The organism is Acinetobacter seifertii (assembly GCF_016064815.1).
Taxonomy (GTDB): Bacteria; Pseudomonadota; Gammaproteobacteria; order Pseudomonadales; family Moraxellaceae; genus Acinetobacter; species Acinetobacter seifertii.
This window is the reverse complement of sequence record NZ_CP065820.1, coordinates 2,422,199-2,479,869: the sequence shown is the minus strand read 5'-3', so window position 1 is coordinate 2,479,869 and position 57,671 is coordinate 2,422,199. Positions and strand designations below refer to the sequence as shown.

Here is a 57,671-nt window from a genome sequence, read left to right as displayed (position 1 = left end):
ACAAAAGAATGGTTTTGTCTTTACCAACTTTTGATTCGAGTTCTTTTAAAAAGCGTGGATTACGGTTAAACGATGTGCCAGTTGCCCAAGCGACATGAACACTTTCAGGGACATAACCCACAAATTTACGTTCTTCATTGGTACGCACATCAACTAAAACAGCTTCTCCTTGTTGTACGAGCTGCCATGCGTCAACAGGAGATAAACTGCCACTAAAATTTAGTTCGTGTTCTTGTGCGTATTGCTGTGCTTGAGAAAGAATTTCTTGGGCTGAAAAAGATGTATTTGAACCATTTGAGATAAAGCTTTGAGGGGCTTCTGTATTTAATTTAGCATTCATTGAATATATCCTTATCTTCGATTCAGATTGTTATTGTTCAATTTACGCGTTTTTAAATATAAGCAAAAATAAGGAATATCTATTTATATATATTATTTTGATAAATAAGAATGGGGGATATTTTTATAAAAAAGTATTAATTAAGCTTATATAGTTTTTTAATTGAAATTCATGGAATAATCATTTTAATAGTTAAGAAAACCGTGTGAATTAAAAATAATCCACACGGTTTTAAAAATTAAGCAAATCCACCATTTACTCGAACGACTTGTGAATTTATCCAACATCCATCTGGGCCAGCTAGCATGGCAACTACACTAGCAATTTCTTCAGGTGTTCCGATTCTTTCCAAGGGAGCGAGTTTTGCAATTGCTGCCACTTGCTCATCAGTTTTTCCATTATAAAAAAGGTCAGTTCCTGTCGGGCCGGGCGCAACTGCGTTTACAGTAATATTTCGGCCGCGTAACTCATTTGCTAACACATGGACCAAACCTTCTACACCTGCTTTTGAAGCAATATAAGGACCATAGGCCGGAAAAGATTTGGCAATTACACTGGTTGAAAGCGTAATAATCCGACCACCATCTGGCACCGTTTCGGCTGCATGCGCCAAAATTAAAAAAGCGCCACGTAAATTGGTATGAATTACTTTATCGAAATCTGGCAGACCTTCAGGTGTAATTTTTGCCATAGGCATAATGCCGGCACTATGAACTACCACATCTAATTGACCGTTAATGGCTTTAGCTTCTTGAAATAAACGACTCACCTCATGTTCATTTGCAACGTCTGCTTGAATAGCTGAGGCTTGACCACCTTGCTGAATAATATGATCTACAGTTGCTTGGGCATGCACCTTATTGCCTGCATAGTTAACAATCACATAAAAGCCATCTTGAGCTAAACGCTCAGCAATAGCACGACCAATACCACGTGATGCGCCAGTAACAAGAGCTGTCTTTTTTGAAATATTCATTTTTAGATTGCCTGTTTGAGTAGGTATGGCTTATTTTAATAATATAGAAATATGGGATAAATCTTGATAATTGGATAAGATAATTCCATATTTATTAATAATAGATAGGGTAAAAAAGAGAGCACTATGGATAAATTTGATACCTTGCAACTTTTTACCCGCATCGTAGAGCTGGGTAGTTTTAGTCAGGCATCCGATCAGCTAAATATCCCACGCGCTACAGCAAGTAATGCCATTAAAGAGTTAGAGAATAATTTGCAGTGTCGTTTGCTAGAGCGGACGACTCGGCATGTAAGACCATCACTAGATGGGCAGGCATTTTATGAGCGTTGTACACAAATATTATCGGAACTCGATGATGCCGAATCGTCTTTACGCAATGTAATTGCTCAGCCCCGTGGTTTATTACGTGTCGATTTATCTGGTGCGCATGCGACCAAAATTGTTTTACCCAATATCGACCAATTTCACGAGTTATATCCCGACATTGAACTCGTAATTAGTACAGGCGATCGTTTAGTTGATCTGATTCGGGAAGGGATAGATTGTGTGGTGAGAGCGGGCCGTTTAGACGATTCCACTTTAATTGCTAGACATTTGGTGGATATGCCACAAGTGATTTGTGCGAGTCCTAACTATTTAAATAAACATGGAACGCCTCAGCAACCAGAAGATTTGTTATCACACTATTGTGTCAATTTCTTTTCGACATCGGGTGGGCGGAATTATCCATTTGAATTGATGGTGAATGGTAAAAAACAAGATTATTTTTTGAAAAGCTGGATCGCTGTAAATGATGCTGAAAACTATGTATTATCTGCTTTACGTGGGGCAGGTTTAATTCAGGTCCCGCGCTATCATGTGGCGAATGAGTTAAAAGACGGACAACTGGTTGAGATTTTATCTGAATGGCAAATCCCGAAGATGTCAGTTTCTGCTTTATATCCGCAGCATCGGCAGCTCTCGCCACGCGTACGCGTTTTTGTCGCTTGGCTGAGTGAGTTATATACGAGTTATTTTACTAACTTTGAATACCCGCAAAAATGAAATATCTTGCGGGTGAGTCAAAAACTGAATGATATTTTTAAGACTGATTCTGCAATTTATCTTGAGTCTTGGTCTCAAAATCACTCGCATCATGGCGTTCATGCAACTGTGTAGCTAAATCACCAAAAGTGCGGTTGACCATACGACCACGTTGTACCGCAGGGCGCGCTAAAATCGCATCTGCCCAGCGTTGAACATTTTTATATTGATCGACACCTAAAAACTCCGCGCCGTTATACACCCAGTTTTTAACAAGACCGCCATACCAAGGAAATGTCGCAATATCGGCGATGCTATATTCAGAGCCTGCTAAATATTCATGCTTTGCTAGACGCTTATCTAACACATCAAGCAATCGTTTTGTTTCCAAGGCAAAGCGGTTAACTGCATATTCAATTTTAACAGGGGCATAAGCATAAAAATGCCCAAAACCGCCACCTAGGTAAGGTGCGCTGCCCATTTGCCAGAATAACCAATTAAGGCATTCAGTACGTGCAGCAATATCAGTTGGAATGAATGCTTTAAACTTTTCAGCCAAGTAAAGCAAAATTGAACCAGACTCAAACACTCTTAATGGCGGGTTTTGGCTATGGTCAACCAATGCTGGAATTTTAGAGTTGGGATTAATTTCTACAAAGCCACTGCCAAATTGCTGTCCTTCACCAATTTTAATCAGCCATGCATCATATTCAGCATCTTGATGTCCTAATGCTAAAAGTTCTTCTAGCAAAATAGTGACTTTTTGCCCATTAGGCGTTGCTAAAGAATAGAGCTGGAGCGGATGTTTCCCTACCGGAAGTGTATGCTCGTAACGCGCACCTGAGGTAGGTTGGTTTAAATCGGTTTTTTCTCCAGTCCATTGCCAAACTTGTGGAGGAATATAGTTTGAATCACTCATTTTTTATCTCGTGTTTGGTGTAAATATAAGGTTTTAGTTATGTCGCAAGGCAAGCCATTTTTGAACGCTCGGGCGTTGCCATTGCTGTAATGCATAGTTTTTTAAACGTTCTGGTACAGCATCACCATTTTGAATAAGGCGTTGCAACATCAGGGCAAGTTCAGCATCAACAATGCTCCATGAACCAAAAAGAAATTCGGCATCAGACGCAAGAAGTTTTTCTGCAACAAAGAAAAGTTTCTCAGCAGCTTTTTTGCCTTCTTCTGAAAGTGGAGTGGACTTGGGCTGAATAAAAATAACATCGGTTGGTCGTTCAGTTCTTAGTGCAACTAAGTCTGATCGGAGCCATGCCTGAATTTGTCTTGCTCTTGCGCGTGCTTGAATATCTTTTGGATAAATAGATGTGTTTGGATAAAGCTCTTCAAGATATTCCAAAATGGCAGATGATTCTGATAAGGCAAAATCATTGTGCTCAAGTACAGGCACTTTGGCAGTTAATGACTTTGCTACATAAGACTTTTCAAACTGGCCTTGTTGGCCTAAGTTGATGGTTGCTATTTCAAATGGAATTTGTTTTTCATGTAGCCCTACAAAAACTGTAAATGCATAGGGGCTTAGAAATTGTGAATCTGTGTACAGCTTAAAATGCTCGTTATTCATTGTTATTGTCCATGTCATAAAACAATCGAATCTAGTCTAAGTGAGCTAATCCAAGATTGGGTAGCTTTTTTGTGGAAAAGCTTTATCGGTTTTTGAATTAAAAGCTATTTCAGTGTTCAACGTTAGGGCTTAATGTGTTGAAAATGCTGACGAACAATACTAAGCCACGCCTGTACCGCTGGTGAGACAGGAAGATTCTTTTTCCAAGCCATCACTAAGTGCCACTGAATATTTGGTTTTTCGAGTGGCACTGCTGCAAATAAACTAGGGTCAAGCATGTCGGTATAATACTGTGGGAGAAGCGCAATCCCCATACGTTGTAGCACCATATCTGCCAACAGGTGCCATTGGCTGGTACGGCAAGCAATGGTTGGGTAAAAACCATGCTGCTTACAGGCATCGAGAATAATACTGTTTAAAGAGAAATTTTCAGGAAACATTAAAAATGATTGGTGTTGTAGCTCTTCTAAATTTATTTTTTTGCGGGTTGCCCAACTCGCATCCCGACGTAAAAGAACCATTAAAGGGTAGTTACATAGCTCAATGCTATTGAAAATTTGCGTATCAAAAGGCTGCAATAAAACGCCAACGTCTAGTTCATTGTTAAGCAAAGCTTGTTCAATACCGCGTGAACCAACCTCCATAAAAGCCAATTCAATATCTGGTAATTGCTGATGATAATCAAATAGGGCAGTCGTTAGGAGCTGGGAACCTAAGGGTGGAACGCCAAGTTTTAAAGTTCCTGTTTTTAATTGTTGGTAGTTTTCAATTTCAAGAAAGATGTTCTGTTCTGCCTGAAGAAGATCAATCGCATGTTGATAAATGCGTTCTCCAATTTCAGTTAACTCGATTTGTCTTTTACGGCCGTGATCGGGTTTAACCAAAAGCTGTACTTGAAGCTGTTCTTCAAGCTGCTGTAATATTTTACTAATAGTGGGTTGAGTCAGATACAACTCTTCAGCAGTACGGGTAAAACTTTTAGTTTTGACCAGAGTAACAAAGCACTGTAGTGATTTTAGAGAAAGCATAATAAAAAAATTATTCCATTTTGGAATAATATTAACATAAATAATTCATATTTGGCAGATTTAACCAAGATAGCATAATGGTGTAGTTAACCATTTAATTTCGCAAAATGAGTACTGAATCTGTTTCTGGAACACCCACACAACCTTCACTATTAGTTTTAGTTAAACAAATTTTGATTCTGGCTGGATTTTGGTGGGTCGGATATCTCTTACATCAAAAACTTGGCGTACCTGTCTCGGCAGGTATTTTAGGTATGTTTTTATTGCTTCTATGCCTGTTCTTTAAAATTATCAAAATGGATCAGGTGGCAATGGGAGCAACTGTTGTTTTAGGTGAACTGTTGCTGTTTTTCGTGCCCGTTGTAGTTGCCGTTGTTCAGTATAAAACCTTGTTTATGACCGAAGGATGGCAAATTGTCTTGAGCATTGCGGTAGGGACCATTTCGGTCATGCTCAGTACGTGCCTGACGATTCACTATTACAATCGTTTGAAAACTTATTTACAGGCCCGCAAACGTCTTCAACATAAGCATATCTAAAGAGCAAATGACATGAATATCTGGTCAATTCTTTGTCTGATCTGGACTTTGGCAGCCTATGTTGTAGCAAAGCGAATCTATCAAAAAAATCCAAAACTTTGGTTATCACCCGCGATTAGCGTGCCGGTACTCACCATCATTTTGATGACGATTTTTGGAATTTCCTATCAAACTTATGCAGAAGATACGCAGTGGATTGTTAATTTATTAGGGCCTGCAACGGTAGCTTTCGCTGTACCAATTTATCGCTATCGGGAAACGATTCGTAAAAACCTTGGAGTCCTTTCGATTGCGATTATTGTGGGGATGAGTGTAGGTGTGATGTCTGCCTATGAAATGGCACAGTGGTTCCACTTTAGCCCTGAAGTCACCAATAGTTTGATGGCACGCTCTATTTCCACGCCGTTTGCCATGATTTTAGCGGAAGATATTCACGGTTCGGCAGCGTTGGTTTCACTATTTACGGTCATTACTGGTTTGGTCGGTATGATTTGTGGGGATGCGATTTTAGCGATTACTAAAATCCGTTCTAATGTGGCAAATGGGGCAGCCTTTGGCAATGCAGCCCACGGTTTTGGTACAGTTAGAGCACAACAGCGTAATAGCGAAGAAGGTGTAATTGCCAGTTTAACCATGGTCATTGCAGGTATTTTAATGGTACTGATTGGACCATTTGCCATTCATCTATGGTTGCTGTTGTAGGTTTTATCTAACTTGATTTGTCATGTTGTTGAATAATCCTTGATAGTTTTTTGATGGCTTGTCTCATCAGTTCGGGTTCAAAATCGCCTAAGCCAACAATTAACCCCGGACGTTGTTGCTCTTTTGAAAATGTCGGTGAAATTGCTTTAATGGCAATGCCTGCATCGACTGCCGAGCTTGCAACCTCAATGTCATTAATATGATGAGCAAGCCATAACACCATATGCATGCCTTGATCGCCTGGTTGTAACCAAGCCAGTTCTTGAGGTATGTATTTTTCAATCAAGCCAATAATGTATTCACGGACTTCTGCATAGACATTTCGAGTCCGTCGAATATGCCGTTCTAAATAACCTTCTTGAATAAAAGCAGCTAAAACATGTTGGTCGGCAGCAGGTGGGTGTCGATCAATTAATACTCTTAGCCCACAAAAAGGTGCCACCAATTCTTTAGGCAACACGGCATAGCCAAGTCTAAGTGATGGAAATAGGACTTTACTGAAAGTCCCAAGATAAATGACTTGGTCGGGTGCCATGCCTTGCAAAGAAGGGAAGGGCTGACCGTTATAACGGAGTTCACTGTCATAGTCATCTTCAATTATCCATGCATTTTGCTGTTTTGCCCAAGTCAATAAAGCCGTACGTCTTGCTAGACTCATCGGCATGCCAAGCGGATATTGGTGAGACGGTGTCACAAAAGCAGCACGTGCATGTTTAGAAAGCTTAATTCCAGTTTCAACCTGAATGCCTTCTTCATCGACAGGAATACGTATCATCCGAATGTTTTGTACAGTATGTTCAAAAATAGCTGTTGTACCCCGATAAGCTGGATCTTCAATCCAAACTTCATCTTTTGCTTCAAATAAAATCTGGCTGCAAATATAAAGTGATTGCTGAATACCGGGAGTAATCACAATTTGATCAGGTTCACAGTGGACAGAGCGTGATCGGCGTACATAGTCTGCTATAGCAATTCTTAGTGATAGCACGCCTTGAGGCTCGCCATAACCCGAAGGAGTACCAGCACCTCGAGATCTAAATTTATTACCAAACTTACGCCAAATATCACTCGGTTGGGTGCGGGCAATCGGGACAGACACTGCAAAAGGGGCGTGAGGAAGTGGTTTAAACTCTTTAAGCACTTGGGCATAAGAACGTGCTGATTTGGTCAACGGTATTGGGCTAGGTGTGGTTTCTTTTTGAGAATGTTGCGGCGTAGTTTTTTTAGTTAAAGCATGAGACACATAGGTGCCAGTTCGTGCTTGAGAGTCAAATACACCTTCAGCTAAAAGCTGATCGTAAGCTTCGATAATCGTTCCGCGAGCGACCCCAAGTGTTAGAGCCAGTTCACGTGAAGAAGGCAACGGATCGCCGGGCTGTAAATCACCACTTTGTACAGCTTCACGCAAAGCTTGGGTCAGTTGAGCACTTATCTTTCCTTGGCTTTTATTAATCTTTGCAATCGACGGAAGTTCTACAACTTTTGCCATTCTTGCCATAATTCTGGTCTACTTAAAAAAATACAAAGTGGTTCTTTTTAATAAACCACAGAAACCAGAAAATTTACAACACAAAATATAAATAACCCTGAGATTTACAGTGAGGTTTTAGCCATGTATATCCCTGATGATTATGCAGAAAACCGTTTGGATGTATTGCATTCTCTTATTAGCGAATATCCGTTTGGTGTGCTTTTTACGCTTGGAAGTAATGGCTTAGATGCAAACCATCTTCCATTCGAATTACAGGCAAGCGAAGGGGAATTGGGTGTACTACGTGCGCATGTGTCTAGAGTTAATCCAGTCTGGCAAGACATTACAAATGGAGATGAGGTGTTGGTCGTGTTTCAAGCAGGCGATGCTTATATTTCACCAAACTGGTACCCATCCAAACATGAACAGCACAGACAAGTACCGACATGGAACTATAGGGTTGTGCATGCATATGGCAAAGTAACCATTCAAGATGATGAACGTTACGTTCGTGGGGTTGTGGCTCGTTTAACTCGTACTCATGAAGCATCTCAACCTGAACCATGGAAAATGTCTGATGCACCAAAGGACTATCTTGAACCGATGTTAAAAGCCATTGTCGGTATTGAGATTGAAATTACCAAGTTACGAGGAAAATCAAAACTTGGGCAAAACAAAGAACGTCGAGATATTTTGGGAGCGGCAGATGGCCTATCGAAATCTGGTCATCAAACCATAGCAGACGCTATGTATAGTGTGGCTGAGTTAAATAAATAATTTTGAAAATATAAAACTTTAATATCAATTAAGGAGACAAAGATGTCTTTTACTACACCTGTTGAGTTGGTAGGTGAGCACGTTATTTTAAAGCCCTTAGACTTAACTCAAGCTGAATCACTGGCAGAGGCTGTTTGCGATGGGGAACTCTATAATCTTTGGTATACCCGTGTGCCAAGACCTGAACAAATGGCTGCTGAAATTGAAAGACGTCTCGGTTTGCAAAGTTCTGGTTCTATGTTGCCTTTTTATATTGAAGACAGAAAAACAGGGCGAGCGTTGGGTATGACAACTTTAATGCATATTGAGGAAGCCCATCGCCGTGTAGAAATTGGTTCGACGTGGTACAGAAAATCTGCACAGCGTTCGCCTGTAAATACTGAGTGTAAAAAGCTATTGTTGGCTCATGCATTTGAGACTTTAAACTGTATTGCGGTTGAGTTAAGGACATCTTCTTTAAATGTTCAAAGCCAAGCCGCGATTGTACGCTTGGGTGCAAAGCTAGATGGTGTGCTAAGAAGCCATCAAATTGTAAAAGATGATATTTTACGGGACACTCACGTTTACAGCATTTTGAAACATGAGTGGCCTGCGGTTCGCCAAAATCTGGAATGGATGTTGAATAAACCGCGTTAGGAATTAATGCATAAGTCTATATTCCTGCGGAGTATTACCCGTCCAGTTTTTAAATGCTCTGCTAAAAGAATTGTGCTCTTGAAAGCCCAATAGAAATGAAATTTCACCTGTACTCATTGATGACTTTTCTAAGTAATGTTGGGCAAGAGATTGACGTGTCGCATCTAAAAGCGTTTTAAAATTAGTTTGCTCTTCTAAAAGTAGCCGTTGTAGCGTACGTTTGCTCATCGTGAGTCGTTGAGCAACATCTTCTATCGTACACAGCCCAGCAGGTAGATTTTCTAAAAGTATAGCTTTAACTTTTTCGCTAACTGTTGCATCTTCATCAAGCTGTATAAGACTACGTTGCAAGTTTGGCTCGAAAAAAGACCACATGGTCGGGTTGGCTGTTAAAAAAGGACGTTCAGCATCTTGGCGTGAAAAGACAATCGAAATGTGTTCACTTTTTTGTGGAAGTACGCCAAAAAATGTTTTGTACTCTGCCAGATGACTAGGTAAATCGGGCAGTGTAACTTTCAAAGGTATAACCTGATGTCTTGTACATATTCTTGCTAATTGAGCAAAAAAGACCAGTTCTGACATGGCAAGGCTTTGAGGCGTTGGCGTAGATACATTATAAAATTTGAGTTCTAGCGTTGTAGTGTCGTTATCAATTGCTATTTGTAACTGCATTGGCCCAACGAGTCTTTTAAATTCAGATAGACGCTGTATCGCAATATTAAAGTTTGGACTACAAATACAGGCAAAAATCGCTGGGTCAAACAGTTCAACTGTAATCATTTGACCAATTTTTAAAGGTAAGTCATTTATTCCAGCAAGTTGTTCAATTGCGTGCCAAAAATTGAAATATTGAACAGGCGTAAGGCTTGCATCTTTACGGTTGAATAAATCAAGCGGTAGAGATGCCAAACGTAATGCATCTTCAAGATTTATGCCTAGGTCGTTTAGTAATAACTTCCAGTTGGTATTTAGGGCAAAATTTGAAGCATATTTCATTTGAGCATCTCAACATTAAACTTATATAGGGCACTTCATTTATTTAATAACTGACATCACCATACGATCAAACACACGGTCACCAAACCATTTACGTACAAATATCATCAGTTTGGCATATTTACCACCCACATAGCGTGTTTTAGGTGAGGATGCATGAACGGCTTTCATGAGCATATCAACGACAACTTGCACGTCTGAAAGTGCGCCTTTTTCAACAGAGGTATGTGTTGCATTAGCAACTGCCGTCGCCATGTGGCTATACGCACTTTGTCCTGAACGTTCCAGCATAGGTTGGATCATTACATCTGCAAATTCAGTTGCGATAGCACCGGGTTCAATGACCACAACATCAATATTAAATGATTTTAACTCTAAACGTAGACAGTCAGACCAACCTTCAACAGCATGTTTACTCGCATGATACCAACTACCAAGTGGTGTATAAATTTTCCCGCCCATTGATGAAATATTGATAATTCGACCCTGCATTTTTTTACGCATACTAGGCAAAACCTTTTGGGTTAAATAGGCCATACCAAACAGATTCACTTCAAATTGATAGCGTGCATCGGCAAGGGTAGTATCCTCCATAGCACCATACATGCCAAAGCCCGCACAGTTAATTAAAATATCAACACCATAGGTTTCTTTTTCATTAGTTTTCACAACTTGGTCGATATCATCCTGATTGGTAATATCCATTTTTAATGTATGAGCACCAAGTGTTTTTAGTTCTTGCATAGCATCAACGCGACGGGCAACGGCATAAACAGTTGCACCTTCTTTGAGTAATGCTTTGGTAAATGCTTTTCCCATACCAGATGATGCGCCTGTGATGAGAACGATTTTTTCTTTAACTGTGTTCATATTCTGTCTCTCAACTAAAGTTTTAAGGAACTTGCTTTTCGATAGAGACATCATAGAAATTTGAACAGTATTCATCCAAATCGAATGGCGACAAGGTTTAATCAAAGTGCGCCAAATTGTAGTAAAGATCATTTATTAGAAATAGAAAGATAAACTCTGCATAAAGCGAAAGCTTTTTTTTGCTTAATCATGATGAACATATGGCAATTAATAACCACGGGATTAAAGCCATATTCATTGCTTTCCAGCCAAATAAATCGAGTAAAGCATCTTCGCTAAAAGAAAAAATTAAGCCGACAACAAAAACAGTCATGTCGTTAATGGCTTGGGCCTTGATTCTAAGAGGCTGGACCTTCTTATAAACCTGCTTCAACTCTTTTTTGAATGGTTTTAATCACTTGATCTAATGCGCTTTGAATTTTAGTGTTCCATTCAAAAGAACAGTTGATTCGCAAATAATGCTGCTGTGCAGGTAAAACACTAAACAGAGGACTTGGCGCAATGCCAATGTCTTGCTGAATCAACTCTTCATAAACTTGCATACTGTCTAGCGTACTGGGAAGTTTGACCCATAAAAAATAACCACTTGGGTAATAATACACTTCGCAAGAGCTAGGTAGATGTTGCTTTAAATAGTGATAAAACTGCTTTTTATAGCGCTCAAGCGAAAGTCTAAGTGTACGCAAGTGCTTTTCATAATGATGATGAGATAAAAACTCAACCAAAGCATTTTGAATGAGGGCATTTACTGAAATGGTACTCATAAGCTGTAAGTGTTGGATATGGTCTGAAAATTTACCTGCATAGACCCAACCGACCCGAAAACCTGCACCTAATGTTTTAGAAAAAGAAGAGCAATGAAGCACCAGATTTTGTTGGTCAAAATACTTCATTGAAAGTGGTTTTTGGCCGCCATAAAAAAGCTCTTCATAGACATCATCTTCAATCAAATAAATTTGATGCTCATGAAGTAGTTTGGCAATTTTATATTTAATGTCATCACTAACAGTAAAACCAATCGGGTTCTGGGCATTCAGCATGAGCCAACATACCTTGATAGGATATGTTTGAATAACTTGTTCAAAGGCTTCTAAGTCAAAACCATGCTGAGGATGTTCAGGAATGGTAATCACTTTAAGCCCTAAACGCTCGGCAGCTTGCCAAGCGCCGTAAAATACGGTTTGTTGCAATAGAATATAGTCGCCTGGTTTAGCGACTGCTTGTAATGAAAGATTAAGCGCGTCCAAACCTCCAGATGTAATGACAATGTCATCTGGGTCAGTTTGTATCCCTTGCATACAATAGCGCTGAGCAATCAGTTTTCTTAAGGCTAAATTACCGGGAGGTAGACTTGCTGTTTGATCATAGCTTTGTCTTTGACGCGCAAGTTGCCCCATGATTTGAATAAGTTTGGGTGCAGCTAAAAGCTGACTATCTGGAAAAGCTGAACCAAAAGGCACAACAGATTCATGTTGAATCGATTTAAGATATTTAAAAACTAATGAGTTAATTTCGATTTTAGAATTGAGCGAAACGACCGAATATTGCTCCAGTGGCTTTAGTGCAATTTGCTCTGCAACAAAATATCCAGATTTTTCTTTTGAATAAATCAGACCTTGTGATTCAAGCTCCTGATAAGCATTCATTACAGTCATTAGACTAAAGCCAGAGCGTTGTACCTGATCTCTTAACGAAGGTAATTTTTCATGTGCATTTAAAGTACCGCTCTCAATGAGTTGGCGAATGCTATGGGCGAGTTGTTCTGATTTATACATGTATGAGCTGCACGAAATAAAAAAAAGATGCACTGAATCAATAATAAATGCCGTTTGCAGAATCTACAAACGGCATTTGTTTAGAAAGATAGATTTACTTTAAGTAAGGGGCTGCATAAATCAATATCACTTTAAACAATCCCGCAATTACAGCTAAGGCTAAGAAACCACCAAGCCATAACAGAATAAACCATTGGGTTTGATTAAGTTTAACGGATGACTTTTTCATAAAACCCTCCATACTTAATGATAGCCTTCGTCACCTACACGAACTTTGTCTCTAAATACCCAATAAGACACAATGGTGTAAGCAATAATGATTGGAATCAAAATAAGTGCACCAACCAAAGCAAACATTTGGCTAGAATGAGGCGCTGCAGCCTGCCAGATGGTGACTGATGGCGGAATAATATAGGGCCATAAACTAATCACAAAACCAGTAAATGCAAGGAAAACGAGGGCCAATGTATATGCAAATGGTTTGAGGTCGTGATTCTGCTTTTTACATGCCGATAAAATTAGGCCAACAAACAATAAGACCAAAATAGGTACAGGACTAAAATAGAAGAGATTTGGTAAAGAGAACCAGCGATCTGCAATTTCAGGATGAGTCAAAGGCGTATATAAACTTACAGCGCCAAAAATAATGAGTAGTGCAATAATTAGCTTAGGCATAAGCTCATACATACGTTGCTGTAAGCCTTTTTCAGTTTTTAAGATGAGCCAGCCACAACCCAAAGTTGCATACATAGCAACTACACCAATACCTGTAAAGATCGTAAATGGTGATAACCAATCAAGAGATCCACCAGCATAAATACCATTTTCGGTTTTGATCCCTTGAATATAAGCACCCAAAATAATCCCTTGAAGGAAGCTCGTTAAAACCGAACCCCAAATAAAAGCCAAGTCCCAAAGGTGTTTGGTGCGATGAGCTTTAAAACGGAATTCAAAAGCAACCCCACGGAAAATCAAGGCAATTACCATGAAGATAATAGGCAGGTATAGTGCTGATAAAACTGTTGAATAGACCAGTGGAAATGCTGCATATAGACCAGCACCTCCGAGTACCATCCACGTTTCGTTACCATCCCAGACAGGGGCGACGGTATTCATCATGACATCACGTTCTTGGCTGTTCTTAATGAAGGGGAACATGATCCCGATTCCTAAGTCAAAACCATCCATGACCACATAAATCATGACACCTAAACCGATAATACCGACCCATATTAAAGAAAGATCAATCATGACGGTTCTCCCCAGATTTTTGGTTGCTGTCAATATTTTCATCAACTGCACTGAGTGGGCGCATTGGTGTTTTAAAGTGTCCAACACCACCAGATTCGATATTTGGTGTATCGATAAATGATGGGCCTTTATTAATCAGTTTTAAGGTGTAGTAAATACCGCTACCAAAAACGATGGTATACACCACTACAAAAATAAAGAGACTGAGGCCAACTTGATCTGCCGACACCGTATGAGATAAGCCATCTTTGGTTCGCATAATGCCATATACGACCCACGGTTGACGGCCTACTTCAGTGGTTACCCAGCCTGCAAGTAATGCAACATAACCTGCTGGGCCCATTAGTAAAGCAAATTTGTGGAACCATGATGTTTCATAAAGCTTTCCGCTTTTACGCAGCCAAAGGGCAATCAGTGATAACGTAACCATAAGGACACCAAGGCCCACCATCACACGGAAGCTCCAGAAAATAATGGTCGAGTTTGGACGATCTTCAGGTGCGAAATCTTTTAAACCAGTGACTTGACCATCTAAACTGTGAGTCAAAATTAAGCTACCCAAATATGGAACCCCCACTTCAAAGTGGTTACGTTCTTCTTTCATATCTGGAATAGCAAATAGCAATAATGGCATAGGTTCATTGTGATTGGTTTCCCAGTGACCTTCCATCGCTGCAAGTTTGGCAGGTTGATGTTCACGGGTGTTTAAACCATGGTTATCGCCAATTACTACTTGTAAACATGAAGTCACAAGCACCATCCATAAACCCATCGAGAACGATTTTTTTACCAATTCATCGCGACGGCCTTTTACTAAATGCCATGCAGATGTTCCTACGACCAATAAAGATGAAACCAAGAAGGCAGCAGCACCCATATGGGCAAAGCGGTAAGGGAACGATGGGTTAAAAACAATAGCTAGCCAGTCTTTTGGCACAATAATGCCATTTTCGATCGCAAAACCTTGCGGGGTTTGCATCCAGCTATTGGAAGATAAAATCCAGAACATGGAAATACATGTTCCGATAGCAACCATAAGTGTGGCAAAGAAATGGGCTTTAGGACCAACACGTCCCCAGCCAAACAACATAATGCCTAAGAAACCTGCTTCTAAGAAGAAGGCACTCAAGACTTCATAGGTAAGTAAAGGACCAGTAATACTTCCGGCGACTCGTGAAAATTCACTCCAGTTGGTACCAAACTGGTAGCTCATTACGACACCGGAAACAACTCCCATACCAAACGCAACGGCAAAGATCTTAATCCAATACTTAAATAGATCTTTATAAATTGGGTTTTGCGTTCTTAACCATTTCCACTCTAAAACTGCCAAAAAGCAGGCAAGTCCGATGGATGTGGCCGGAAAAATAATATGGAAGGATACTGTGAAAGCAAATTGTATTCGCGCTAATTCTAGAGCGGTTAGACCGAGGCTCATAAACTTTCCCCCTGTGAACTAGCTGATGATGATTGAATGAGTTAAATACTTATTTTCAGGCAAAAAAGTACTCTGGCGATTAAACTTACTTCTGTGATAAATGTTCTTAGCAAGTAAAATGCCAACAGGGTAAAGCAATATAATTGCTTGATATTTCAGTAGAATAGGGCGATTGATTGTTTTCAATCTGTTAGCAAAGTTTATGGTTGATGTTGCATTTGTAAAAATGCATGTTGCATTGAAACATTGATGAAATATCTGGTGATATGCAATAGATCGTCTCATGAAAACTACCTACCTTAAGAAGTTTTCTTAATCATGCACTCGCTCTATTTGTATATGTAGATACAGAAATTTTTTATAAAACTATAACAGTTAAGTGCTGTTTCGAGGGGGTGCTATAGTTTTTTTTCGATCATCTGTAGCTATATATTCAGTCCTCTAAAGTTCACAATAAAAATGAACAGGATTTACCGTCGACCTAAACCAACCTTCAAGACTCAATGTGAACGCTGCTTTAGATTTTTTTAAGCACATGATTATGTTCTTCTTTTCTATTTCCATTGTTGTTTTGTGTAGGGTCCGGTTGCTGCGTGTTTCTTAAAGGCCTGAGTGTAAGTGTAGCGCTTCTAAAATAGCTTGGATGTTAAAAAATGTTTATTACTTCTCAACTCAATGTTCTACATAAAATTATTAAAAATCAGTCTATTTCTACCTTGGTAATAGATCAGTTAGAACAGACTTATGTGAACCTTGAAGCAACCTTGCTTAGAGCGAAAGTACTCAGAGACTTCTCTAAAACTCAAACGGTATATTTAATTCAGTCACATATTGAGCCACAGCAAAGCAGTTTGGCTTATCTGTTCTCGCCATTTATTTTTGCGAACCTAAACAAAGCTGCTATTTATACAACACCAGCAACACCACCTCTGCTTACTATTCTTAATAAATACTATCAAGCTGACAAGAAGGTCGTGTTTAAGGTAGATGAGGTTTTAGAGAGCCTAAAAATATATCTAGATTTGGAATTAACAGAGATGGGAGAAGCTGACTTTATTTATTTAAAATTAATCAAAGCATTGTGTAGAAGTGATATCTCTACAATTTTTTTAATCACCCATTTAGAGCTGGATTTAGACGCTTTAGAACAACTTGAACAGTTCTTAAAAATAAAAATTCATTGGGTCAAAGTTGTAAAAGATGAGGGTCTAAAAGGTGTAGATCAGCTAGATATGCGTAAATTATTATTTAAAAATAAAGATGAAGCATATGTACAGTTATGTGCTCATTTTGCGCAAATGAATGCAGCACTGGTCGGGTTATGCAATACCTTTACTGCTAGTCAAATGACGCACTTAATTGATGATATGTTTTATTCAGAGCATATTTTCGAAAAACTTTCTGTCTATTCAGAATATATGCAAACCTTATTGCAAAGTCAGCATAGTCTTACCAAGAAAGAGATCGCTTAGGGCAGTCAGGCTTTTGATTGGTGTTATATCAAGATTGAATACTGTTATAAAAAAATAATCGTTTTCATGTGAAATAAATATTTTATGGTAAAAGCAAAGCAATATTGGTTTTACTTACATGACAAATTTAAATTTTGAGCATCATCTCGGTTCCTTAACACACGCTGCACTAAGTCAGGCCTCAATTATTTCTCGGGTGTGGGGTGAAGGACCAACTGAACGTTATGATGAATTGGCAAAAAATTTCAGACCAACTTTTGCCCGTATTAAAGAAGGGGCTTTAATCCGTGAGCAGCAGCATATTTTGCCTTATGAACAACTTCAGTGGCTCAAAGATATTGGTTTTACACGGCTAAGACTTCCCAAAGCTCATGGTGGCTTTGATGCAACCATTCCTGAACTATTTGGATTGCTCATTGAACTTGCAGAAGCCGATTCAAACTTACCCCAAGCTTTACGTGTGCATTTTGGTTTTACTGAAGATGTCTTGGTAAGTAAAGATAAGTCGTTTCAACAGCGTTGGCTTAACCGAATTTCCAATGGCGAAACAGTGGGTAGTGCATGGTCTGAAGTCGGGAAAGAGTCAATCGATCAGTTTGAAACACATTTGTATCGAGACAGTGACGGAAAAATTCGTGTTAAAGGCAAAAAATATTACACCACAGGCAGTCTGTATGCAGACTGGGTGGATGTTGGTGTAACAGATCTAAAGGGTGAGTCTGGCTCGGTCGTTGTTCGTCGTGAAGATGAAGGTGTTGAAATTGTCGATGACTGGAATGGCTTTGGACAACAGCTTACTGCAAGTGGTACGGCATATTTCCATGATGTATTGGTCGATGAAGCTGAAATTTTACCTGATGATGACCGTTTTAAGTATTCGGCGGCTTATTATCAACTGGTCCAACTGGCAATCATTACAGGTCTAGGGCGTGCTGCAACCTATGATGTTTCTCAAGCTGTTGCTAAACGGACCCGAAACTACACGCATGCAAATGCTCAATTTGTAAAGCAAGATCCGCAAATTTTACAAGTAGTAGGTCAAATCCGTGGCGCGGCTTACAGTGCAGGGGCGATTGTGGAAAAAGTCGCACAAAGCTTACAACGTGCTTACTTAGCTGCATTTCAAAATAATGAGCAGCTTGAAGAAGAGCAAAATGCACTTGCTGAGCTTGAAAGTGCACAGTCTCAAACGGTTATTACCGATTTGATTTTAAATGCTTCTACGATTTTATTTGACGCTTTAGGTGCTTCCGCAACAGACAAAGATTTAGGCCTAGATCGATACTGGCGTAATGTACGAACTTTATCTTCACATAACCCGAGAGTATTTAAAAACCGAATTGTCGGTGATTTTAGTGTAAACGGCACATTACCACCGTATCAATGGCGAATAGGGAATGTTGCTAAACAATAAATTATAGTTTTAGATATTAAGCTGCTATTTTTGGCGGCTTAATATTATTTTTATTTCTTAAAATAAATTATAAAAATCTATTAGAATAAAATCATATTTTGTTTGGGGTATATATTATAAAGAAAATATAAAAATTGCTTTAGTATAAAAATTAAATAAAATGCTGGCTGATATTTTATGACTAAGAGAATTAGTTTTAATGCTTTTGAAATGAATTGTATTGCCCATCAATCTCCTGGATTATGGCGACATCCTCAAGACCGATCTGTTGAATATAAAGATTTAGAATATTGGACAGATTTAGCTCAAATTCTTGAGCGTGGTTTTTTTGACGGTATTTTTATTGCAGATGTACTTGGCATTTACGACGTTTATCATCAAAGTGCTGAACATGCCTTAACAGGTGCGGTACAAGTTCCAGTCAATGATCCGCTACAGATTGTGCCAGCGATGGCGGCAGTCACAAAGCACTTGGGTTTTGGTGTCACAACTTCGATTTCCTTTGAGCATCCTTATCCTTTTGCTAGACGTATTAGCACGCTAGACCATTTAACCAAAGGGCGAGTTGGTTGGAATATCGTGACGTCTTATTTGGAAAGTGGTTCAAAAAACTTGGGTCTAAAAACTCAGGTTAATCATGACAATCGTTATGATATTGCTGATGAATATTTAGAAGTCCTTTATAAACTTTGGGAAGGGTCTTGGGAAGAAGGTTCGGTACTTCGTGACCGTGAAAGCGGTATCTTTGTTGACCACAAAAAAGTGCATCCAATTCAGCACGAAGGTAAATACTTTACTGTACCGGGTATCCATATTTGTGAGCCATCACCGCAGCGAACACCAGTACTTTATCAAGCGGGGGCATCTTCACGTGGGCAGAAGTTTGCGAGTCAAAATGCCGAGTGTGTATTCATAGCAGCGCCGTCTAAAATTGCCACTAAAAAAGTGGTACAGGGCATTCGCCAGAAATTGGCCCAAGAAGGCCGCGATCCGTACTCAGTTAAAATTTATGCACTTTTGTCAATTGTCACTGATGAAACCGATGCAAAAGCACAGGCTAAGTTTAAAGAATATCAAAGCTATGGAAGCTACGATGGCGCTTTAACATTGCTGTCTGGTTGGTCTGGAGTTGATTTTTCACAATACCAGCCAACGGACAAAGTTGAATATATTCAAACTAACGCGATTCAATCTTTATTAGATTCTTATGTAAATGCAGATCCAGAGCGTGTTTGGACCATTGAAGAAATTGCAAATTGGAACAGCTTAGGTGGTAATGGACCTGTGTTAGTGGGTTCGGCAGAAACCGTTTCGGATGCTTTACAGCAATGGGTTGAAGATACCGATGTCGATGGCTTTAACTTGGCCTATATTTTGGCGCATCAAACCTTTGCTGATGTGGTTGAGTTTATTGTGCCAGAGTTGCAAAAACGTGGGGTATATCAAACCTCATATGCACAAGGAACATTAAGAGAAAAATTATTTGGTGCCGGGCCATATTTGCCTGAAAATCACCGCGGTGCAAAATATCGTAATCTAAAAGAATTAAAACTTGCTGAGGCGAGTTAATATTTTGCAAAGCCTTTAAAATAAATGGCTGGTTAAATACCAGCTTTTATTTTTTCTTTTTTTATATCGGTTTTACTGCTGAGTTAATAATGAAAAGATAATTCTATAATTTAGATTAAAAAATCAGATTAATTTGTTTTTGTATTATGTGAATAATCATTATTTTGTTTCTGTTATTAAAATTCAGGAATTATTAAGTGAGCACACAAGAACTCGATCATAACCATCGTTATGAAATTAAATCTCCCGATGATGTTTCACAATTAATTTCCAAATTTGCAGGGAAGGGGAAGTCAAATAAAGTCATTTGGTTGGCACTGATTGGTGTGTTTATTGATGCCTATGATTTAACAACACTGTCCTTTGGTATTGAGCAAGTTATCTCAGAGTTTTCTTTAAGCCCTGTGATGACTGGGGTGGTGGCTTCAGCAATTGTCTGCGGAACCATTGTGGGTAATCTGATTGGTGGTTGGCTGACAGATAAAATTGGCCGTTATCGGGTCTTCATGGCGGACATGGTGCTTTTCGTCATTGCGGCAATTGTTGCTGGTTTTGCACCAAATGTTTGGGTGTTGATTTTAGCCCGATTTATTATGGGGATTAGTGTTGGTATTGATTTGCCTGTCGCAATGTCATACTTATCTGAGTTTTCCAAATTTAACGGTAGTAGCAATAAGGCGGCTCGTTTAGCAGCATGGTGCCCAATGTGGTATGCCGCTTCTTCGGTATGTTTTGGTCTAGTTCTGGCGCTTTATTTTCTTTTACCGCCTGAGCATAGCAACTGGTTATGGCGAGCATCTTTAATTTTTGGAGCAGTGCCTGCGCTACTCATTATTTTCATTCGTGGTAAATATTTAACTGAATCACCAATCTGGCTTGCCAACCAAGGTGATTTAAAAGGGGCAGCTAAAGTTCTACAAGAGTCTTATGCGATTCATGCAGTCGCCACAGTCGAAAAATTAGAAAGAACTGCTGAAAAGAAAAAGCGCGAGGGTTTTGCAGTTTTATTTAATAAAACCTATTTGCCAAGAACGATTGTGGCCATTGTGATTCACATTTCGGTGGCATTTCAGTACACCACCATTGCTTTCTTTTTACCTTCTATTTTAACGCGTTTCTTTCATACCGATGTTTTGACGACCATTACTACAACACTCGGACTCAATTTGCTGTTTGCATTTACGGGCGGGTTGTTAGGCGTATTTGTTGCTAGCAGATTTAAATCTCGTCATGTGTTGCTCACAGGCTTTTTACTCCAGTTTATAGCACTCATTGCACTGGCATTCATTGGTGAACCCGGTAATAGCTTTTTACTCTACACCGCAATTGGCATGCTCGGTTTATGGCTTTTTGCCGAAGGCTTTGGGCCTGGGGCACAAATGATGGTTTATCCAACCATGGCTTATCCAGCTTCGATTCGTGGCGTTGGAGTTGGCTTTAACCGTGCAGTAACTGGTGTTGCTCAAGCAATTGCTTTGTTTGTTTTACCGATCTGGATGGCGGGATATAAAACTGATGTTTACCTGATTATTTCTATCTTTGCATTTATTCCTTTAATTGTGATTGGGCTACTGATTAAGTTTGAGCCTACCGCCCAAGATGTCGATGTGATTGATGAAGATAAAACAGAACTTCCTCTCAATAATTCACCAGTAATCGACTAGCGTAAAATTAGATATCTAAATGAAAACAAAGGCCAACATCTGTTGGCCTTTCTATTAAAAATTAGAAGTAATAAGCAAAAATCACAAACGCTTTTTTATTCCATTTATCATTGCTTCCACCAGCTGCAAGGCCTTCACTGTCTCCTAGATATGGATCATGTTTACCCATCAGTAACTCGGCTTGTACTGTCAATTTTTGATAGTTAAAGGCAATGCCGGGAATAAAACGGGTGGAGTCTTTAAAACCATCTTGCTCTTTTCGATAAGAACTATAGTTTAGGTAGGGGCGAACAGAGGTAATTGGGCCAAATTGCTGAGGGAACAAATAGCTGAGTTCGGCTGAATAAATCTGACCTTTAGTTGCCGAGTTAAATGAATAATCGAAACCACCTAAAGTCAGGTGGTCTTTATATTGATTGTCGGCATTATCAATGTCTTGATAACCAGCCAAAAGCTGTAAATTCCATTGGTTATAATTGGTGTTGCTAAAAACCGAATAGACTTGGCGATTCCCATTTTGCCCTGAGCGTTTGTTTTCAATGGTGGAATACCATGCAGAAGCACCCAGTTGGGTAGAGAAATTTTCTTGGCCTAAGACATTTTTAAAGGTATGAGCACCACGAACAACAATGGAGTTCTTTTCTTTGGTATTGGTGCCTTCTGGTACAGAGTCATCTGCATTGACAGGATTGATACTAAATCGACTCGAGTCTTTGCTTTTACCTCTATAGGTGCCACCATCGGTAGGATAAAAGGCAAATTGTGCCTCATTGATTCCATCATTGAAATCATATTTCACGCCAAGGTTGTGTACATCTTCCCAGCTCGCACTATTGGCAATGCCTAAATAATAAGTATTTCCCCAAAAGCGACCCAAGCCAAAAGGAACGGGGTTTAAGCCAGCAATAATTTTACTATTGTCATTAATTTTATAACCCAACCATGCATCGGTGAGCCAATTTGCATCACCTAAACGCCCGTAATATTCATAAACCCGATAATCTAAGCGGCCAATCCATTTCGGGGAGTTGTAATCTAGCCATAATACGGCGTCATTAAAAGAAAATTTACTTGTAGAAGGTTCAGAGTCAAAATCATAAACATATTTAGCCCGAACAGTACCACTCACTTTAAGTTGGCCTTCTTCAGCATTACCAAAGGTAAGCGCTGCATGGCTTGAAAGACTAAAGGTAATTAAAGACATTGTAATTAATGTTTTTTTCAAAAATTGAGAATGTTTAAACAAAAGAATTTTTCTCCTCTTAAAAATAAAAAATTAAACTTGCGTCATGTATAAACCAGAAAAAGATTTGTCTAAATCTCAATATTTGCAGAGGTTTTAAGATAAAAAGATAATAAAATCTGATCTTTATAAAAAATGGCGAAAATTGATTAGACGTAAGACATCTAATGCGATAGACCAAAAGAAAAAAATGATTAAAGGTGAGTAGGATAAAATACTAGAGAGCTTATGTCAGGCTTTTCCAATCATATGATTTGGGAATAACGTTTTTAATTATTGATATATAAGTATTTTAATTTTGTATCTATTCTATAAGATTACTTAAAATTTGCTTTTTACCAAAAGATAAAAACTTATGAAGAAAAGTTATTTATAAAAAGTAGATAAGCAACTCATATTTTTTTATTTTTCATTATAAAGCCGGCTGCATACCATAGGCTTATATTATTGAAGATCATGAAATTATGAGCACGAAGACCAAACCGCTGATTGTCACGGCAATTGTGATCGTTGCAATTGTTGCATTTATCGTATGGCAAAATAAAAAAGACAATAATACAAGTGCTTCAGTTCGTGACAACAAACCTGTCGTGATTGCCTATCAAACTGGGGTGGACCCAAGTAAAGTTGCACAGGCAAACGGAGATTATGAAAAACAAAGTCAACGTAACATTCAATGGAAAAAATTTGATGCAGGCTCAGACGTTGTCAATGCACTTGCTTCAGGCGATGTCGTACTTGGCAATATTGGTTCAAGCCCACTTGCTGCTGCGGCAAGCCGTGATTTACCGATTGAAGTATTCTTAATTACATCAAAACTTGGTGCGTCTGAAGCGCTAGTAGTAAGTAATAAATCAGGCATTAAAACTCCTCAAGATTTAATTGGCAAAACCATTGCTGTACCGTTTGTTTCAACCACGCATTACAGCCTTTTGTCGGCACTTAAACATTGGAACATTCCAGAAGATAAAGTAAAAATTATTAACTTGCGTCCACCTGAAATTTCAGCTGCTTGGGAACGTGGTGATATTGATGCTGCCTATGTGTGGGAACCTGCTTTAAGTAAAGCCAAAGCATCTGGTACGGTTTTAACTGACTCAAAACAAGTAGGTGAATGGGGCGCTCCAACTTATGACTTATGGGTTGTGCGTAAAGATTTTGCAGAGAAAAATCCTGATTTCTTAAAAGCTTTTGTCCAAACTACGCTTGAGCAGCTTGAAAAATATAATCAAGATCCAGCCGCTTACGTTAAAGATGCCGATAACGTGCAAAAAATTGCGCAGCTTACAGGTTCTGATCCAAAAGATATCCCACTTTTATTAGGTGGAAATATTTACCTTGACCACGCTCAGCAAAAACAAACGTTAGATGGTGAATTTGCACAAAATATTTTTGATACAGCGAAGTTCTTAAAAGGTCAGGGCAAGGTCGATCAACTTAAAGCCGATTATAAAGGCAATGTGAATTCTTCATTTTTGCAGCCTTAAGGAGTTGTCATGAGTGTACTAGAAGCCAAAAATATTCATCTGACTTTTCCTAAACAGCAAAAGCCAGTTTTACAAGACATTAACCTAACGATTGAAGAAGGTTCTTTAACCGTGATTTTGGGTGAGTCAGGTTGTGGCAAAACAACTTTGCTTAATATCTTGGCAGGGTTTCAAAAACCGAGTTCAGGTGATGTGCTTGTAAATCATGAAGTAGTAAATGGACCAGATGTAACTCGCGCTGTCGTGTTTCAGGATCATGCACTCCTTCCTTGGTTGAATGTTGCAGATAATGTTGGCTTCGCTTTGCAGTTAAAAGGTTTAAAGCGCGCGGATATCGAAGCACAAGTGAACGCAATTTTAAAAATTGTAGGTTTAAGTCACGTTGAAAAAGCCAATATTTGGGAACTTTCCGGTGGTATGAAACAACGTGTTGGTATTGCTAGAGCTTTGATTAGTCACGCGCCGTTTATTTTATTAGATGAACCTTTTGCCGCATTAGATGCTTTTACACGTGAAAACATGCAGCAGTTAGTGCTCGATTTATGGATTCAACAAAATAAAAGTTTCTTTTTAATTACTCATGACATTGAAGAAGCATTATTGCTCAGCAATCAGTTAGTTCTGATGACAGCGCATCCAGGCAAAATTGTAGAAACTCTACATCTTGATTTTGCTAATCGATATCGTCAGGGCGAGTCTATTCGTTCAATTAAGTCGGACCCACAATTTATTCAGCTCAGAGAGCAGCTATTTGAAAGTTTAAGGGCACAAAAACAAAGCGGTAAGGAGGCGTTACCTACATGAACACTAAAGATAACGTCTATGAGTATGACAAAGCAGAGCTAAAACTTAAGCCAGATGTGCAAACAGAAAATGCTTCATTTCTATCGTCATTTTTTGAGAAGCATCGCACTTTGGCAGTTAGCATAATTAGTGTGGGAAGTGTGGTTGCACTCTGGTTCCTCATTACTGCTTTGCATGTCGTACCTGAACTGTTTTTACCGAGTCCACAGGCAGTCTGGCAAAAATTTATATCGGTCAGCCAAGAAGGCTTTATGAAAGCAACTTTGTGGCAACACTTGGCAGCCAGTATCTCTCGTGTGTTTTTAGCTTTGATTGCTGCCGTAGTGATTGGAGTTCCGCTAGGCTTATGGATGGGGCTGAACAAATGGGTCCGCGCTGTTTTAGATCCTTTGGTTGAATTATTACGTCCAATTCCACCGTTAGCTTATTTGCCGTTACTTGTTATTTGGTTCGGTATTGGCGAAACCACAAAAGTACTTTTGATTTTCTTCTCTATTTTGGCGCCTGTCATCATTAGTAGTGCGCATGGTGTGTTAAGCCATCAACTTAATCGTGAGCGTGCGGCATTGTCGCTAGGGGCAAGTCATTCACAAGTCTTTTGGCATGTCATTTTACCAACAGCTTTACCTCATATTATTACTGGTATTCGTATTGGTCTTGGGGTGGGCTGGTCAACATTAGTTGCAGCAGAATTGGTTGCAGCAGATCGTGGTATTGGTTTTATGGTGCAATCGGCAGCGCAGTTCTTAATTACCGATACGGTGATTCTAGGCATTATTGTGATTGCGATTGTCGCAGTTAGTTTTGAGCTGTTTTTACGTTGGTTACAAAAACAGTTTTCTCCTTGGTATGGTCAGCAGTTGTAGTAAAGAAGATGAATACAGTAGTAGCAAACTTAAATATTGAAGTGATCAAGCCTACCATTGGCGCAATTATTCACGATATCGATTTGAATGCGTTAAATGAAAAGACAACGCAACAAATCCAGCAGGCTTTGCTTGATCATCAGGTCATTTTTTTTCGAAAGCAACAATTAGCACCGCAAGCACAAGCAGACTTGGCACGCAGTTTTGGCAGCTTACATGTGCACCCGATTTATCCTTCAATTGAAGATGTACCTGAGGTGATGGTGCTCGATAGCTGGAAACAAGATTTGCGTGACAATGAACTTTGGCACACAGATGTGACTTTTAGTAAAACTCCACCTTTGGGTTGTGTGTTGCAAGCCATTAAAATTCCACCTGTAGGCGGTGACACGTTGTGGTCGAGCAATACAGCAGCTTTTAAAGGGCTTCCGCTTAAGTTGCAGCAAAAATTGCGTGGCTTAACTGCAACACACGATATTCGTAAGTCTTTTCCGCTGGAGCGTTTTGCTCATAATGAAGAAGAGCGTGAAAAGCTTTTACAAACCTTTAAGCGTAACCCGCCAGTGGTTCACCCAGTGGTGCGTACTCATCCGGTTACAGGTGAGCCTTTGTTGTTCGTAAGTGAAGGCTTTACCACTCGCATTAATGAGTTACCTGAACAAGAAAGTGAGCAATTACTTAATTTCTTGTTTGAACATGCGACCCAAGAGCAGTTTCATTTGCGTTGGAAGTGGCAAGACGGTGACGTCGCGATTTGGGATAACCGTTGTACGCAGCATAAAGCATTATTTGATTATGGCGATGCTCATCGCATCATGCACCGTGCAACTATTAACGGTGATGTGCCATTTTATAAAAATGAACAACAGCCAGAGTTAGCAGAGGCTTAATTCTTTTAATTATTCTTTGTTTCAATTCCAACTCTGAATTTTGAGCTGGAATTGAAACAGTAATTTATTTCTAATGTGCTCCAAATCCTGACAATATGCCTGTGTAATTCTTTACAGGAGGTGAGGCCCAATCACCAACTTTGCTGGTTTTTAAATTTAACTGGACTAACATTTCAACTTGTTTAACTGCTGCTGCAACGCCGTCAATAACAATCACTCCCAACTCGTTTTGTAGTTTTAGGCACAAATCACTCATACCTGCACAGCCCAAAACAATCGTATCGCTTTTATCTTCTACTAGTGCTTTTTTGCACTCATCTCGTATTGTTCGATAAGCATCTGAGTCAGGAAGCTCCAACTCTTCAACTGCAATGTCACAAGCTCGAACATTTTTGCAAAATGGCGTAGCCCCATAGCGATGAGCCAGATGCCAGCTCATATTCACTGTGCGTTGTAAGGTTGTGACTACACTAAACCCAGTACTTACATAACTTGCAGTTCGCATAGCTGCTTCGGCAATCCCAATCACAGGTGCTGAAGTGATTTCACGGGCGGCATAAAGGGCAGGATCACCAAAACATGCAATAACATAAGCATCTATACCTACAAGTTCACCTTGGTGAATTTCCTCTAGCACACCTACTGCACTTAGGGCTTCATCATAATAACTTTCAATCGTTGCAGGGCCCATTTGAGGACTCACTGCAATAATTTGAGTATTAGAACCTGCGACTATCTTTGCTGATGCAGCAATTTTGTCTGTCATGCTTTGGGTGGTATTAGGGTTAATAATTTTAATTTTCATTGTACTTTTACCTTCGTCATTGCCGATTTAGCATGGGCAAGTGGTTGGTTAAGAAATCGGTAAATCACAAAACCGAATCCCATCCCAATAAACCACGTGAAATTAGCAAGTGCAGAGAGTTGTGGTAACAGCACACATAGAATAGGAATTAATGAAGCTGGAATTAAGGCATAAAAGGCAGAGTAGTTATAACCATTTTTGTACCAATACAAACCTTTGGTATCTAAGGTATATAAATCATCTACTTCGATTTTCTGTTTTTTAACGAGGTAAAAATCGGCGAGCAATACACCAAAAAGTGGGCCGATAAATGCACCTAAAATATCAATGGTGTAATGGATCACTTGAGGATTATTAAATAAATTCCATGGGGTAATGAAAATCGAACCAACTGCTGCAATCATTCCACCCATGCGCCAGCTAATTTTGCTCGGTGAAACGTTGGAAAAATCAAAGGCAGGTGAAACAAAGTTAGCGACAATATTAATCCCAATGGTGGCAATCATTAAGGTTAAACTGCCTAAAATAACTACAAAGGTATTATCCAGTTTTCCAACCATCTCGACAGGGTCTGTAATGAGCTTGCCGTAGACTGGAAGCGTTGCCGCAATACACACCACAGTAAGTAAGGAAAAGCCTAAGAAGTTAATCGGTAAGCCAAGAAAGTTACCCATTTTAATGGCATTAAAGCTTTTGCCATAACGAGAAAAGTCACCAAAGTTCAGCATTGGTCCAGAAAAATATGAAACAACAAGCGCAATAGCACCAATCATGACTGGTACAACCGCAAAACCGTCGTATTGAACACCGCTCAAGTTTAAATCAATATTTTGCCAGCCAGCTTTCCAGATGAGCCATACTGCCATCGCCAACATCACTACGTAGACAGCCGGACCTGCCCAGTCAATGAATTTACGAATACTGTCCATGCCAGACCAAAAAACAATCGCTTGCAGTAACCAAAGCAGCATAAAGCCAACCCATCCTAAATAGGAAAGTCCAAGAAAGCCGTAATTTGTAACATCGGCATAGAGCGACCATTCTGGAAAGAACTTTAAAATGACCAATAAGAAAGCACTTGAGGCCAAATAGGTTTGAATGCCATACCATGCGACAGCAATAAGCCCACGAATAACAGCAGGAATATTTGCACCAAGTACACCGAAGGTTGCGCGGCAAATAACAGGATAGGGCGTACCAGTTTGTTGGCTAGACTTGGCAATCAGGTTTGTAAAAAACTGAACTATGGCGATGCCGATGAGTAAAGATAAAAGTACCTGCCAGCTATTGAGCCCAAGTGCAAAAAGGCTCCCAGCCATGACATAACCGCCGAGACTATGAACATCAGACATCCAGAAAGCAAAAATATTATAAGCGCCCCATGTTTGCTTTTTTAAAGGAGCCAAGTCTTGATTTGTCAGTTTTGCATCATAAGAAGGTTTAATTATTGCTTCGGTATTATTCATCTTGAACACTCACTTCCTTAAGATGGAGGCACTTTCAGCAGCATTGTTTTTTCTGTCTAAAAGAATGAAATTAAAATTGTGTACAATATGGTATTTAAATTGTGCACAATCTTAATCGAGCAAAAGTTATGCCAAATTTGCGAAGTAGCGCTTATGAGTCATTTAAACTGGTATGGATTTTGGATATGCAGAGACATATTTATAAAATGGGAAGTGCTTAATTTTTTATAAAAAGTAAGTAAATTTAGGTGTATAAGTGGATCTTTAGAGATTTAATATTGAATTATTTGGTTCAGTATATTTGTTGTGGGAATGAGAGCAATATTCCAAAACGCTTAAGTTAAACTTACACTATTGTCATTAGATAAAGTTCTAAAAAGAGGGGGCATCAATAAAAATGGAGAAATCAATGCCATCGAATGCACCAAAAAAAGCCGTAGAAATGAGCAATGATGAAATTGATGACCATATATATAACGCTATTGTAGATGCTATTTTAAATCGACAACTTGCCCCTGGCGCACGTTTAGTTGAAGCACCTTTGTGTGAAGCATTCGGTGTAACGCGAGGAGTGTTAAGACGTGTTTTCGTGAAACTTGCACATGATAAGGTCATCGAAATTCAGCCCAATCGTGGGGCACTCATCGCAAAACATAGTGCTCATGAAACAAAAGAGGTCTTTGAAGCACGTAGCATGCTTGAAATCGCTACTGTAAAAAAGCTAGCTCAAAAGTCACATAGCCTAGATTTTAGTGAGCTTCGAGGCTTAGTCGATCAAGAGTCACATGAGCGTTTAGCTGGCAATTGGGCCGAGTGGATTAAGCTATCAGGACAATTTCATTTAAAGCTGATTGAAGCAAATCAAAATACGATTATGACCAGTTATTTGCAGACGCTTATTGCAAGGACTTCGTTATTAATTGGGTTATATGAAATTCCCAAACATAATAATTGTTCGGCAGATGAACATCGTGCAATTTTAAATGCCATTGAGCAAGGCGATGAAAAGCGAGCAACTCAATTGATGGAAGAGCATTTAGAACACTACGCGACGACATTTGTTGAAGAAGACCACACAGCAACAGCAGATCAAAATTTATTAAATTTATTTAAAAATAAAAAAATTGAAACTATTTAAACTAAATAAAAAATAATGGGCCAATTCCTATGGAAAAGGCCCAGATTGGTTATTTTATAGGAACGATTTGACGCGTTAGAAAATCAATAAATAGTTTGACCTTCTTCGATAAAATCTTACGGTTTGGCCATGTGATATATAAGTGAAGCGGCTGACTGGTGTAGTCCTCCAAACATTTCTGTAATTTGCCTTCTTTGTAATAAGGCTCTGCAATAAACTCTGGAAGAAAAACGATACCGTGATCTTTCAAGCACATATCTAATAATAATTCCCCATTATTACAGGTCATCACAGGGAAGCAATTAAAGGACACTTCTTTTTGATCTTTTTGGAAAATCAATTTTTTATGTCGGCTATCTTGATAGTAAATCAGAAATTTATGTTCTTTCAGTTCTTCTAAAGAGGTTGGAAGGCCATGCTGATTAAAATACTCCGGTGTTGCATATAAATATCGTTGATAGGTATTTAATATTTTACTATTTGCCAAATTTGGAGGTGAACCATCTACACGAATGGTTAAATCAAATTTATTATTATTCGTGTCTAATAGCTGATCAGTCATGAATAAATCAATTTTGATACTGGGATATTTCTCTATAAAGTCTGAAATAATATGCTGAAGAAAAATATTGCTAAAAGACATTGGGGTATTGAGCTTAAGTTCGCCTTCAGGGTACTGCTGATTGTAGCTAATTTCATAAGCAGCCCATTCAAATTCACTTAAAATGACTTTACTATGTTGATAAAATTTTTCCCCACAAGAGGTGAGATTCATCTGTCTTGTTGTTCTGGTTAACAGTGTGGTTTTCAGGTCATTTTCGAGGTAGCAAACACGTTTGGCTACTAAGTCACGAGAGATGTCGAGTGCTCTGGCTGCGCTACTAAAATTTCCATGCTCTACGACACTTACAAAAGTGGAAATACAGTCTAATCGATCCATGGATAAGCAAAAGTTAAAAAAATATATATCAATGATTAAACTATAAAAATTAAAAAGCAATCATTGATTTTATTGTATTCGTACAGCATACAGATTCGAGCTGATTTACTGTCTATTTTTTTACATTTTTATCTGTTTTGATAATAAACATTAGATTTTTTACTTAAACACAAAACTTATCAGTAATAACGGAGTTATTCATGAATAAATCACTTTTAGAACAATTATCACCAACGAATTGTCAGGTTATTTTTATTGATCATCAGCCACAAATGGCTTTTGGGGTACAGTCAATAGATCGCCAAGTATTAAAGAATAATACTGTAGGGTTAGCAAAAGCAGCTAAAACATTCAATATTCCTGTCACCATTACTACGGTTGAAACTGAAAGCTTCTCTGGTCATACCTATCCAGAACTTTTAGATGTATTTCCAGATGCTCCATTACTAGAACGTACTTCTATGAACTCATGGGATGACCAAAAAGTACGTGATTCTCTTGCAAAAAATAATCGTAAAAAAGTGATTGTTTCAGGCTTATGGACTGAAGTGTGCAATAACACCTTTGCTTTTGGCGCCATGCTTGAAGGCGATTATGAAATTTATATGGTTGCAGATGCTTCTGGTGGTACATCAAAAGAAGCACATGACTATGCCATGCAACGTATGATTCAAGCAGGTGTTGTTCCAGTAACTTGGCAACAAGTCTTACTTGAATGGCAACGTGATTGGGCACATCGTGATACGTATGATGCAGTTATGGCAATTGTACGCGAGCATTCTGGTGCTTATGGTATGGGCGTTGATTATGCTTATACGATGGTACATAAGGCGCCTGAACGTACAACATCAAAACACGAAGTACTTGCACCAGTTCCTGCAAAATAAAACAGTACTGATTTAGGTAAAGGCATGTCTAGTATTCAATATTTAAGTGATATTAATACAGATATGCCTTTATTTTTTAGAACGATAATTCACAAGAATGGAGTTCAGAATGACCGAAATAAACCTCATACTCATAAACGGTAAAATCACAACACTAGATCCTCAGAATCCCGAAGTACAAGCAATTGCGATTGCAGACGGTAAAGTCGTACGTACGGGTATAAATGATGAGGTTATGAAGCTCGCAACTCCTACAAGCAAAGTCGTAGACTTAAATGGTCGTCGCGTTATACCGGGTCTAAATGACAGTCATCTGCATATTATTCGTGGTGGCCTAAATTACAATATGGAATTGCGCTGGGAAGGTGTGCCATCCGTTGCTGATGCTCTACGATTACTTAAAGAACAAGCAGATAATACGCCAGCTCCACAATGGGTACGTGTGGTTGGTGGTTGGACTGAGTTCCAGTTTGCCGAAAAGCGGTTACCAACTTTAGAAGAAATTAATAAAGCTGCGCCAGATACTCCTGTCTTTGTTTTACATTTATATGCCAGTGCTTTGTTGAACCGGGCAGCGCTTGATGTATTAGGCTTTAATAAAGACACTCCAGATCCACCCGGAGGCAAAATTGTACGAGATGCAAAGGGTGAACCAACAGGTCTGTTGCTCGCAACTCCATCCGCTATGATTTTGTATTCAACCTTAGGGAAAGCACCAAAATTGCCAGTTGAAGATCAAGTCAATTCAACTCGTCATTTCATGCGCGAACTAAATCGATTAGGCATTACTTCGGCAATTGATGCAGGTGGTGGTGGTCAAAACTACCCTGAAGATTATGATGTGATTAAGCAATTACACGATCAAAATCAAATGACAGTGCGAATTGCTTATAATCTATTTGCTCAGAAGGCAGGCCAAGAGCTTGATGACTATCGCCGTTGGACAGAAATGACATTTCCGGGTGATGGTGATGAGTTATTTAGAATGAATGGAGCAGGTGAAAACCTGACGTGGTCAGCGGGTGACTTTGAAGATTTCTATGAACCTCGTCCGGATTTACCAGAAAAAATGGAAGGTGAACTCGAAGCCATCGTAGAGCACTTGGCTGAAAAGAAATGGCCATTCCGTATTCATGCAACCTATGATGAAAGTATTAATCGTTTGCTGAATGTATTTGAGCGCGTCAATTCAAAACAGCCATTCGCAACTCGATTTATTATTGACCACGCCGAAACCGTATCTGAGCGTAATATTGAACGTATTGGTGCGTTGGGCGGTGGTATTGCCATTCAACACCGTATGGCATATCAAGGTGAGATTTTCGTAAAACGCTATGGTGCCGAGGCTGCTCAGGCAACGCCACCAGTTAAGAAAATGTTAGAGCTTGGTGTTCCTGTGGGTGCGGGGACAGATGCGACTCGAGTTGCATCCTATAACCCTTGGGTATGTTTATACTGGCTAAGTACGGGTAAAACAGTCGGTGGTTTGCCACTCTATGATGAAAAAAATCTATTAGACCGTCAAACTGCACTTAAACTCTGGACTAAAGGTTCGGCTTGGTTCTCAGGTGAAAAAGATGTCAAAGGTTCACTCACAGCAGGGGAACTTGCCGACTTAGTTGTGTTGTCAGATGACTACTTTAAAGTTGAAGCAGAAGATATCCAGTGGATTGAGTCTGTACTCACTGTTTTAGGTGGAAAAGTGGTATATGCAGGGGCTGAGTTTAAGCAAGACGATCCGCCGTTGCCGCCAGCATCTCCAACATGGTCGCCAGTAAAACGCTTTGGTGGTCAGTGGCGTTTATCTGAAAATCGTAATGCACCGTCGAATCAATCATTACAGTCACAAAGTGCATTGTGTGCATGTACTAGCAGCTGTGGCATGCATGGACACAGCCACGCTTGGATGCTTGATGTTCCTGTAAACGATAAGGACAAAAAATCTTTCTGGGGTGCACTAGGGTGCTCGTGTTTTGCATTTTAAATAAAACAGTATGGGAACCTGCTGATTAAATGGCTTGATTCTCTAAGGTATGTACGATGAAAATGTACTTGTTATCTTTGGCTGTAGGGTTGCTTGTTGGTGTCTTATATTACGTTCTAAATGTTAAGTCACCAGCTCCACCTCTTGTTGCATTAGTCGGTTTATTGGGCATGGTGATAGGAGAGCAACTTCTTCCTTTTATTAAGTCCTATTTTTAATCCGTTTCATTCAACAAAGCTAAATGGTGTCGTGCCATTTAGCTTTTTATATTAATAAGTATCTTCAATTATTTTATACGACGGCCTTGTTCGTCAATGATTACTTCACCATCTTCTTTTGCAAAATAGCCTAAGTTTTTTGAATCTAAAATATCCAATACAACCTCAGACGGGCGGCAAAGTCGTGTGCCTTTTGGTGTAACCACAAATGGGCGATTAATTAAAATTGGATATTGCAGCATAAAATCAATTAATTGCTCGTCTGTCCAATGGTTTTGTTCTAACTCTAAATCTTTGTAGGGATCGACATTTTTACGAATTGCTTCACGTACAGTTAAGCCTGAATCCTTAATGAGTTGAATCAATTCATCTTTACTTGGTGGTGTTTGCAAATATTCGATAATAATAGGCTCAAGTCCTGCATGACGAATAAGCGCCAATGTATTGCGTGAGGTTCCGCAAGCAGGGTTATGATAGATTTTTACTTTATCGCTCATGATAAATTGATCTTCAAATTAAGATATTGCATTTATATATGGATATCCGTATATTTGCAATAACGAATATATTTTGTTGTAGATATGATCAACCAAGTCGATTTCTTTAAATGTCTATCTGACCAAACTCGGTTAAATATTCTTAAATTAGTTCTAAATAAACAAAATATTTGTGTTTGTGAGCTAACAGAGCAGCTTGAGTTGAGCCAACCCAAAATTTCTCGACACTTGGCCTTATTAAGAACTCATGGCGTATTACTGGATGAAAGAAAAGGTCAGTGGGTCTATTACAGCTTAAATCCTGATTTACCTGTATGGGCTTTAGATATTTTAAAGGTGATAGAAAATGACGAGAGTGAGACAAGAGTAAAACAACAAGATCAGCCTTTCATCACTACAACGTGCTGCGATTAATCTTCTTAGATTTCTGTCTTAAAAATTCGGATTTCTAGCATAGGTGTATCAATCATTTGTGTATTGAACAAAATTAATCAATTCTTTCTTCGAGTAGAACATGACCAGACAAGGGCTTTCATTTTTAGATCGAAACCTGACGCTATGGATTTTCATTGCAATGGCTTTAGGTTTAGCGATTGGAGTTTTCTTTCCTCAGGCATCTGTGTCTTTGAATGAATTAAGTGTAGATAACGTTAATATCCCGATCGCAATCGGCTTAATTTTGATGATGTATCCACCGTTGGCAAAGGTTGATTACGCTGCGTTACCAGAAGTATTTAAAGATAAGAAAACCTTAACTCTATCGTTGGTACAAAACTGGATTATTGCTCCAGTTTTAATGTTTATCCTTGCGATTATTTTCTTACATCACTATCCAGAGTATATGACGGGCCTTATTTTGATAGGCTTAGCACGTTGTATTGCCATGGTATTGGTTTGGAATGGCTTGGCTTGTGGAGATAACCAATATGTTGCAGCGTTAGTTGCATTTAACAGTATTTTCCAAATCTTATTTTTCAGTACGTATGCTTGGCTATTTTTGACCTTTTTGCCGCCGTATTTTGGTGTGGCAGGGCAAGTCATTGATGTGAATTTCTGGACGATTACACACGCGGTTTTGGTGTACTTAGGTATTCCATTTTTAATGGGATTCTTGACGCGTTTGATTTTAGTCAAGTCGAAAGGGTTGGAATGGTATCAAAGTAAATTTTTACCAAAGATCAGCCCGATTAGTTTAATTGCTTTACTTTTTACTATTGTGGCGATGTTTAGTCTAAAAGGTGGTGATGTAGTGAGCTTACCTTTAGATGTATTACGTATTGCGATTCCACTTACAATTTACTTTGTCGTAATGTTCTTCATTAGCTTCTTTATGAGTAAACGGATGGGGAATAACTACCCACGTACTACTGCTATTTCATTTACCGCGGCAGGTAATAACTTTGAGTTGGCATTGGCTGTAGCTATTGCAACCTTTGGTTTGGCATCACCTGTGGCATTTACCACAGTGATTGGGCCGTTGGTTGAAGTGCCAGTTTTAATTTCACTCGTTACAGTTTCTCTTTGGTTAAAGAAAAAGTATTTCTTACATGAACAGTCCTAATAATGATTTATCAAATGTAGCATTAGATCTTCTAGATAAGCCTGCATTTGAGCAAGTTCAAGCGCAGCAGCTTGAGCATCCACCTCGCATTTTATTGCTATATGGTTCTAATCGTGAACGCTCTTATAGTCGTTTTGCTGTGCTGACTGCTGGCCGAATCCTTGAATATTTAGGTGCTGAAGTCAAAATCTTTCATCCTAAAGGTTTACCTTTGCCTGAGGATGCAGGAACAGATCATCCTAAAGTCCAAGAATTACATACACTATTAGCTTGGGCAGAAGGCATGGTCTGGTGTTCGCCTGAACGTCATGGTGCGATGAGTTCTATTTTAAAAGCTCAAATTGACTGGATTCCCTTAGCAGCTGGAGCAATCCGTGCAACTCAGGGTAAAACCCTAGCAGTCATGCAAGTCAGTGGTGGTTCGCAATCTTTTAATGCAGTCAATCAAATGCGTATTTTAGGTCGTTGGATGCGTATGATTACCATCCCAAATCAGTCATCTGTCGCAAAAGCATTTTTGGAGTTTGAGGAAGATGGCAGTATGAAACCCTCTTCTTACTATGATCGAATTGTTGATGTGATGGAGGAACTGTATAAGTTCACATTATTAACGCGTGGGCAAAAAGAATATTTGACAGATCGCTATTCTGAGCGCAAAGAATCGGCAGAAGAATTATCTAAACGAATTAATCAAAAATAGTAGATTGATGATAATAAAAAGTGCTCACATTAGAGCACTTTTTATTGCCTAGATTTTGCACTCAGGCCATTGTGGGCAAAAGTTTTTGCATAAGTTCAATAAAGTTTGAAACTTTAGCCGAATTTTCATTTTCTCGTGTAATCAAGTAAATAGGCGCATTCAGTTTTATTGAATCATCAAATTCTCGATAGACAATTCCATGTTCCCAAAAGTTATGCATTGAGGCTGGCACAATCGTTATACCAATTCCAGCAGCGACTAAATTTAATGTTGCGGTAGGTCGAGGTGCTTCCTGAACAATGCGCGGACTAAAACCTGCTTGATAGCAACTATATAAAATATTGTCATATAAGCCTTGTCCTGAAGAACGACGGTATAAAACAAAATTCTCATCAGATAAGTCAACTAAACTAATTTTCTCTCTTTTTGTAAGCGGATGGTCTATGGGCAATGCCACTACCATTGACTCATCTAATATATGCAGATGTTTCAAACCAATATCACGACTAATCGGCGCTCTTAAAAACGCAATATCAAGCTTTTCTGAAATTAACCAATCTAATTGCTTTTGGCTGCCTGCTTCTTCAAGTTTAGTCTGTACAGCTGGGTACATTTCACGATATGAGCGCAATACCAGCGAAATAAGCGGATGTAAACCTGCGGAACTTGTAAAACCAATATTGAGTTGTCCAGTTTTGCCTTGGCTAACATCTTGGACAAGTTGGGGTATATGTTTAGCATGCTCTAATAAAAGCTGTGCTTCTTTAAATAAAGCTAGACCTGCCTCAGTTGGTTCAATCCCTCGCGGTTGACGAATAAGTAATTGTGTACCGAGTTCTTCTTCAAGTTTTTTGAGTAAACGCGTTAGAGGCGGTTGTTGTATGAACAATCGATTTGCTGCATGCGTAATATTTCTTTCTTCAACCACTACTACAAAGGCGTGAAGCTTATGTAAATCGAGCATAGAAATACCTTTAGGGTATGCTTAGTGAAAATAAAAGCATTTGTAGATATATCACAAAAGTATCATTCTATCTTGGTCAGATAAAGTGAAAAGTAACGAAAATGAACCATGTTGAGATTGCCGTGCGGAAGGAGAGTGTACCCACCTGCACAGAGTTATTTTTAGGTTTTTTAACATTAGGTTTAATTGGATTTGGTGGTGTTTTACCTTTAGCAAGAAAAGTCATTGTAGAGCAGAGACAGTGGCTAAGCCCTGAAAAATTCACTGAGTTACTTGGTCTGTGTCAATTCTTACCAGGGGGCAACATTATTAATCTCTCGGTTGCGATTGGCATGGAATTTCGGGGTGTTCGTGGTGCAGTGAGCTCGCTCATTGGTCTGATCCTTGCACCTACTGTTATTGTTGTACTTTTACATTATGTTTATGAGCAGTTCCAAGACAACCTTATGGTTAAGCATCTTTTTGAAGGGTTAGGAGCAGCAGCAGCAGGGCTTCTGGTAGCAACTGGCTTAAAAATGTTGAAACCATTATTACGTAACCCGATAGCGATGTGTGTTGTCGTGGCTGCAATTATCAGTATTGCTTTTCTAAAAATTTCTTTGCTTTTGACTATGTTGATTCTATTGGCACTTTATTCATCTATTATTTGGAGACGTGTGTAATGGGAGCAGTTCTACTTGCTTTAGCGATCATTTTTACTCAGTTGTCTCTTATAGCTTTTGGTGGCGGAAACACGATTTTGCCCGAAATGCAGCGTCAAGTGGTTGACATTCATCATTGGATGACTGCACAAGAATTTAGTGCTTTGTTTGCTATGGCTCAAGCAGCTCCCGGTCCGAACATGATGATTGTACCATTGGTGGGATGGCATGTAGCAGGGTTGTCAGGTTTACTTGTGGCCTCTACCGCTAAATTTCTACCTTCATCTCTTATTACGGTATTTGTAATGAGAGGCTGGTCTAAGTTCAAAGATAAAAAATGGCGCCGTGTTTTACAGCTTGCTTTACAACCCGTCACAGTGGGGACGGTGCTTGCCAGTGCTTGGATTATTTCTGAGGCAGCTGCCATAAATACTTTACTTATTATTATGGTAGTCATTGCAACTTTATTATCTTTAATTAAAAAAGTTCATCCTTTACATGTCTTAATTGCTGGGGCTGTATTTGGTGTGGTGTTACTTTAGTTTAACCAGTTTGCCGACCTGCGCTGGGATAAGTTCAGGTTGGTTTTTTTTGAATGAAAAGAATAAAATCTAAAAAACCGATTAAATCTATAAAAACATACTGTTTCACCTATTTTGTGTTTTAACGTACTATGCATCTATTGAAAGAATTTGGATGAATTGGAGTAAAAACAGATGTTAGATCAAAACATTAAAACTCAATTAAAAGCTTACTTAGAACGTTTAGAAAGTCCAATCGAATTAGTGGCTGCTTTAGATGAATCAGATAAAGCTGCTCAAATTAAAGAGTTAGTGACAGAAATCGCTGAGCTTTCTGACAAGGTGACTGTCCGTTTTGATGGTAACAATACACGTCGTCCAAGCTTTGGTGTGGCTAAAGCAGGTGAACAGCCTCGTGTGTTCTTTGCAGGCTTACCAATGGGTCATGAGTTTACGTCTTTGATCTTGGCGCTGTTACAAGTCTCTGGTTATGCACCGAAGGTTTCTGATGAAGTGCTCAACCAAATTAAAGGCCTAAACCTCAAAGCCAACTTTGATGTGTTTGTATCATTAAGCTGTCATAACTGTCCGGACGTGGTACAGGCGCTTAACCTGATCGCGATTTATAACCCGAACACCACAGCAACCATGATTGACGGTTCATTCTTCCAAGATGAAGTGGAACAACGCAAAATCATGGCTGTACCAATGGTGTTCCAAGACAACGAGCACATTGGCCAAGGTCGGATGACCCTTGAAGAGATTGTGGCGAAACTCGACACCAACTCAGCTGAAAAAGATGCAGCAGCACTCAATGCCAAAGATGCTTTTGATGTATTGGTGATTGGTGGTGGACCTGCAGGTGCAACAGCAGCCATCTATGCAGCACGCAAAGGTATTAACACAGGTATCGTAGCTGAACGCTTTGGTGGTCAGGTCATGGATACCATGGATATTGAAAACTTCACTTCTGTGCAAAAGACTCAAGGTCCTAAGTTTGCTGCCGAGATGGAAGCACACGTTCGTGAATACGATGTCGATATCATGAACCTGCAACGTGTTAGCAAAATCACGGGTGCCAACCAAACTGCAAATGGTCTGGTTGAAGTTGAACTTGAAAACGGTGCAAAACTTGAATCGAAAACTGTCATCCTTTCAACAGGTGCACGTTGGAGAGAAATGAATGTACCGGGTGAAGCTGAATACCGTACCCGTGGTGTCGCATACTGCCCACACTGTGATGGTCCGTTGTTCAAAGGCAAACGTGTTGCCGTGATTGGTGGTGGTAACTCAGGTGTTGAAGCTGCAATTGACCTTGCAGGGATTGTTGAACATGTGACTTTAGTTGAGTTCGATACCAAACTTCGTGCTGACCAAGTGTTGCAAAACAAATTGCATAGCTTGCCAAACACAACGGTGATTATGAATGCCTTAAGTACAGAAGTGTTAGGTGACGGCTCACAAGTGACTGGTCTTAAATATAAAGACCGTGCCACTGATGAAGAGCATGTAGTGGAACTTGCAGGGATCTTTGTACAGATTGGTTTATTGCCAAACACTGACTTCTTAAAAGACAGTGAAGTTGAGTTAACCAACCGTGGTGAGATCATTGTAAATGACCGCAACGAAACCAATGTACAAGGTGTGTTTGCTGCGGGTGATTGTACGACTGTGCCTTACAAGCAAATCATTATTGCTACAGGTGAAGGCGCTAAAGCATCACTCTCTGCGTTTGATTACATCATCCGTTCTGGGCAGTAAAATCTAGTCTAAAACAAAAGAGCCAAAGGATAACCTTTGGCTCTTTTTATATTTATGGTTTATATAAACCATGTTCAACTAAATGCTCTCGTAAAATACGACGCAATTCTAATACCGCTTGTGGTGTGAGCTGGATTGAATGCCCACCAGGAAGTACTTTCTCAGACTTTGCACCCTCTAAGTGAGCGCTCTTATAAGGAACGATGCCATCGGTAATCACATTAGGATCATCGCTCTTGGTAATGTTACCCATAATTGAGTGGAAGACTAATCCTTGATGTGGATTAATATTTTCCGTGAGTTCCATAAATTTAGATTGATGGCTTAAGTCACTTGGTCCATTTTGAATCAGACCATTATCAATGTTATTCAAGAAATCTTTAACATCTAGGTTTTCAGTGGTTAGTGATGTCGCTACAGCAGATAAAAAAGCTCCCGGCAAACGAATAATTTTACGAGCAGCTAACGTAAACCATCGATCAGCGTAATCTGTACCTCTGTGAGGTGATGCCAAGAAAATTGCGCGATCAAAGTTTCCAATCGAATGCATTTGCAATCGTTCAGTAACCATAGGATGTTTCTTGAAACGGTTCTGTTGACGTACAGTCATCAGTTTTAAGGCTGGTTGAGTAATATCACCATCACTGACCAGTAAACGGCTAATAATACCACCCATACTATGGCCTACAAGCACAGCATCATGTGCAGCAGGGTCACTTGGGTTTAGCGAACCAAACGCTTGTTTAAGCAGAGCATAAATCTGGAAGCGACTTTCCAAAATTGGCATATTGGTCGAGTAGAAAACTTGCCAAACTTGATAGTTATCTCTTAAAACCGTGTCACCCATAACATCATTGGTCAAAGCAATCCATGCCTCAGGACTACTTGCTAGTCCATGAACCAACACAATAATTTTCTTGTTTGGGTTGTATGGTTCAAGCATGTAGAGATGCGGCATGGTTAAATGCTGATCACGATCAATCAGGCTTAAATAAGCCGCTACGCCTAAGTTATTTTCAGCTAACCATAAACCATAAGGTGCAGAGAAGTTCGCAGCTAGAGGGTATTGCTTACCTGCGACATTAATATTATCGGTGCGATAAGGATCATAAACTCGAATTACAAATTCTGGGTTATTTATAATGTCTTGAACAGTTTTGGCATTTTTAGGCTCAGCCACGATCGTTGCAGCTAAATAACGTGCATGGTGAATATTCGGATTCACACCATTTTTATAGCTGTAATTGAGAGGATCTAAAATATATTCATTAATATCTTCTTTTCCTGAGCTCGGAAAAACGGCGACAAACTCAGAACCGAAACCGTCACGACGGTTAATTGTTCTTAACCCTGAAAAATTTAAGTTATAGCTCGAAATTAATTTCTCTAATTTTTGACCTGATAATTGTCTATGAAATTCAAAGTCTATTGAATAAACACTCTTACCAATATGGATTTGTGGCTCTACCACATTTTTTTGCGGGTATCTTAAATCATACACACTGACCATTTTGGCAATGGCTTGATTATAGAAGTCGCGTATTTGAACTTGTCTGTTATCAAAAATACGGTCGGTCGGCTGACGTTTTGTTGAAAACAGATAGGCATAGCTATAACGAATGCTCTTATCGAGAAAGGTTAATTGTTGGTCTAAGCAATCGTCATATTTATTCTGAATCGCTTTTTGTTCATCAGTCGCCTTATGTTTAGTGAATCGACTAATTTTACACTCGGAAGAATCTGATAAAGCCATCGCTTTTGCCAGATACATTTCGCTTGCAGCAGATAAAAGCTGTTCGTCTAAAATTTGAGGAAGGTTTTTGAGTTGATTTACACAAGTGTCAGGGGAGTCTGTACAGGTTTTGGCTTCTTGCCCTGACATAGACAAAACGTTAAGACTTGCTTCACTCAGTTTATCTTGCGTAAGAATACTATTACGTTCATTTGCAATAGTAACGTTGAGAGCTTGCTGCTTAACATTGACGACCTGACATCCACCGAGAATTGAACCGAGGATTATGACCGTGAAGAGCGCTGAATTTCTTTTTCTAACAAACATTATGGTCAAATATGTGGATCAGTAATATGCCGATCATACAAATTTTAAAGTTTTTTTCAATTGATCAAATATAAAAAAGGGCTGTCAAATCAGCCCTTTTTTAAAGTTTAAACTTATTTTTTTGCAGGTTGAGCTGGGGTAGCTGGTGTCATAGCTGGGTTTGTTAAAACTTGCCATACATTCCAACGACCTTGTTTTTCAATTTCTTGAATTAAACGGTCAGCCACTTCAGCTTCATCAGGGTATTTAACCTTGTAATTTTTCAAAGTCTGAATCGCATTTTTCTTTTGTTCCATTGCAATATAGTTATTTGCAGCGGCTAAATATGCTTCTTGAACATTGCCTTTAATGGCTTTGTCTAAATATGGAATGGCTTCACGCTGACCACCACCTTCAGATAAACCAAAACCAAACCAGAAATTCGTTTCTGGATCGTCTGGGCTAATTTTTAAAAGTCTTTGAGCATATTCTAAAGATTTAGTTGTGTGAACAGTACCTAAATCTAAATTACGTGCAAGTACACTTGCTTTGAATGCTCGAATTAAAATATCAAATGAAGCATTTGGATTAGCAGCTAAAGTATCTAAGCGCTGAGTTACTTCTTTAAGTTTGCTTTCAAAACCTTTACGTTCCTGACGGTCTGTAAAGCGAGGCGGGTAGTGACGAGCTTTACCTTCTACAAGCTGTAAGAAGTCGTCAATTTCTGTCACATCAATTTCATTATCGCCAGCTAAAACTGCGTACTTCACTGAACGTTGTGAACTATTAATTGTAGGTACAATCAGTTTGTTTGTATCTAAAGTAAGCGATTTAGTTGGATCATCCTGACGAGTGACCACCATTTTCGTTACAGGCTGAGCAGCAGCATCTTTTAAAGCAACTTCAAATGCTGGCGGAGCATCATAATTAAATGGGTTTAAAGCATAAAATGGAGGAGTAAGGTCAGGTTCCTTGAAAACAAAAGGTTCAATTTTTTGTTCTTTTACAGGCGCCATTGTACACGCTGTTAAACTAGAAGTTGCAAGGAGTAAATACGCCAATGGCTTTAAATTCATAGGATCTTCCGTTCATTTTAGTAAAGTCAGATTTGGTACAGCTAAGTCTAGGAAAACCTAAACCGACATGCAAGGGTAAGCGTGTTACATTATGAATCAAGAATATTACGTTTTTGATGTCTTGTTTTGCGCACCGCATTCACGACGAACTTCTTCAAGAATTTTTAGCTCTTCATCGCTAAAAGGTTGTTCATCTTGGCTTTCTTTTTTGAAAGTTGGGTCAAGTTCGGATAAGCGTTGACACAAATTATTCATACGTGTTTCGTTGTGTTGAATACGATCAAGTAAAACTCGCATTCCTTCTAAAATCGGATCAGATTGATCAGCAGTGGTCGCATACGGGGCAAAACCAATACTCTGAGCATAATCACGACGGCGTGCTTCATCTTGATCTTTGGTTTTATCAGCATCTTTATAAATATAGCGCGCAGGATTACCAACGGCTGTTACACCAGCGGGAACAGCTTTTGTCACCACAGCATTTGAACCCACTTTAGCGCCTTTACCAACTGTAAAAGGTCCTAAAATTTTTGCACCAGCACCAACGACTACACCATCTTCTAGAGTTGGGTGACGTTTACCTTTTTTCCATGTCGTACCGCCTAGGGTAACTCCATGATATAGCGTAACGTCATCACCAATTTCGGCAGTTTCACCAATCACAACACCCATACCATGATCGATAAAAAAACGTTTGCCGATCTTTGCACCAGGGTGAATCTCAATTCCTGTTGCAAAACGACTAAATGTTGATACAAAGCGGGCAGTCCCTTTGCAATCTTTTTTCCAAAGTTCATGTGCAAGTCTATGCAACACTAGGGCATGAATACCGGGATAATTGGTAAGTACTTCGAGCGTATTTCGTGCAGCAGGATCTCGCGCGAAGACAGCCTGTATATCTTCTTTAAGCTGTTTAAGCATTGGATTGATCCTCCTTGTCCGATGATGCTTTTTTCCATTTGCCGCTTGTGAGGGCTTGAACTCGACTAAAAATACCGCGAAGTAAATGATATTCCATACGATCTAATTGTATACGACCAAATAAACGACGCAAGCGTAAAGGTAATAAACGTGGATTTTCTGGATCTAAAAATTCAATTTCAGTCAGCATTTTTTCCAAATGAGGATAAAACTCTTCCATTTGCTGCTGAGTGACTAAAGGCTCATCCCACTGCATGCTTTGACCTTGTGCAAGCGGCATTTGTCCATCATCAGAAACAGATTCTTTTTGCTCTAATACCGACATGCGAAGTTCATAACATACGACTTGAATCGCTTGAGCAACGTTCAGTACACCATAGTCCGAATTTACAGGAATAGTAAGGTGATAGTTTGCTAAAGCTAATTCTTCATTGGTTAAGCCGCGGTCTTCGCGTCCAAAAACAATTGCAATTTGTTGGCCTTGCGAAGCAGCCTTAATTGCTTCTTTTGAAGCAGGGCGTACATCAAGCAATGGCCATGGAATAGTACGACTTCGAGCACTGGTTCCAAAAACTAAATGACAATCTTTAATCGCGTCTTCGAGCGTTTCAACAATTTCGACTTGTTCTAATAAATCTTGTGCACCAGCAGCAAGCGCTTGAATATCTGGATGTGGATAGGTCTTTGGTGAAACAAGAACCAACTTACTCAAGCCCATTGTTTTCATTGCGCGTAAAGCACTGCCAATATTAGCAGGTAAAGTGGTATTGACCATCACAATACGCACTTGTGCTAATTGTTTTGACACAGCGGTGTCGTCAAACAAACTCATAAGATTTCCAGAAATTACGAATATTGAGAAACTTCGCTTTGGTATGAATCCAATGCATCATCAATAGTCATGTCCACAGGAGGTGAGGCAACAGGTTGTGGACGAACAGGGTCTGCTGCTTTAGCTGCCTTAGATTTTACCTGATATTCAACATGAATATTATCTTTACCAAAGTAATCTCTTAGCTTGGCTAGAAGTTCATCTAAAGGAGCGACTTTCCATTGTGGGCCAAGTTGAAGCTCGGCCTGAGCATATGGTTGGTCAATGTGTAAATTTAGTGCAATATGCTGATGCATATCAACATTGCAATAAGGCAATAAGATATTTTGTAGATCTTTTGCCAAACTTGGTTGCATTAAATCATTGGTTAACTTGATTTGAATGCTATTGGCACGTTTTTGTCTAATTTCATTTAAGTTAAAAGCTTTGTTTAAACGGCCCATTGGACGATCAAAGCCTTCACGCTCATAAATCTCGCCTTCAAAGACAACTACATGTTCAACTTGTATGATATCTTTAAAGCGTTGGAAGCGTTCATGATTACAACTGACTTCAATACGTGCTGTACCATCGTCTAGCACAATAACTACGCGATTTGGGAAGTTGGCTACGTCCAAAACCAGACCCGCATAAACAGTTGTTACACCACGACGAGTCGCAGTAATTTCATTAAGTTTTGCTGGAATAAAGGCTTTGAGTTCTTGACGGTAAACATCAATAGGGTGACCTGTTAAATACAAACCAAGCGTATCTTTTTCACCTTTAAGACGAACTTCATCACTCCATGGTTTAACTGGCTTAGCGGGTTTACGCTGAACTTCTTCAACTTCACCAAATAAGTCCATAATCCCGCTTTCACGATTACTACGTGCTTGTTCGGCTGCTTGTACTGCTTCTGGCAGTTGAGCCATTAAACTAGAACGTTCAATACCTAAACAATCTAGTGCACCAGCACGGATAAGCGCTTCTAAAGTTCGTTTATTGATTTTTTTCAAATCAATACGGTGGCAGAAGTCGAATAGGTCTGTATAAGGCCCTTGTTGACGGCGTGAGTCAATAACAGACTGCATTGCCTGTTCACCAACACCTTTAATTGCACCTAAACCATAAACGATGGTTTTATCATCACTGGCATGGAAATGATAAGTCGACATGTTAACTGACGGAGGTAGAACTTCGAGTCCATTATTTCGACAGTCATCAATCAAAAATACGACGCTGTCAGTGTTCTGCATTTCTGATGACATTACCGCTGCCATAAATTCGGCAGGGTAATGAGCTTTTAACCATGCGGTATGGTATGCAACAAGGGCATAAGCAGCCGCGTGTGATTTGTTGAAACCATAGCCCGCGAACTTTTCCATATAGTCAAAGATATGGTTGGCGGTGCTTTCATCAATACCTTTTTGTCCAGCACCTTCAAGGAAGATTTGGCGTTGTTTCACCATTTCTTCAGGTTTCTTTTTACCCATTGCACGGCGAAGTAAGTCAGCGCCACCGAGCGTATAACCCGCACAAATCTGTGCAGTTTGCATTACCTGTTCCTGATAAACCATAATCCCGTAGGTTGGCTCTAATACGCCTTCAAGCAAAGGATGAAGATATTCAAAATCCCCACCATGCATACGATGAATAAAGTCAGGAATCAGGTCCATTGGGCCCGGACGATACAAAGATACGAACGCAATAATTTCTTCGAATTTGCTTGGACGTGCCTCTTTAAGCATTCGTTTCATGCCGACGGATTCAAACTGGAATACCGCTGTTGTATTTGCATCGGCAAACACAGAATATGCTTTAGCGTCGTCGAGTGGGACGTGAGATATGTTTAGAGGGTCATTGCTATCGCGATTTTTATTAATATTTTGAATAGCATCTTCAATAACGGTTAAGTTACGTAAACCCAAGAAGTCAAATTTTACCAGACCAGCGGCTTCTACATCGTCTTTATCGTATTGTGCAACACGGCTGGTTCCGTCTTCATCACATAGTACAGCCGAGAAATCGGTAATCTTACCGGGTGCAATAACAACACCACCGGCATGTTTACCAGTATTTCGAGTGATACCTTCAAGTTTTAATGCCATTTCCCAGATTTCACTGGCATCATCATTATCTGGGTTAGATGGGTTAGTGACGATATCTTTAAGCTGAGGTTCCATCTCAATAGCGGTTGCCAAATCTACACCAAGTGGCTTAGTCGGCACCATTTTTGAAATACGATCAGCTAACCCGTAAGATTTACCTAAAACACGTGCAACGTCACGAATCGCACCTTTTGCAGCCATTGTACCGAAAGTTGCAATTTGCGAAACTGCTTCACGACCATAGGTACGTGATACATAGTCGATAACACGGTCACGACCAGCAATACAGAAATCGACGTCAAAGTCGGGCATCGATACACGTTCTGGGTTTAAGAAACGTTCGAAAAGCAAGTCATAACGAAGTGGGTCAAGGTCAGTAATTTTTAAGCTATAGGCTACTAATGAACCTGCACCTGAACCACGGCCAGGACCAACAGGAACGCCATTATTTTTAGCCCACTGGATAAAGTCCATTACGATCAAGAAGTAACCAGGGAATCCCATCTTAAGGATAATTCCAACTTCATAATCAATTCGTTCATCATAAGGTTTACGAATTTCTGGCCAGTCTTCACCACGTTTTTCAACAGGATACAGGTAATCTAAGCGTTCTTCTAAACCTACTTTTGACAAATGCTCAAAGTAAGTGTCGATGGTAAATCCATCTGGAATTGGGTAATCAGGTAAAAAGTAGGTACCAAGTTGTAGGCTAACATTACAGCGTTTTGCAATATTGTAGGTGTTTTCGATAGCACTTGGGATATCAGAAAACAATTCGATCATTTCATCGGAGGTTTTAAAATGCTGTTCAGGACTATATAAGCGTGGACGACGATCATCTGCTAATACATAACCATCAGCAATACAAACACGTGCTTCATGTGCCTCAAAATCTTCTTTTTCTACAAAGTGCACATCATTATGCGCTACTACACCAACATTATATTTGGCAGCAAGTTTTGCTGCTTCTTGAATAAAGTCTTCTTCACCAGCACGATCCGTACGTGTTAAAGCGAGATAAACACGATTACCAAACTTTTCAATCCACTCTTCAAGTAAAGGTTCAGCTTTTTGTGGGTTAGATGAGCAAAGCATTTGACCAACATCACTGTGTTGACCTAGCAGAACAATAATATCTTGATGCTGTTCAAGTACCCATTCTTTTTGTACACAAGGGATACTAAGTTGTTGACCTTCAATAAAACCGCGTGAAACGATTTCGGTCAGGCTTTTCCAGCCAACATTACTCATTGCAAGTAAAGTTACACGATGCTGAGCATCATTAAGACGTATGGTACTACCTAAAATAGGTTTAATACCTTTTTTAAGGCAAGAGTTATAAAACTTTACGGCAGCGTGAAGGTTAGATAAGTCTGTAAGAGCCAGTGCAGGCATTTCATCCTTTACAGCAGCCTTGACCAAGTCGGGTATGCGAACAATCGACTCTGTAATCGAAAATTCTGTATAAATACCGAGATGAACAAACTGCATAAACCAATCCTTAATACGACCGCAGCATAGTTTAGCATGCAAAGTTCAAAGGAAATGCTTAATATTTTGGCAAACTGTTTAGGATTTTAGTATTTAAGCAAATGTTTAGAATATTAAAATGAAAGATTGATCAAAGATTTTAGTTATTTTATCGAGTGAAAATACAAGAAAACAAAAGAACCAGCCCAAACGGATTTGGACTGGTTGAAAAACTTAGTACTGCCAGAACATACGTTGAATTTCTTTAGCATCATTCGTCTTAGTAAGAGCTAAAGCTGCAAGAAGACGTGCTTTTTGTGGGTTTAAGTCATGAGCAGCTACCCAACCATATTTATCGTCAGGTTGTTCAGCATTACGTAATACGAAACCTTGTGGTACACGTGATGAACGGATAATTTGAATACCGTCTTTATCATGAAGTTTTTGTAAAGTTGGAACGATATAGTTCGCAACAGAACCGTTACCTGTACCCGCATGGATAATCGCTTTAGCGCCAGCTTTTGCATATGCTTCATAAGCATCAGGAAGCATAGAGTCTGAACCGTAAACGATTTGTACCATTGGAAGTGCATCACCTTTAATATTTTCAATATTAAATTCTGAAGCATTTGTAAAACGTTTAACAGACTGTCTGAACCAGTATGGTTTACCTTCAACTAATGTACCTAAAGCGCCCCATTGGCTAACAAAAGCATTTGTATGAATGTTAATGCCTTTAGTTACATCACGTGCAGCAAAAATAGAGTCGTTCATAAGAACCATAACGCCTTTATTTTTTGCTTCGTCAGAAGCTGCTAAAGCAACTGCGCTATAAAGGTTAAGTGGTCCATCTGCTGAAAGTGCAGTTGAAGGACGCATTGAACCAACAACAACGATTGGTTTGTCAGTATGAACAACAAGATTTAAGAAAAATGCTGTTTCTTCTAAAGTATCTGTACCATGAGTAATTACGACACCATTCACAGATGGCTTCTTAACAAGTTCATTTACTTGACGAGCAATTTGTAATAATTCCTTGTCAGTAATACTTTCAGAAGCGATCTGTAATGCTTGAATACCGCTTACATTTGCCAAATCTTTGATTTGTGGTACTGCATTGATTAGAGCATCAACTGGAACTTTTGCTGCTGTGTAAGTTGCACTATTTGCTGAGCTTGCACCAGCACCAGCGATTGTACCGCCAGTAGCAACGACAACAACATTGTTTTTTGCGTAAAGTGGGAGAGAGCAGGCCAATAAGCCCATAGCTAAACCGAAAGATTTAACAGTTTTAGTCAACATCGAAAATATCCTTATGAAGTGACGAAGTAGAAGTTTGCCGAATACGCCTGCTTGTCCTAAGCAAAATACATACCATATAAAACATATTCGTAACTTGTCTGAATAAAAAGCATCCCTGAATATCATTTTGTTTCGACAACAATCATTTAGTCATTGCTTTTATTCAGTGCTAATAAATATCATGAAAAAAATAAAAAATCTATTAAGTTTTTCTAATTTATCTCTATTTTTTTAATTTTTATATAAAGAATACAAATGAAATTTTTGATGATATAAAAATAAGAAATAATAGAATAACTCAAAGACTTATTTAACAAATGATAATTTTATGTTGTTGTTTTTTATTGACAACTTTAATTGTTTTAATGGTATTGAAAGTTATATAGGCAAACTCAATAATAAATTCAGTTGTTTAATGAAAATAATGAATTTAAAAGTGAACTAAAAAATAAGCATTTGATCTGTGTTTTTTTTAAAATAAAAGTTGATTGATTGGTTTATATTCTGTTTTTAAGGTTTGCTCTTAATAAATTTAATAGTGATTGGAATCTAATTTTTCTACCTTTATTTAATATGAAAATACCCGTGAGTTTCTACTGTTAAATTTTAGAGCAAAAAAAAGAGCAATTTTATAAGGTCATATAAAATTGCTCTGAAATTGGGAGAGTGGGAGAAAATATAGACTTAAGCAGTCGTTTGTTCTTGAGTCGATTTAATTAATACTGTCTCTGGTAATTCTTCAGTATCAGCTACTTTTTCACCTTCAAGTTTAGCCACTACAGCTGTTGCAATACTATTACCGACTACATTTGTTGCAGTACGGCCCATATCAAGGAATTGGTCAATTCCGAGCAGTAATAAAATGCCGGCTTCAGGTAAATGGAACATGGTGAGTGTTGCAGAAATTACGACAATAGAAGCTCTTGAAACACCAGCAATACCTTTACTTGTCACCATAAGAGTCAACAAAATCAAGATTTGTTGAGTAAAGCTAAGGTCAATATGGTAGGCCTGTGCAATAAAGAGTACTGCAAAGGTGGTGTACATCATTGAACCATCTAGGTTAAATGAATAACCCAAAGGTAAAACGAAGCTTGTCACTTTCTTTGGTACACCAAATTTATTTAGGGCATCCATAACTTTTGGATAAGCTGATTCGCTCGAAGCTGTAGCAAAAGCAAGGGTTACAGGTTCACGAATTAATTTGCCTAAACGGAAGATATCCTTTTTGAGTACGATCGCACCTACCGAGAATAAAATAACCCAGAGTAATAAAAGGCCGAAGTAGAACTCTGCAATTAAAATACCGTAGTCAACAATTAAGCCTAAGCCTTGTACAGTAATTGCAGATGCAATTGCTGCAAAAACTGCGACAGGTGCAAATTTCATGACGTAATCAGTGATACGGAACATGATTTTGCTAAGTTCTTCGGTCAAGCGAATAATAACCGAGTCTTGTTCTTTGCCTTGATTAACAAAAGCTAAAGATGAACCAAAGAAAATCGCAAAAACAAGTACTTGTAAAATGTCATTATTAGCCATCGCCTCAGCAATACTGCGCGGGAATACGTGGCTTATAAATGACTGTAGTGTAAAGCCAGTAGTCGCTGGGAGAGAAGCGCTACTGAGTTCTTGAGCTGTCGGTAATACTAAATTTAGTGCTGCGCCAGGTTGGAAAAAATTGGCTAAGCCCATACCGATGGCTAGTGAGACAAAGGAAGCAGTAATGAACCAAGTCATTGACTTGAGTGTAATGCTACCAATTGAAGTTGATTTACCCATTGAAACAATGCCAGAAACAATTGTGGCAAATACCAATGGAGCAATAATCATTTTGATAAGACGTAAAAATATATCTGTGATGATATTAAAATAAGAAGCGATTTGCTTCAGTTGATCACCTTCATTAAAGAAGTGGTGACAGATCCAACCCGTCAATACTCCGAATAAAATGGCAACCACAATATACTTGAGCAATTTCTTTTGCTTCATATGAACCTCTATCCTTTGGGTTCAATCATCTTTTAGATGGGCTAGAGATGATTGAAAAGCTTTCCTTGTAAGTTCAGTTCGATCCTTTAACTGATTTCATCTTCCTAAATCTGCATCAGTGTTAACCGAATCGAATATGATGATGTTGTTATGGAAAGGGATTGTTGCTCTATTTTGAAACAGTGTGAAATGCAAAAAAATATCAACTCATGCATTTTTTGCATAATAGCTAAAATGGAAAATGAGGAAAATTATAATAATTTAATCGAATGGTAAAAAATATAAGTTTATTTTCAATTGGAAAACAATATAAATTAAATTTATTAAAAATTAATGAAAATCAAAATATTGTGTCGGTTTTTAATAATATTTAAATTAGGTCTTATGTATTTTTAAATATATGTATGGATCATATAAAAATCAAAAAGGCATCTAATTTAAGATGCCTTTTTGATTATGCATTTTTTTAACGGCGATTGGCTAAGAAACGACCTAAACGACCAATTGCTTCACGTAATTCATTTTCTGCTGGTAAGAAAACAACACGGAAATGGTCTGGAGTTGGCCAGTTAAAGCCTGTTCCTTGCACTAAAAGTACTTTTTCGGCACGAAGTAAATCTAACATTAACTTTTCATCGTCTTCGATTGGGTAAGTATTAGAATCAAGTCGTGGGAAGCAATACATTGCACCTTCTGGTTTAACACAGCTTACACCTGGGATTTCATTTAACATTTCCCAAGCGATATTGCGCTGTTCATAGAGGCGGCCACCCGGACGGATTAAGTCATTAATAGACTGATAACCACCAAGCGCCGTTTGGATTGCATATTGGGCTTGTACGTTTGCGCATAGACGCATAGAAGCCAACATATCTAAGCCTTCAATATAGTCTGCCGCACGGCTTTTATCGCCCGTAATTGCCATCCATCCTGAACGGAAACCCGCAATACGATAAGCTTTTGATAAACCATTGAATGAAATACATAGCTGATCGCCAGCTAAAGAGGCAACTGAAACGTGCTCAATTCCGTCATAAACAATTTTGTCGTAAATTTCGTCAGCAAATAAAATCAAATCGTATTTCTTGGCAAGAGCCACAATTTGTTCAAGCACGTGACGTGGATATACTGAACCAGTTGGATTATTTGGGTTAATAATCACAATACCACGTGTATTTGAAGTAATTTTACTTTCAATGTCAGCAATATCTGGATACCAGCTATTTTCTTCATCACATTTATAGTGAATGGCAGTACCACCCGAAAGATTAACGGCTGCTGTCCAAAGCGGATAATCTGGCATTGGAATTAGCATTTCATCGCCATCATCAAGTAAGCCTTGCATCGCCATTACAATGAGTTCAGATACGCCGTTACCAATATACACGTCATTTACGTGCATATTTAGGATACCTTTTTGTTGGTAGTACTGACAGATCGCTTTACGTGCTGGAAAGATACCTTTCGAATCAACATAGCCAATTGCATTTGGTAGGTTTAAAGCAACGTCATTAATAATTTCTTGTGGTGCTTCAAAACCAAATGGAGCAGGGTTGCCGATATTTAGCTTAATGATTTTATGTCCTTGCTCTTCCATTTCATTGGCGGCTCGTAATACAGGTCCGCGAATGTCATAGCAAACATGCTCAAGCTTCGATGATTTCTTAATTTCCCGAGAAGTTGGCATGGATTGGAGAGTAGCAGTATTTTTAGACATAGCTGGATTCACTTTTGCATATCGGTATAAATAACTTTTAAATGTTTTAACTGTTACCAAATTTAGATCATGTTGATCTTTTAGTAATTCAACAATTTTTTCATGGGTAAAACCCGATTGCTGATACTGTTTGATAACTGGTAATAGTTGCTGGAAAAGCACACTTTTTTTCTGAGACATGTTTTGTCCTATACAACCGTGCCAAACAAGAATAGCACCATCTTTGCTTCCTTGGAAGGAAATAAAACATAATTTTGCTTACTTTTGTTTTTGTAATTTGCTTACTTTTTGCTTACTGTTACTTAGATGATTAAATTCCAACAAATTTTACGTTCAGAGACTAGTGTTTTTTTGACGAATGGCGTAAATATAAAACACGATTATCAATTTATGTTTACATCAGAATAAAAGGTGCATGTCATGGGAAAAGTTAATAAAACAGACCGGGAATGGCAAAGAGAGTTATCACCAGAAGAATATCGGATAACACGACAAAAGGGCACTGAACCAGCTTTTACGGGGCAATACTGGAACACTAAGCAACATGGTACCTATGTTTGTCGTTGCTGTGGAGCTGAATTGTTCTCGTCAGATGCAAAATATGATAGTGGTTGCGGTTGGCCAAGTTTCTTTCGTCCAGTGAATGGAACAGTAATTGAAGAACATGAAGATTTAACGCATGGTATGGTCAGAACAGAAATTGTTTGTCATGATTGCGAAGCTCATCTTGGGCATGTTTTTGAAGATGGACCACAGCCGACAGGTTTGCGCTATTGTGTGAACTCGGCATCATTACAACTTAAAACACAAGAAAAAAATGACGAGGAAACTTATCCATGAGTAACATTTATCAGTTTGAAGCTGAATTGTTAGAAGGTGATATTAAGCAATTTGCTGATTACAAAGGTAAAGTTTTATTAATTGTAAATACCGCCAGTAAATGTGGTTTTACTCCACAGTTTGCTGGTCTCGAAAAACTTTATGAAAAATATAAAGATCAGGGTTTAGAAGTTTTAGGTTTTCCCTGCAACCAGTTTGGTGGGCAAGATCCAGGAAATAATAAAGAGATTGGGGCTTTCTGCCAGCGAAACTATGGGGTTAAGTTCCCTATGTTTGCGAAAGTCGATGTAAAAGGGCCTGAAGCGCATGTAATTTTTAGATATTTAACACGTGAAGCTAAAGGGATTTTAGGCAGTAGTACGATTAAATGGAACTTTACCAAGTTTCTGGTCGGTAAAGATGGTTCAGTTTTGAATCGTTATGCACCTACGACTAAACCTGAAGCTTTAGAAGCTGATATTGAAAAAGCATTAGCAGGCTAATTAATTTAATGAATGCTATTCCTCAAACTTTCGAGTTTTGGCAAGATCGGCGAATGCCTTATGTTGAAACTCGAAAGTCGTGTCGTAGCCGGACATGTTATAAGTCTCATAGCCATCCAACATTTTCAATTGGTGCGGTAGACGAGGGGAATAGCATTTTTCAAAGTTCTTTTGGCACTGCTCAAGAGATATCGGCGGGTACTTTAGTTATTGTACCTGCCCATATTGAACATTCTTGTAACCCTAAGCCAAATGAGGCTTGGAGTTATCAAATGCTGCATCTGGATATAATGTGGTTAAGTCAGTTGTATTCTGAATTTCAACAGCAAGGCTTTGATTTGCATCTACCTCAACATAAGCCTCTCATCATAAGGGATGAAACTTTCTATAAAGCTTTTACTGAAATGAATGATGCGCTTTTTGATGAACAAAAGCTAATTCTTGAAAAGGAACAATCACTTCTTGATTATCTTATGGGCTTGTTGTTGCCACATTTTATTTTAGAAGAAATACAAAAACCGCAGTACTTATATAAAGATTTTCTAGATTTAGTTGAGGCCGTTACTTCTTCTGAGAGTTTTATTTCCCTTGAAGAACTTGCACAGCAGGTTGGCCTGAGTCGTTATGCAATCATTCGGCTATTTAAAGCAAATGTCGGTCTAACTCCACATGCATTTCAAATTAATTTAAAGATTAACCAAGCTCGGGAACTCCTTAAACAGGGGATTTCACTCGTAGAGCTGGCTCTTAATTTAGGCTTTAGTGATCAAAGTCATTTTCATAAAGCATTTAAAGCCCATACTGGAGTTACTCCTCGACAGTTTCAACTTGCAGTCGCGCAATAATTTACAAGAAATAATAAGTTCGTATTTTTAAGATTTTCCATACTGTTTTATATATGAAGCTGTTATGGATGTTTTTTTAGTTATTGCATTTACTCATTTTTTAGCACTGTTATCACCGGGACCAGATTTCTTTCTTATTCTCACGAGCCTTTTGCAAAAAGGACGCCATTATACTTATGGGGTTATTTTAGGAATCACTTTAGGGAATGCATTAATTTTAGCCGCGTGTTTGTTTGGTTTTATGTTACTTGGAGATTTGAGTAGTGGCCTCCTTACACTTTTTAAATGGCTTGGTGCGGCTTATCTGGCATATTTGAGTTTTCTTTGCTTTAACGCTGCTAGATCAAGTGATTTATCATTCTCGACTGAAGAAAACAATTTAATTGATCAAGCCAATATTAAGCAGAACAAAATTAAAAGTTTAATATTAGGTGTGCAGTCTAGTCTTCTAAATCCAAAAAATATTATGTTTTATAGTAGCTTGATGCTGCTTATTCAATATAAGTTCAGCTTAATTCAAAAACTGCTCATGAGTACATGGATGGTTGGTGTTGTTCTTGTTTGGAATATTTTGCTGGTTGGATTGCTTGCTCAGGGGCGGGTTTTAGACAAAATCAAGCGTTCTGCGACAGGTTTATACTATTGTTCTAGTATTGCTTTTATTATTTTTGCTGTGCTTTTAATTACATATAAATAGTGTATAGCCCAGTTGTATAGTCTTAATCGTTAAAAGACTATACAACTGGTAAGAAGATACTTAAAGAATCGCTTTTAAGCGTTTAACTACTTCTTCACATTGTGCTAAATCTGCCACTAAAGCCATACGTACATGGTTAGCTCCTGGGTTGCCTTGCTCAGTATCACGAGATAAATAGCGACCCGGTAAAACTTTAATGTGTGCTTTTTCCATCAGCATTTTGGCAAAAGTTTCATCATTATCTACTTTTAACCAGTAGTAAAAACCAGCATCCGGTTTTTGTAATGGCAATAAATGGCCTAGCTCAGATTGGAATAAGTCAAATTTTGCACGATACTGCTTACGGTTTTCTTCAACATGGTCTTCATCATTCCAAGCTGCAATTGAAGCAAGCTGGTGTTGTACTGGCATTGCCGCACCGTGATAGGTACGATATTGCAAATATGGTTTTAATAAATCAGCATCACCAGCTACAA

At 38.9% G+C, this 57,671-nt stretch carries 54 protein-coding genes and 1 pseudogene (2 of these 55 running past the window's edge); 27 read left to right on the top strand and 28 right to left on the bottom strand.

The window, feature by feature from the left end:
- Positions 1-340, bottom strand: partial view of a rhodanese-like domain-containing protein gene (locus tag I8T81_RS11490; protein ID WP_077164105.1) — the 5' portion only. It extends 170 nt beyond the left edge of the window; the window shows 340 of its 510 coding nt (coding positions 1-340); the start codon lies at positions 338-340; its stop codon lies beyond the left edge, outside the window.
- A gap of 238 nt (positions 341-578) precedes the next feature.
- Positions 579-1,316 (bottom strand): SDR family oxidoreductase, encoded by a 738-nt coding sequence (locus I8T81_RS11485; RefSeq protein WP_198071214.1) that lies wholly within the window; start codon positions 1,314-1,316, stop codon positions 579-581.
- 126 nt (positions 1,317-1,442) lie between these two features.
- On the opposite strand from I8T81_RS11485, the gene I8T81_RS11480 reads away from it, so the two are divergent.
- Positions 1,443-2,363: a LysR family transcriptional regulator gene (locus I8T81_RS11480; RefSeq protein ID WP_151761750.1), complete on the top strand. Its 921-nt coding sequence runs from the start codon at positions 1,443-1,445 to the stop codon at positions 2,361-2,363.
- A 37-nt stretch (positions 2,364-2,400) separates the two neighbouring features.
- Here I8T81_RS11480 and yghU read toward each other — a convergent pair whose 3' ends face one another.
- The 3 genes from yghU to I8T81_RS11465 form a co-directional block, all read right to left on the bottom strand.
- A complete protein-coding gene (yghU, locus tag I8T81_RS11475) occupies positions 2,401-3,261 on the bottom strand; it encodes a glutathione-dependent disulfide-bond oxidoreductase (protein ID WP_198071213.1) in 861 nt (286 codons plus the stop codon).
- A 33-nt stretch (positions 3,262-3,294) separates the two neighbouring features.
- Positions 3,295-3,921, bottom strand: coding sequence for a glutathione transferase (gene yfcF / locus I8T81_RS11470; RefSeq protein ID WP_198071212.1), 627 nt, complete (start codon positions 3,919-3,921; stop codon positions 3,295-3,297).
- A 122-nt stretch (positions 3,922-4,043) separates the two neighbouring features.
- The gene (locus I8T81_RS11465; protein ID WP_198071211.1) at positions 4,044-4,949 is read right to left on the bottom strand and encodes a LysR family transcriptional regulator; all 906 of its coding nucleotides are present in this window, start codon (positions 4,947-4,949) and stop codon (positions 4,044-4,046) included.
- 107 nt (positions 4,950-5,056) lie between these two features.
- On the opposite strand from I8T81_RS11465, the gene I8T81_RS11460 reads away from it, so the two are divergent.
- A complete protein-coding gene (locus I8T81_RS11460) occupies positions 5,057-5,488 on the top strand; it encodes a CidA/LrgA family protein (protein WP_198071210.1) in 432 nt (143 codons plus the stop codon).
- Between the two features lie 12 nt (positions 5,489-5,500).
- Positions 5,501-6,190, top strand: a complete 690-nt coding sequence (locus I8T81_RS11455) for an LrgB family protein (protein ID WP_002157453.1) — start codon at positions 5,501-5,503, stop codon at positions 6,188-6,190.
- Between the two features lie 7 nt (positions 6,191-6,197).
- Here I8T81_RS11455 and pdxR read toward each other — a convergent pair whose 3' ends face one another.
- Positions 6,198-7,688 (bottom strand): MocR-like pyridoxine biosynthesis transcription factor PdxR, encoded by a 1,491-nt coding sequence (gene pdxR, locus I8T81_RS11450; protein WP_198071209.1) that lies wholly within the window; start codon positions 7,686-7,688, stop codon positions 6,198-6,200.
- Between the two features lie 114 nt (positions 7,689-7,802).
- Here pdxR and I8T81_RS11445 point away from each other — a divergent pair, with 114 nt between their 5' ends.
- Both I8T81_RS11445 and I8T81_RS11440 read left to right on the top strand, forming a co-directional pair.
- Positions 7,803-8,438: an FMN-binding negative transcriptional regulator gene (locus I8T81_RS11445; protein WP_198071208.1), complete on the top strand. Its 636-nt coding sequence runs from the start codon at positions 7,803-7,805 to the stop codon at positions 8,436-8,438.
- A 42-nt stretch (positions 8,439-8,480) separates the two neighbouring features.
- Complete coding sequence (locus I8T81_RS11440; protein ID WP_198071207.1) at positions 8,481-9,074, top strand: GNAT family N-acetyltransferase; 594 nt, start codon at positions 8,481-8,483, stop codon at positions 9,072-9,074.
- 3 nt (positions 9,075-9,077) lie between these two features.
- On the opposite strand, the gene I8T81_RS11435 is transcribed toward I8T81_RS11440, so the two are convergent.
- The 7 genes and pseudogenes from I8T81_RS11435 to I8T81_RS11405 all read right to left on the bottom strand — a co-directional run bounded on the left by I8T81_RS11435 (position 9,078) and on the right by I8T81_RS11405 (position 15,404).
- Positions 9,078-10,070, bottom strand: a complete 993-nt coding sequence (locus tag I8T81_RS11435; RefSeq protein WP_198071206.1) for an AraC family transcriptional regulator — start codon at positions 10,068-10,070, stop codon at positions 9,078-9,080.
- Between the two features lie 39 nt (positions 10,071-10,109).
- A complete protein-coding gene (locus I8T81_RS11430) occupies positions 10,110-10,940 on the bottom strand; it encodes an oxidoreductase (RefSeq protein WP_198071205.1) in 831 nt (276 codons plus the stop codon).
- A 187-nt stretch (positions 10,941-11,127) separates the two neighbouring features.
- A pseudogene (locus I8T81_RS11425) lies at positions 11,128-11,280 on the bottom strand (MFS transporter); the annotation flags it as partial.
- A gap of 16 nt (positions 11,281-11,296) precedes the next feature.
- Positions 11,297-12,715, bottom strand: coding sequence for an aminotransferase-like domain-containing protein (locus I8T81_RS11420; protein WP_198071204.1), 1,419 nt, complete (start codon positions 12,713-12,715; stop codon positions 11,297-11,299).
- Positions 12,716-12,809: 94 nt separating this feature from the next.
- Complete coding sequence (locus I8T81_RS11415) at positions 12,810-12,944, bottom strand: hypothetical protein (RefSeq protein WP_000749813.1); 135 nt, start codon at positions 12,942-12,944, stop codon at positions 12,810-12,812.
- A 14-nt stretch (positions 12,945-12,958) separates the two neighbouring features.
- Positions 12,959-13,966: a cytochrome d ubiquinol oxidase subunit II gene (gene cydB / locus I8T81_RS11410; protein ID WP_019458891.1), complete on the bottom strand. Its 1,008-nt coding sequence runs from the start codon at positions 13,964-13,966 to the stop codon at positions 12,959-12,961.
- Positions 13,959-15,404: a cytochrome ubiquinol oxidase subunit I gene (locus I8T81_RS11405; RefSeq protein WP_151761741.1), complete on the bottom strand. Its 1,446-nt coding sequence runs from the start codon at positions 15,402-15,404 to the stop codon at positions 13,959-13,961. Before I8T81_RS11405 ends, cydB begins: the two co-directional genes overlap by 8 nt.
- Positions 15,405-16,057: 653 nt before the next feature.
- On the opposite strand from I8T81_RS11405, the gene I8T81_RS11400 reads away from it, so the two are divergent.
- The 4 genes from I8T81_RS11400 (at position 16,058) to I8T81_RS11385 (ending at position 21,523) form a co-directional block, all read left to right on the top strand.
- Entirely contained in the window at positions 16,058-16,876 is an 819-nt protein-coding gene (locus I8T81_RS11400; RefSeq protein ID WP_198071203.1) for a hypothetical protein, read from the top strand.
- Between the two features lie 118 nt (positions 16,877-16,994).
- A complete protein-coding gene (locus tag I8T81_RS11395) occupies positions 16,995-18,290 on the top strand; it encodes an acyl-CoA dehydrogenase family protein (protein WP_198071202.1) in 1,296 nt (431 codons plus the stop codon).
- Positions 18,291-18,467: 177 nt separating this feature from the next.
- Positions 18,468-19,859, top strand: coding sequence for an LLM class flavin-dependent oxidoreductase (locus tag I8T81_RS11390; protein ID WP_198071201.1), 1,392 nt, complete (start codon positions 18,468-18,470; stop codon positions 19,857-19,859).
- A 197-nt stretch (positions 19,860-20,056) separates the two neighbouring features.
- A complete protein-coding gene (locus I8T81_RS11385) occupies positions 20,057-21,523 on the top strand; it encodes an MFS transporter (RefSeq protein ID WP_198071200.1) in 1,467 nt (488 codons plus the stop codon).
- 61 nt (positions 21,524-21,584) lie between these two features.
- On the opposite strand, the gene I8T81_RS11380 is transcribed toward I8T81_RS11385, so the two are convergent.
- Positions 21,585-22,769, bottom strand: coding sequence for a hypothetical protein (locus I8T81_RS11380; RefSeq protein ID WP_198071199.1), 1,185 nt, complete (start codon positions 22,767-22,769; stop codon positions 21,585-21,587).
- A gap of 443 nt (positions 22,770-23,212) precedes the next feature.
- On the opposite strand from I8T81_RS11380, the gene tauA reads away from it, so the two are divergent.
- From tauA to tauD, 4 genes are read left to right on the top strand one after another with little or no spacing between them, the layout of a single operon-like run.
- Positions 23,213-24,253: a taurine ABC transporter substrate-binding protein gene (gene tauA, locus I8T81_RS11375; RefSeq protein WP_198072772.1), complete on the top strand. Its 1,041-nt coding sequence runs from the start codon at positions 23,213-23,215 to the stop codon at positions 24,251-24,253.
- Between the two features lie 9 nt (positions 24,254-24,262).
- A complete protein-coding gene (locus I8T81_RS11370; protein WP_198071198.1) occupies positions 24,263-25,057 on the top strand; it encodes a taurine ABC transporter ATP-binding protein in 795 nt (264 codons plus the stop codon).
- The gene (tauC, locus tag I8T81_RS11365; RefSeq protein ID WP_174723655.1) at positions 25,054-25,923 is read left to right on the top strand and encodes a taurine ABC transporter permease TauC; all 870 of its coding nucleotides are present in this window, start codon (positions 25,054-25,056) and stop codon (positions 25,921-25,923) included. Before I8T81_RS11370 ends, tauC begins: the two co-directional genes overlap by 4 nt.
- An 8-nt stretch (positions 25,924-25,931) precedes the next feature.
- Complete coding sequence (gene tauD / locus I8T81_RS11360) at positions 25,932-26,813, top strand: taurine dioxygenase (protein WP_198071197.1); 882 nt, start codon at positions 25,932-25,934, stop codon at positions 26,811-26,813.
- 70 nt (positions 26,814-26,883) lie between these two features.
- Here the strand turns inward: tauD and I8T81_RS11355 are convergent, their stop codons facing one another.
- Both I8T81_RS11355 and I8T81_RS11350 read right to left on the bottom strand, forming a co-directional pair.
- Complete coding sequence (locus I8T81_RS11355; protein WP_174740989.1) at positions 26,884-27,618, bottom strand: aspartate/glutamate racemase family protein; 735 nt, start codon at positions 27,616-27,618, stop codon at positions 26,884-26,886.
- Complete coding sequence (locus I8T81_RS11350) at positions 27,615-29,084, bottom strand: NCS1 family nucleobase:cation symporter-1 (RefSeq protein WP_198071196.1); 1,470 nt, start codon at positions 29,082-29,084, stop codon at positions 27,615-27,617. The genes I8T81_RS11355 and I8T81_RS11350 overlap by 4 nt, the downstream gene beginning before the upstream one ends.
- Positions 29,085-29,481: 397 nt before the next feature.
- Between I8T81_RS11350 and I8T81_RS11345 the strand changes: the two genes are divergently transcribed.
- Complete coding sequence (locus I8T81_RS11345) at positions 29,482-30,222, top strand: GntR family transcriptional regulator (RefSeq protein ID WP_086497178.1); 741 nt, start codon at positions 29,482-29,484, stop codon at positions 30,220-30,222.
- 49 nt (positions 30,223-30,271) lie between these two features.
- Here the strand turns inward: I8T81_RS11345 and I8T81_RS11340 are convergent, their stop codons facing one another.
- Positions 30,272-31,162: a LysR family transcriptional regulator gene (locus I8T81_RS11340; RefSeq protein ID WP_191105362.1), complete on the bottom strand. Its 891-nt coding sequence runs from the start codon at positions 31,160-31,162 to the stop codon at positions 30,272-30,274.
- Between the two features lie 200 nt (positions 31,163-31,362).
- Between I8T81_RS11340 and I8T81_RS11335 the strand changes: the two genes are divergently transcribed.
- The 3 genes from I8T81_RS11335 (at position 31,363) to I8T81_RS11325 (ending at position 34,251) form a co-directional block, all read left to right on the top strand.
- Positions 31,363-32,049 carry a hydrolase gene (locus tag I8T81_RS11335; protein WP_001043290.1) on the top strand — a complete coding sequence of 229 codons (687 nt, stop codon included), beginning with the start codon at positions 31,363-31,365 and terminating at the stop codon, positions 32,047-32,049.
- Between the two features lie 109 nt (positions 32,050-32,158).
- Entirely contained in the window at positions 32,159-34,033 is a 1,875-nt protein-coding gene (locus I8T81_RS11330) for an amidohydrolase (protein ID WP_198071195.1), read from the top strand.
- A 56-nt stretch (positions 34,034-34,089) separates the two neighbouring features.
- Complete coding sequence (locus tag I8T81_RS11325; RefSeq protein WP_000784879.1) at positions 34,090-34,251, top strand: DUF1427 family protein; 162 nt, start codon at positions 34,090-34,092, stop codon at positions 34,249-34,251.
- A gap of 68 nt (positions 34,252-34,319) precedes the next feature.
- Here the strand turns inward: I8T81_RS11325 and arsC are convergent, their stop codons facing one another.
- Positions 34,320-34,748 (bottom strand): arsenate reductase (glutaredoxin), encoded by a 429-nt coding sequence (gene arsC, locus I8T81_RS11320; RefSeq protein ID WP_198071194.1) that lies wholly within the window; start codon positions 34,746-34,748, stop codon positions 34,320-34,322.
- A gap of 84 nt (positions 34,749-34,832) precedes the next feature.
- On the opposite strand from arsC, the gene I8T81_RS11315 reads away from it, so the two are divergent.
- The 3 genes from I8T81_RS11315 (at position 34,833) to arsH (ending at position 37,009) form a co-directional block, all read left to right on the top strand.
- Complete coding sequence (locus I8T81_RS11315; RefSeq protein WP_151739408.1) at positions 34,833-35,162, top strand: ArsR/SmtB family transcription factor; 330 nt, start codon at positions 34,833-34,835, stop codon at positions 35,160-35,162.
- Positions 35,163-35,262: 100 nt separating this feature from the next.
- Positions 35,263-36,309 (top strand): ACR3 family arsenite efflux transporter, encoded by a 1,047-nt coding sequence (gene arsB, locus I8T81_RS11310; protein WP_151761792.1) that lies wholly within the window; start codon positions 35,263-35,265, stop codon positions 36,307-36,309.
- Positions 36,296-37,009: an arsenical resistance protein ArsH gene (gene arsH / locus I8T81_RS11305; RefSeq protein WP_198071193.1), complete on the top strand. Its 714-nt coding sequence runs from the start codon at positions 36,296-36,298 to the stop codon at positions 37,007-37,009. The genes arsB and arsH overlap by 14 nt, the downstream gene beginning before the upstream one ends.
- A 61-nt stretch (positions 37,010-37,070) precedes the next feature.
- On the opposite strand, the gene I8T81_RS11300 is transcribed toward arsH, so the two are convergent.
- On the bottom strand, positions 37,071-37,973 hold the full coding sequence (locus I8T81_RS11300; protein ID WP_198071192.1) for a LysR family transcriptional regulator: 903 nt from the start codon (positions 37,971-37,973) through the stop codon (positions 37,071-37,073).
- Positions 37,974-38,074: 101 nt separating this feature from the next.
- Between I8T81_RS11300 and I8T81_RS11295 the strand changes: the two genes are divergently transcribed.
- The 3 genes from I8T81_RS11295 to ahpF all read left to right on the top strand — a co-directional run bounded on the left by I8T81_RS11295 (position 38,075) and on the right by ahpF (position 40,896).
- Entirely contained in the window at positions 38,075-38,635 is a 561-nt protein-coding gene (locus tag I8T81_RS11295; protein ID WP_004702209.1) for a chromate transporter, read from the top strand.
- Positions 38,635-39,156: a chromate transporter gene (locus tag I8T81_RS11290; RefSeq protein ID WP_004702206.1), complete on the top strand. Its 522-nt coding sequence runs from the start codon at positions 38,635-38,637 to the stop codon at positions 39,154-39,156. The genes I8T81_RS11295 and I8T81_RS11290 overlap by 1 nt, the downstream gene beginning before the upstream one ends.
- Before the next feature lie 174 nt (positions 39,157-39,330).
- On the top strand, positions 39,331-40,896 hold the full coding sequence (ahpF, locus tag I8T81_RS11285; protein WP_198071191.1) for an alkyl hydroperoxide reductase subunit F: 1,566 nt from the start codon (positions 39,331-39,333) through the stop codon (positions 40,894-40,896).
- A 52-nt stretch (positions 40,897-40,948) separates the two neighbouring features.
- On the opposite strand, the gene I8T81_RS11280 is transcribed toward ahpF, so the two are convergent.
- The 8 genes from I8T81_RS11280 to I8T81_RS11245 all read right to left on the bottom strand — a co-directional run bounded on the left by I8T81_RS11280 (position 40,949) and on the right by I8T81_RS11245 (position 54,511).
- Positions 40,949-42,955, bottom strand: coding sequence for an esterase/lipase family protein (locus I8T81_RS11280; protein WP_198071190.1), 2,007 nt, complete (start codon positions 42,953-42,955; stop codon positions 40,949-40,951).
- A gap of 113 nt (positions 42,956-43,068) precedes the next feature.
- Complete coding sequence (locus I8T81_RS11275; RefSeq protein ID WP_140336256.1) at positions 43,069-44,010, bottom strand: ABUW_2363 family tetratricopeptide repeat lipoprotein; 942 nt, start codon at positions 44,008-44,010, stop codon at positions 43,069-43,071.
- 105 nt (positions 44,011-44,115) lie between these two features.
- Entirely contained in the window at positions 44,116-44,931 is an 816-nt protein-coding gene (gene cysE, locus I8T81_RS11270) for a serine O-acetyltransferase (protein ID WP_004702199.1), read from the bottom strand.
- A complete protein-coding gene (locus tag I8T81_RS11265; RefSeq protein ID WP_004887591.1) occupies positions 44,924-45,763 on the bottom strand; it encodes an RNA methyltransferase in 840 nt (279 codons plus the stop codon). The genes cysE and I8T81_RS11265 overlap by 8 nt, the downstream gene beginning before the upstream one ends.
- Positions 45,764-45,777: 14 nt before the next feature.
- Entirely contained in the window at positions 45,778-49,341 is a 3,564-nt protein-coding gene (gene dnaE, locus I8T81_RS11260; RefSeq protein ID WP_198071189.1) for a DNA polymerase III subunit alpha, read from the bottom strand.
- A 213-nt stretch (positions 49,342-49,554) separates the two neighbouring features.
- Positions 49,555-50,622, bottom strand: coding sequence for a type II asparaginase (locus tag I8T81_RS11255; protein WP_049065923.1), 1,068 nt, complete (start codon positions 50,620-50,622; stop codon positions 49,555-49,557).
- Between the two features lie 684 nt (positions 50,623-51,306).
- Positions 51,307-52,614, bottom strand: coding sequence for a dicarboxylate/amino acid:cation symporter (locus tag I8T81_RS11250; protein ID WP_198071188.1), 1,308 nt, complete (start codon positions 52,612-52,614; stop codon positions 51,307-51,309).
- Between the two features lie 466 nt (positions 52,615-53,080).
- Positions 53,081-54,511 carry a pyridoxal phosphate-dependent aminotransferase gene (locus tag I8T81_RS11245; protein WP_198071187.1) on the bottom strand — a complete coding sequence of 477 codons (1,431 nt, stop codon included), beginning with the start codon at positions 54,509-54,511 and terminating at the stop codon, positions 53,081-53,083.
- 240 nt (positions 54,512-54,751) lie between these two features.
- On the opposite strand from I8T81_RS11245, the gene msrB reads away from it, so the two are divergent.
- The 4 genes from msrB (at position 54,752) to I8T81_RS11225 (ending at position 57,195) form a co-directional block, all read left to right on the top strand.
- The gene (msrB, locus tag I8T81_RS11240; RefSeq protein WP_004702186.1) at positions 54,752-55,171 is read left to right on the top strand and encodes a peptide-methionine (R)-S-oxide reductase MsrB; all 420 of its coding nucleotides are present in this window, start codon (positions 54,752-54,754) and stop codon (positions 55,169-55,171) included.
- The gene (locus tag I8T81_RS11235; RefSeq protein ID WP_004702185.1) at positions 55,168-55,653 is read left to right on the top strand and encodes a glutathione peroxidase; all 486 of its coding nucleotides are present in this window, start codon (positions 55,168-55,170) and stop codon (positions 55,651-55,653) included. Before msrB ends, I8T81_RS11235 begins: the two co-directional genes overlap by 4 nt.
- Entirely contained in the window at positions 55,653-56,498 is an 846-nt protein-coding gene (locus tag I8T81_RS11230; protein ID WP_198072771.1) for an AraC family transcriptional regulator, read from the top strand. Before I8T81_RS11235 ends, I8T81_RS11230 begins: the two co-directional genes overlap by 1 nt.
- Before the next feature lie 64 nt (positions 56,499-56,562).
- Positions 56,563-57,195, top strand: coding sequence for a LysE family translocator (locus I8T81_RS11225; RefSeq protein WP_198071186.1), 633 nt, complete (start codon positions 56,563-56,565; stop codon positions 57,193-57,195).
- A 60-nt stretch (positions 57,196-57,255) separates the two neighbouring features.
- On the opposite strand, the gene dapC is transcribed toward I8T81_RS11225, so the two are convergent.
- Positions 57,256-57,671, bottom strand: partial view of a succinyldiaminopimelate transaminase gene (gene dapC / locus I8T81_RS11220; RefSeq protein WP_198072770.1) — the final stretch only. 754 nt of this gene lie beyond the right edge of the window; 416 of the gene's 1,170 nt are visible here — the last part of the coding sequence; its start codon lies beyond the right edge, outside the window; its stop codon occupies positions 57,256-57,258.

Coding starts and splice junctions, on each gene's coding strand:
- I8T81_RS11485 (WP_198071214.1), bottom strand. CDS start 1,316: ATGAATATTTCAAAAAAGACAGCTCTTGTTACTGGCGCATCACGTGGT.
- I8T81_RS11480 (WP_151761750.1), top strand. CDS start 1,443: ATGGATAAATTTGATACCTTGCAACTTTTTACCCGCATCGTAGAGCTG.
- yghU (WP_198071213.1), bottom strand. CDS start 3,261: ATGAGTGATTCAAACTATATTCCTCCACAAGTTTGGCAATGGACTGGA.
- yfcF (WP_198071212.1), bottom strand. CDS start 3,921: ATGAATAACGAGCATTTTAAGCTGTACACAGATTCACAATTTCTAAGC.
- I8T81_RS11465 (WP_198071211.1), bottom strand. CDS start 4,949: ATGCTTTCTCTAAAATCACTACAGTGCTTTGTTACTCTGGTCAAAACT.
- I8T81_RS11460 (WP_198071210.1), top strand. CDS start 5,057: ATGAGTACTGAATCTGTTTCTGGAACACCCACACAACCTTCACTATTA.
- I8T81_RS11455 (WP_002157453.1), top strand. CDS start 5,501: ATGAATATCTGGTCAATTCTTTGTCTGATCTGGACTTTGGCAGCCTAT.
- pdxR (WP_198071209.1), bottom strand. CDS start 7,688: ATGGCAAGAATGGCAAAAGTTGTAGAACTTCCGTCGATTGCAAAGATT.
- I8T81_RS11445 (WP_198071208.1), top strand. CDS start 7,803: ATGTATATCCCTGATGATTATGCAGAAAACCGTTTGGATGTATTGCAT.
- I8T81_RS11440 (WP_198071207.1), top strand. CDS start 8,481: ATGTCTTTTACTACACCTGTTGAGTTGGTAGGTGAGCACGTTATTTTA.
- I8T81_RS11435 (WP_198071206.1), bottom strand. CDS start 10,070: ATGAAATATGCTTCAAATTTTGCCCTAAATACCAACTGGAAGTTATTA.
- I8T81_RS11430 (WP_198071205.1), bottom strand. CDS start 10,940: ATGAACACAGTTAAAGAAAAAATCGTTCTCATCACAGGCGCATCATCT.
- I8T81_RS11420 (WP_198071204.1), bottom strand. CDS start 12,715: ATGTATAAATCAGAACAACTCGCCCATAGCATTCGCCAACTCATTGAG.
- I8T81_RS11415 (WP_000749813.1), bottom strand. CDS start 12,944: ATGAAAAAGTCATCCGTTAAACTTAATCAAACCCAATGGTTTATTCTG.
- cydB (WP_019458891.1), bottom strand. CDS start 13,966: ATGATTGATCTTTCTTTAATATGGGTCGGTATTATCGGTTTAGGTGTC.
- I8T81_RS11405 (WP_151761741.1), bottom strand. CDS start 15,404: ATGAGCCTCGGTCTAACCGCTCTAGAATTAGCGCGAATACAATTTGCT.
- I8T81_RS11400 (WP_198071203.1), top strand. CDS start 16,058: ATGTTTATTACTTCTCAACTCAATGTTCTACATAAAATTATTAAAAAT.
- I8T81_RS11395 (WP_198071202.1), top strand. CDS start 16,995: ATGACAAATTTAAATTTTGAGCATCATCTCGGTTCCTTAACACACGCT.
- I8T81_RS11390 (WP_198071201.1), top strand. CDS start 18,468: ATGACTAAGAGAATTAGTTTTAATGCTTTTGAAATGAATTGTATTGCC.
- I8T81_RS11370 (WP_198071198.1), top strand. CDS start 24,263: ATGAGTGTACTAGAAGCCAAAAATATTCATCTGACTTTTCCTAAACAG.
- tauC (WP_174723655.1), top strand. CDS start 25,054: ATGAACACTAAAGATAACGTCTATGAGTATGACAAAGCAGAGCTAAAA.
- tauD (WP_198071197.1), top strand. CDS start 25,932: ATGAATACAGTAGTAGCAAACTTAAATATTGAAGTGATCAAGCCTACC.
- I8T81_RS11355 (WP_174740989.1), bottom strand. CDS start 27,618: ATGAAAATTAAAATTATTAACCCTAATACCACCCAAAGCATGACAGAC.
- I8T81_RS11350 (WP_198071196.1), bottom strand. CDS start 29,084: ATGAATAATACCGAAGCAATAATTAAACCTTCTTATGATGCAAAACTG.
- I8T81_RS11345 (WP_086497178.1), top strand. CDS start 29,482: ATGGAGAAATCAATGCCATCGAATGCACCAAAAAAAGCCGTAGAAATG.
- I8T81_RS11340 (WP_191105362.1), bottom strand. CDS start 31,162: ATGGATCGATTAGACTGTATTTCCACTTTTGTAAGTGTCGTAGAGCAT.
- I8T81_RS11335 (WP_001043290.1), top strand. CDS start 31,363: ATGAATAAATCACTTTTAGAACAATTATCACCAACGAATTGTCAGGTT.
- I8T81_RS11330 (WP_198071195.1), top strand. CDS start 32,159: ATGACCGAAATAAACCTCATACTCATAAACGGTAAAATCACAACACTA.
- I8T81_RS11325 (WP_000784879.1), top strand. CDS start 34,090: ATGAAAATGTACTTGTTATCTTTGGCTGTAGGGTTGCTTGTTGGTGTC.
- arsC (WP_198071194.1), bottom strand. CDS start 34,748: ATGAGCGATAAAGTAAAAATCTATCATAACCCTGCTTGCGGAACCTCA.
- I8T81_RS11315 (WP_151739408.1), top strand. CDS start 34,833: ATGATCAACCAAGTCGATTTCTTTAAATGTCTATCTGACCAAACTCGG.
- arsB (WP_151761792.1), top strand. CDS start 35,263: ATGACCAGACAAGGGCTTTCATTTTTAGATCGAAACCTGACGCTATGG.
- arsH (WP_198071193.1), top strand. CDS start 36,296: ATGAACAGTCCTAATAATGATTTATCAAATGTAGCATTAGATCTTCTA.
- I8T81_RS11300 (WP_198071192.1), bottom strand. CDS start 37,973: ATGCTCGATTTACATAAGCTTCACGCCTTTGTAGTAGTGGTTGAAGAA.
- I8T81_RS11295 (WP_004702209.1), top strand. CDS start 38,075: ATGAACCATGTTGAGATTGCCGTGCGGAAGGAGAGTGTACCCACCTGC.
- I8T81_RS11290 (WP_004702206.1), top strand. CDS start 38,635: ATGGGAGCAGTTCTACTTGCTTTAGCGATCATTTTTACTCAGTTGTCT.
- ahpF (WP_198071191.1), top strand. CDS start 39,331: ATGTTAGATCAAAACATTAAAACTCAATTAAAAGCTTACTTAGAACGT.
- I8T81_RS11280 (WP_198071190.1), bottom strand. CDS start 42,955: ATGTTTGTTAGAAAAAGAAATTCAGCGCTCTTCACGGTCATAATCCTC.
- I8T81_RS11275 (WP_140336256.1), bottom strand. CDS start 44,010: ATGAATTTAAAGCCATTGGCGTATTTACTCCTTGCAACTTCTAGTTTA.
- cysE (WP_004702199.1), bottom strand. CDS start 44,931: ATGCTTAAACAGCTTAAAGAAGATATACAGGCTGTCTTCGCGCGAGAT.
- I8T81_RS11265 (WP_004887591.1), bottom strand. CDS start 45,763: ATGAGTTTGTTTGACGACACCGCTGTGTCAAAACAATTAGCACAAGTG.
- dnaE (WP_198071189.1), bottom strand. CDS start 49,341: ATGCAGTTTGTTCATCTCGGTATTTATACAGAATTTTCGATTACAGAG.
- I8T81_RS11255 (WP_049065923.1), bottom strand. CDS start 50,622: ATGTTGACTAAAACTGTTAAATCTTTCGGTTTAGCTATGGGCTTATTG.
- I8T81_RS11250 (WP_198071188.1), bottom strand. CDS start 52,614: ATGAAGCAAAAGAAATTGCTCAAGTATATTGTGGTTGCCATTTTATTC.
- I8T81_RS11245 (WP_198071187.1), bottom strand. CDS start 54,511: ATGTCTCAGAAAAAAAGTGTGCTTTTCCAGCAACTATTACCAGTTATC.
- msrB (WP_004702186.1), top strand. CDS start 54,752: ATGGGAAAAGTTAATAAAACAGACCGGGAATGGCAAAGAGAGTTATCA.
- I8T81_RS11235 (WP_004702185.1), top strand. CDS start 55,168: ATGAGTAACATTTATCAGTTTGAAGCTGAATTGTTAGAAGGTGATATT.
- I8T81_RS11225 (WP_198071186.1), top strand. CDS start 56,563: ATGGATGTTTTTTTAGTTATTGCATTTACTCATTTTTTAGCACTGTTA.